Annotated in this window: 55 protein-coding genes (1 of these 55 cut by a window edge); 17 read left to right on the top strand and 38 right to left on the bottom strand. The window is 73.3% G+C overall.

Going from position 1 to position 54762, the window contains the following annotated elements; all coding sequences use genetic code 11:
• The 4 genes from ACFVYI_RS07920 to ctaD all read right to left on the bottom strand — a co-directional run.
• Positions 1–267: the 5' portion of a YccF domain-containing protein gene (locus ACFVYI_RS07920; protein ID WP_387882275.1), read on the bottom strand. The gene continues 135 nt to the left of window position 1, outside the view; 267 of the gene's 402 nt are visible here — the first part of the coding sequence; it begins with the start codon at positions 265–267; the stop codon falls past the left edge of the window.
• Between the two features lie 108 nt (positions 268–375).
• Complete coding sequence (locus ACFVYI_RS07915) at positions 376–1365, bottom strand: M56 family metallopeptidase (protein ID WP_387882274.1); 990 nt, start codon at positions 1363–1365, stop codon at positions 376–378.
• 3 nt (positions 1366–1368) lie between these two features.
• The gene (locus ACFVYI_RS07910) at positions 1369–1794 is read right to left on the bottom strand and encodes a BlaI/MecI/CopY family transcriptional regulator (protein WP_329488209.1); all 426 of its coding nucleotides are present in this window, start codon (positions 1792–1794) and stop codon (positions 1369–1371) included.
• A gap of 97 nt (positions 1795–1891) precedes the next feature.
• The gene (gene ctaD, locus ACFVYI_RS07905; RefSeq protein ID WP_387882348.1) at positions 1892–3550 is read right to left on the bottom strand and encodes a cytochrome c oxidase subunit I; all 1659 of its coding nucleotides are present in this window, start codon (positions 3548–3550) and stop codon (positions 1892–1894) included.
• A 336-nt stretch (positions 3551–3886) separates the two neighbouring features.
• Between ctaD and ACFVYI_RS07900 the strand changes: the two genes are divergently transcribed.
• Positions 3887–4357, top strand: a complete 471-nt coding sequence (locus tag ACFVYI_RS07900; protein ID WP_387882273.1) for a hypothetical protein — start codon at positions 3887–3889, stop codon at positions 4355–4357.
• A gap of 84 nt (positions 4358–4441) precedes the next feature.
• Here ACFVYI_RS07900 and ACFVYI_RS07895 read toward each other — a convergent pair whose 3' ends face one another.
• Complete coding sequence (locus ACFVYI_RS07895; protein ID WP_387882272.1) at positions 4442–5359, bottom strand: DMT family transporter; 918 nt, start codon at positions 5357–5359, stop codon at positions 4442–4444.
• Here ACFVYI_RS07895 and ACFVYI_RS07890 point away from each other — a divergent pair.
• A complete protein-coding gene (locus ACFVYI_RS07890) occupies positions 5358–6833 on the top strand; it encodes a PLP-dependent aminotransferase family protein (RefSeq protein ID WP_387882271.1) in 1476 nt (491 codons plus the stop codon). The genes ACFVYI_RS07895 and ACFVYI_RS07890 overlap by 2 nt on opposite strands.
• A gap of 23 nt (positions 6834–6856) precedes the next feature.
• On the opposite strand, the gene htpX is transcribed toward ACFVYI_RS07890, so the two are convergent.
• From htpX to ACFVYI_RS07835, 11 genes are all read right to left on the bottom strand, one after another.
• Entirely contained in the window at positions 6857–7720 is an 864-nt protein-coding gene (htpX, locus tag ACFVYI_RS07885) for a zinc metalloprotease HtpX (RefSeq protein WP_387882270.1), read from the bottom strand.
• A gap of 140 nt (positions 7721–7860) precedes the next feature.
• On the bottom strand, positions 7861–9492 hold the full coding sequence (locus tag ACFVYI_RS07880; RefSeq protein WP_387882269.1) for an NADH-quinone oxidoreductase subunit N: 1632 nt from the start codon (positions 9490–9492) through the stop codon (positions 7861–7863).
• 2 nt (positions 9493–9494) lie between these two features.
• The gene (locus ACFVYI_RS07875) at positions 9495–11099 is read right to left on the bottom strand and encodes a NuoM family protein (RefSeq protein WP_387882268.1); all 1605 of its coding nucleotides are present in this window, start codon (positions 11097–11099) and stop codon (positions 9495–9497) included.
• 75 nt (positions 11100–11174) lie between these two features.
• Positions 11175–13220: an NADH-quinone oxidoreductase subunit L gene (locus ACFVYI_RS07870; protein ID WP_387882267.1), complete on the bottom strand. Its 2046-nt coding sequence runs from the start codon at positions 13218–13220 to the stop codon at positions 11175–11177.
• The gene (gene nuoK / locus ACFVYI_RS07865) at positions 13217–13588 is read right to left on the bottom strand and encodes an NADH-quinone oxidoreductase subunit NuoK (RefSeq protein ID WP_387882266.1); all 372 of its coding nucleotides are present in this window, start codon (positions 13586–13588) and stop codon (positions 13217–13219) included. Before nuoK ends, ACFVYI_RS07870 begins: the two co-directional genes overlap by 4 nt.
• Positions 13588–14307, bottom strand: coding sequence for an NADH-quinone oxidoreductase subunit J (locus ACFVYI_RS07860; RefSeq protein WP_387882265.1), 720 nt, complete (start codon positions 14305–14307; stop codon positions 13588–13590). Before ACFVYI_RS07860 ends, nuoK begins: the two co-directional genes overlap by 1 nt.
• The gene (locus tag ACFVYI_RS07855; protein ID WP_387882264.1) at positions 14304–14855 is read right to left on the bottom strand and encodes a NuoI/complex I 23 kDa subunit family protein; all 552 of its coding nucleotides are present in this window, start codon (positions 14853–14855) and stop codon (positions 14304–14306) included. Before ACFVYI_RS07855 ends, ACFVYI_RS07860 begins: the two co-directional genes overlap by 4 nt.
• Positions 14852–15805, bottom strand: coding sequence for an NADH-quinone oxidoreductase subunit H (locus tag ACFVYI_RS07850; protein ID WP_387882347.1), 954 nt, complete (start codon positions 15803–15805; stop codon positions 14852–14854). Before ACFVYI_RS07850 ends, ACFVYI_RS07855 begins: the two co-directional genes overlap by 4 nt.
• Before the next feature lie 2 nt (positions 15806–15807).
• On the bottom strand, positions 15808–17016 hold the full coding sequence (locus ACFVYI_RS07845; protein ID WP_387882263.1) for an NADH-quinone oxidoreductase subunit C: 1209 nt from the start codon (positions 17014–17016) through the stop codon (positions 15808–15810).
• Positions 17013–17657: an NADH-quinone oxidoreductase subunit B gene (locus ACFVYI_RS07840; RefSeq protein ID WP_387882262.1), complete on the bottom strand. Its 645-nt coding sequence runs from the start codon at positions 17655–17657 to the stop codon at positions 17013–17015. Before ACFVYI_RS07840 ends, ACFVYI_RS07845 begins: the two co-directional genes overlap by 4 nt.
• Entirely contained in the window at positions 17648–18064 is a 417-nt protein-coding gene (locus ACFVYI_RS07835; protein WP_387882261.1) for an NADH-quinone oxidoreductase subunit A, read from the bottom strand. Before ACFVYI_RS07835 ends, ACFVYI_RS07840 begins: the two co-directional genes overlap by 10 nt.
• A gap of 402 nt (positions 18065–18466) precedes the next feature.
• Between ACFVYI_RS07835 and ACFVYI_RS07830 the strand changes: the two genes are divergently transcribed.
• On the top strand, positions 18467–19606 hold the full coding sequence (locus tag ACFVYI_RS07830) for a sensor histidine kinase (RefSeq protein WP_387882346.1): 1140 nt from the start codon (positions 18467–18469) through the stop codon (positions 19604–19606).
• A gap of 182 nt (positions 19607–19788) precedes the next feature.
• On the opposite strand, the gene ACFVYI_RS07825 is transcribed toward ACFVYI_RS07830, so the two are convergent.
• Positions 19789–20952, bottom strand: coding sequence for a S1C family serine protease (locus ACFVYI_RS07825; protein ID WP_387882260.1), 1164 nt, complete (start codon positions 20950–20952; stop codon positions 19789–19791).
• Between the two features lie 204 nt (positions 20953–21156).
• Between ACFVYI_RS07825 and galE the strand changes: the two genes are divergently transcribed.
• The gene (galE, locus tag ACFVYI_RS07820; RefSeq protein ID WP_387882259.1) at positions 21157–22158 is read left to right on the top strand and encodes a UDP-glucose 4-epimerase GalE; all 1002 of its coding nucleotides are present in this window, start codon (positions 21157–21159) and stop codon (positions 22156–22158) included.
• Between the two features lie 24 nt (positions 22159–22182).
• Here the strand turns inward: galE and ACFVYI_RS07815 are convergent, their stop codons facing one another.
• On the bottom strand, positions 22183–24594 hold the full coding sequence (locus ACFVYI_RS07815) for a PQQ-binding-like beta-propeller repeat protein (protein ID WP_387882258.1): 2412 nt from the start codon (positions 24592–24594) through the stop codon (positions 22183–22185).
• A gap of 427 nt (positions 24595–25021) precedes the next feature.
• On the opposite strand from ACFVYI_RS07815, the gene ACFVYI_RS07810 reads away from it, so the two are divergent.
• Positions 25022–25669 carry a TetR family transcriptional regulator gene (locus ACFVYI_RS07810; protein ID WP_380571712.1) on the top strand — a complete coding sequence of 216 codons (648 nt, stop codon included), beginning with the start codon at positions 25022–25024 and terminating at the stop codon, positions 25667–25669.
• Positions 25670–25949: 280 nt separating this feature from the next.
• Here the strand turns inward: ACFVYI_RS07810 and ACFVYI_RS07805 are convergent, their stop codons facing one another.
• From ACFVYI_RS07805 to ACFVYI_RS07780, 6 genes are all read right to left on the bottom strand, one after another.
• Positions 25950–26894 (bottom strand): beta-ketoacyl-ACP synthase III, encoded by a 945-nt coding sequence (locus tag ACFVYI_RS07805; RefSeq protein WP_387882257.1) that lies wholly within the window; start codon positions 26892–26894, stop codon positions 25950–25952.
• Positions 26895–27012: 118 nt separating this feature from the next.
• Positions 27013–28377, bottom strand: a complete 1365-nt coding sequence (locus ACFVYI_RS07800) for a L,D-transpeptidase family protein (protein WP_387882256.1) — start codon at positions 28375–28377, stop codon at positions 27013–27015.
• A gap of 125 nt (positions 28378–28502) precedes the next feature.
• Entirely contained in the window at positions 28503–29666 is a 1164-nt protein-coding gene (mqnE, locus tag ACFVYI_RS07795) for an aminofutalosine synthase MqnE (RefSeq protein ID WP_360630456.1), read from the bottom strand.
• A gap of 62 nt (positions 29667–29728) precedes the next feature.
• Positions 29729–30691, bottom strand: a complete 963-nt coding sequence (locus ACFVYI_RS07790) for a threonine/serine dehydratase (RefSeq protein ID WP_387882255.1) — start codon at positions 30689–30691, stop codon at positions 29729–29731.
• Positions 30692–30695: 4 nt separating this feature from the next.
• Complete coding sequence (locus tag ACFVYI_RS07785) at positions 30696–31157, bottom strand: Lrp/AsnC family transcriptional regulator (RefSeq protein ID WP_329488232.1); 462 nt, start codon at positions 31155–31157, stop codon at positions 30696–30698.
• Between the two features lie 141 nt (positions 31158–31298).
• Positions 31299–31952: a UbiX family flavin prenyltransferase gene (locus ACFVYI_RS07780; protein ID WP_387882254.1), complete on the bottom strand. Its 654-nt coding sequence runs from the start codon at positions 31950–31952 to the stop codon at positions 31299–31301.
• Between the two features lie 67 nt (positions 31953–32019).
• Here ACFVYI_RS07780 and ACFVYI_RS07775 point away from each other — a divergent pair, with 67 nt between their 5' ends.
• Entirely contained in the window at positions 32020–32763 is a 744-nt protein-coding gene (locus tag ACFVYI_RS07775; RefSeq protein WP_387882253.1) for a cyclase family protein, read from the top strand.
• A 58-nt stretch (positions 32764–32821) separates the two neighbouring features.
• Positions 32822–33532, top strand: a complete 711-nt coding sequence (locus ACFVYI_RS07770) for an MOSC domain-containing protein (RefSeq protein ID WP_387882252.1) — start codon at positions 32822–32824, stop codon at positions 33530–33532.
• Positions 33533–33555: 23 nt separating this feature from the next.
• Here ACFVYI_RS07770 and ACFVYI_RS07765 read toward each other — a convergent pair whose 3' ends face one another.
• Positions 33556–33948, bottom strand: a complete 393-nt coding sequence (locus tag ACFVYI_RS07765; protein ID WP_387882251.1) for a VOC family protein — start codon at positions 33946–33948, stop codon at positions 33556–33558.
• A 180-nt stretch (positions 33949–34128) separates the two neighbouring features.
• Between ACFVYI_RS07765 and gcvH the strand changes: the two genes are divergently transcribed.
• Positions 34129–34521, top strand: coding sequence for a glycine cleavage system protein GcvH (gene gcvH / locus ACFVYI_RS07760; RefSeq protein WP_387882250.1), 393 nt, complete (start codon positions 34129–34131; stop codon positions 34519–34521).
• A gap of 27 nt (positions 34522–34548) precedes the next feature.
• Here the strand turns inward: gcvH and ACFVYI_RS07755 are convergent, their stop codons facing one another.
• On the bottom strand, positions 34549–35436 hold the full coding sequence (locus ACFVYI_RS07755) for a RimK family alpha-L-glutamate ligase (RefSeq protein ID WP_387882249.1): 888 nt from the start codon (positions 35434–35436) through the stop codon (positions 34549–34551).
• Positions 35437–35630: 194 nt separating this feature from the next.
• Between ACFVYI_RS07755 and ACFVYI_RS07750 the strand changes: the two genes are divergently transcribed.
• Positions 35631–36125, top strand: coding sequence for a GNAT family N-acetyltransferase (locus ACFVYI_RS07750; protein WP_387882248.1), 495 nt, complete (start codon positions 35631–35633; stop codon positions 36123–36125).
• Positions 36126–36135: 10 nt separating this feature from the next.
• On the opposite strand, the gene ACFVYI_RS07745 is transcribed toward ACFVYI_RS07750, so the two are convergent.
• Together ACFVYI_RS07745 and ACFVYI_RS07740 are read right to left on the bottom strand one after the other, a co-directional pair.
• Complete coding sequence (locus ACFVYI_RS07745) at positions 36136–36756, bottom strand: DJ-1/PfpI family protein (RefSeq protein WP_387882247.1); 621 nt, start codon at positions 36754–36756, stop codon at positions 36136–36138.
• 89 nt (positions 36757–36845) lie between these two features.
• Positions 36846–37316, bottom strand: coding sequence for an HIT family protein (locus ACFVYI_RS07740; protein WP_387882246.1), 471 nt, complete (start codon positions 37314–37316; stop codon positions 36846–36848).
• 195 nt (positions 37317–37511) lie between these two features.
• Between ACFVYI_RS07740 and ACFVYI_RS07735 the strand changes: the two genes are divergently transcribed.
• Positions 37512–38147 carry a DUF998 domain-containing protein gene (locus ACFVYI_RS07735; protein WP_387882245.1) on the top strand — a complete coding sequence of 212 codons (636 nt, stop codon included), beginning with the start codon at positions 37512–37514 and terminating at the stop codon, positions 38145–38147.
• A gap of 53 nt (positions 38148–38200) precedes the next feature.
• A complete protein-coding gene (locus ACFVYI_RS07730; RefSeq protein WP_387882244.1) occupies positions 38201–38416 on the top strand; it encodes a DUF4287 domain-containing protein in 216 nt (71 codons plus the stop codon).
• Positions 38417–38522: 106 nt separating this feature from the next.
• Here ACFVYI_RS07730 and mqnP read toward each other — a convergent pair whose 3' ends face one another.
• Together mqnP and ACFVYI_RS07720 are read right to left on the bottom strand one after the other, a co-directional pair.
• Positions 38523–39431: a menaquinone biosynthesis prenyltransferase MqnP gene (mqnP, locus tag ACFVYI_RS07725; protein ID WP_387882345.1), complete on the bottom strand. Its 909-nt coding sequence runs from the start codon at positions 39429–39431 to the stop codon at positions 38523–38525.
• A complete protein-coding gene (locus ACFVYI_RS07720) occupies positions 39428–40879 on the bottom strand; it encodes a menaquinone biosynthesis decarboxylase (RefSeq protein WP_387882243.1) in 1452 nt (483 codons plus the stop codon). The genes mqnP and ACFVYI_RS07720 overlap by 4 nt, the downstream gene beginning before the upstream one ends.
• Positions 40880–40991: 112 nt before the next feature.
• Between ACFVYI_RS07720 and ACFVYI_RS07715 the strand changes: the two genes are divergently transcribed.
• The 4 genes from ACFVYI_RS07715 (at position 40992) to ACFVYI_RS07700 (ending at position 44575) form a co-directional block, all read left to right on the top strand.
• A complete protein-coding gene (locus ACFVYI_RS07715) occupies positions 40992–41396 on the top strand; it encodes a PLD nuclease N-terminal domain-containing protein (protein ID WP_387882242.1) in 405 nt (134 codons plus the stop codon).
• 441 nt (positions 41397–41837) lie between these two features.
• Positions 41838–43439: an acyl-CoA carboxylase subunit beta gene (locus tag ACFVYI_RS07710; protein ID WP_360630495.1), complete on the top strand. Its 1602-nt coding sequence runs from the start codon at positions 41838–41840 to the stop codon at positions 43437–43439.
• A 59-nt stretch (positions 43440–43498) separates the two neighbouring features.
• Positions 43499–43711, top strand: a complete 213-nt coding sequence (locus tag ACFVYI_RS07705; RefSeq protein WP_360630498.1) for an acyl-CoA carboxylase epsilon subunit — start codon at positions 43499–43501, stop codon at positions 43709–43711.
• A 240-nt stretch (positions 43712–43951) separates the two neighbouring features.
• Positions 43952–44575 carry a ScbR family autoregulator-binding transcription factor gene (locus ACFVYI_RS07700; protein ID WP_387882241.1) on the top strand — a complete coding sequence of 208 codons (624 nt, stop codon included), beginning with the start codon at positions 43952–43954 and terminating at the stop codon, positions 44573–44575.
• 53 nt (positions 44576–44628) lie between these two features.
• Here the strand turns inward: ACFVYI_RS07700 and ACFVYI_RS07695 are convergent, their stop codons facing one another.
• Entirely contained in the window at positions 44629–45234 is a 606-nt protein-coding gene (locus tag ACFVYI_RS07695; protein WP_387882240.1) for a ScbR family autoregulator-binding transcription factor, read from the bottom strand.
• A gap of 348 nt (positions 45235–45582) precedes the next feature.
• Between ACFVYI_RS07695 and ACFVYI_RS07690 the strand changes: the two genes are divergently transcribed.
• Positions 45583–46635: a ScbA/BarX family gamma-butyrolactone biosynthesis protein gene (locus ACFVYI_RS07690; protein WP_387882239.1), complete on the top strand. Its 1053-nt coding sequence runs from the start codon at positions 45583–45585 to the stop codon at positions 46633–46635.
• Between the two features lie 53 nt (positions 46636–46688).
• Here the strand turns inward: ACFVYI_RS07690 and ACFVYI_RS07685 are convergent, their stop codons facing one another.
• The 7 genes from ACFVYI_RS07685 to hemL form a co-directional block, all read right to left on the bottom strand.
• Complete coding sequence (locus ACFVYI_RS07685; protein WP_387882238.1) at positions 46689–47093, bottom strand: hypothetical protein; 405 nt, start codon at positions 47091–47093, stop codon at positions 46689–46691.
• A gap of 123 nt (positions 47094–47216) precedes the next feature.
• The gene (gene ccsB / locus ACFVYI_RS07680) at positions 47217–48347 is read right to left on the bottom strand and encodes a c-type cytochrome biogenesis protein CcsB (RefSeq protein ID WP_387882237.1); all 1131 of its coding nucleotides are present in this window, start codon (positions 48345–48347) and stop codon (positions 47217–47219) included.
• 3 nt (positions 48348–48350) lie between these two features.
• On the bottom strand, positions 48351–50144 hold the full coding sequence (locus ACFVYI_RS07675) for a cytochrome c biogenesis protein ResB (protein ID WP_387882236.1): 1794 nt from the start codon (positions 50142–50144) through the stop codon (positions 48351–48353).
• Between the two features lie 2 nt (positions 50145–50146).
• Complete coding sequence (locus tag ACFVYI_RS07670) at positions 50147–50920, bottom strand: cytochrome c biogenesis CcdA family protein (protein ID WP_387882235.1); 774 nt, start codon at positions 50918–50920, stop codon at positions 50147–50149.
• Complete coding sequence (locus tag ACFVYI_RS07665) at positions 50917–51525, bottom strand: TlpA family protein disulfide reductase (RefSeq protein ID WP_387882234.1); 609 nt, start codon at positions 51523–51525, stop codon at positions 50917–50919. The genes ACFVYI_RS07670 and ACFVYI_RS07665 overlap by 4 nt, the downstream gene beginning before the upstream one ends.
• A gap of 110 nt (positions 51526–51635) precedes the next feature.
• Positions 51636–52283 carry a histidine phosphatase family protein gene (locus ACFVYI_RS07660; RefSeq protein WP_360630634.1) on the bottom strand — a complete coding sequence of 216 codons (648 nt, stop codon included), beginning with the start codon at positions 52281–52283 and terminating at the stop codon, positions 51636–51638.
• A 62-nt stretch (positions 52284–52345) separates the two neighbouring features.
• Complete coding sequence (hemL, locus tag ACFVYI_RS07655) at positions 52346–53677, bottom strand: glutamate-1-semialdehyde 2,1-aminomutase (protein WP_387882233.1); 1332 nt, start codon at positions 53675–53677, stop codon at positions 52346–52348.
• A 291-nt stretch (positions 53678–53968) separates the two neighbouring features.
• On the opposite strand from hemL, the gene ACFVYI_RS07650 reads away from it, so the two are divergent.
• Positions 53969–54598, top strand: coding sequence for a hypothetical protein (locus ACFVYI_RS07650; protein WP_387882232.1), 630 nt, complete (start codon positions 53969–53971; stop codon positions 54596–54598).
• Positions 54599–54762: the final 164 nt, after the last annotated feature.

The raw sequence follows: 54762 nt of genomic DNA, 5'->3' as shown, positions 1-54762 counted from the left end.
GATGTGCGCCAGCGCCAGCCACCACCCCGCGAACACCAGCCAGATCACGTTGCCGACGCAGGACGGCGCCCCGGCGTCCGGCTTCTCCACCGTCGTGCGCCCGAACGGCCAGATCACGAAGCCGGCGATCCGGAACGCGGCGATGCCGAAGGGGATCGTGACGATGAGGACGCAGCAGATGATGCCGGCGATGACGTAGCCGAGCGCCATCCAGATGCCGCAGAAGATCAACCAGATGGCGTTCAGGACGAATTCGATCACCTTCATGGTGGGCACCCTCTCACGACGGACGGCCGGCCCCTATGACGTGCCATGCCCGCTGGCGGGCGTGTCTACGCCGCCGACCGCTCCGGCGGGTGCGCGGGCGGCCCCGCGCTACAGCGGGGTGACGGCCTTCAGGACCAGCAGCAGCGCCACCGCCGCGTTGAGCGCGCAGAGCGCCGACGCCGCCGTCCCGATCGCCGCCACCATGGCCGCGAGGCCCGCCCGGGTGTGCGCCGGCGGCCAGTTCCGCGAGGACGGCACCGGGCCGAGCAGTGCGGCCACCCGGCGCGGCACCGGGCCGGGTACGGCCCCCGGCGCGGCGAAGGCGGCGAACCCGGGAGCGGGCGCCCGGTGCGAGACCAGCGCCGCCCGGGCCACCGCCCGGGCCGTGATCCGCCGGTCGCCGACCGCCTGGGCCGACTCCTCGTCCGCCCACCGCTCCGCGCTGTACGCCACCGCCTGCTGCAGGGGCCGCAGGAACGGGTTGACGCAGCCGGCGAGCTGGGTGATCAGCAGATAGCGGTGGTGCCGGTGCTCCAGGTGAGCCCGCTCGTGCGCGAGCAGCGCCTCGCGCTCGTCGGCCGCCAGCCCGGCCAGCATCCCGGTGGAGACCACCACCCGCCCCGGCGAGCCGGGCAGCGCGTACGCGTACGGCCGGTCGTCCGGCAGCACCGCGAGATCGTCCGCGAAGGCGCCCCCGGACGCCGCGGCGAAGCCGTACCCGGCCGCGGCCCCGAGGTCGCGGCCGAGCGCCCGGCGCGCCCGGGCCCGGATCCGCAGATGCCGCACCACCGTGCGCAGACAGGCCCCGGCCACCACCACCAGGACGCAGATCGCCGCCGTCCCGACCGTCTCGTGGTACGGCAGCGCCGCCCGCACCTCCGGGTCGGACCAGCTGTCCGGCAGCGGGTTGCCGGGGAGCTGGGCGGTGCCCACCACCCCGGTCAGGCCGAGGCAGACGGCACTGCACAGCGCCATCACCGCACTGATCGCGGTCAGCAGCCGGGAGGCCCCGCGCGGATGCAGGTGCTGCTCGGTGAGCCGGGCGATCGGAACCGCCGTCAGCGGCAGGACGAGCGGGAGGAAGACGAAGACGCCCACGGTTCAGCTCTCGTGGTCGGCCACTGCCGGATCGGCACCGGCGCTGTCCAGCAGCGTCCGCAGCAGCTCCTCGTCGTGCGGGAGCAGCGCGGTGACGAAGCTGGCCAGTACGGCGTCCCGGTCCGGCTCGCCGTCGAGCATCCGGCGCATCCGCAGCGCGGCCAGCCCGGCCGCGTCGGAGGACGCCTGCCAGAGGTAGGAGCGGCCCGAACGGGTCCGTGAGACGGCCTTCTTGGCGTGCAGCCGGGACAGGATGGTCATCACGGTGGTGTACGCCAGGCCGCCGTCCAGCCGCTCCTGCACCCACACTGCGGTGGCCGGTCCGGGCGCCCGCTGGAGCACCGCCAGCACCTGGGCCTCCAGCTCGCCCTGGCCGCGCCGCCGGGCCCGTGGATCCCCGGCCGCCGGGGCGTGCCTCTCCTCTGCCATGACGGCCACTCCCTCCGGATGCCGCGCCCCGCAGCCGGCGGGACGCGTTCCCATCCTAACGAGCGGGCGCCCGCCGCCCGGCCGCCCGCCGGCCCGCTCAGGCGAGCGGCTCGCGCGCGTTCTGCCGCCGGTCCAGCTCGGCGATCTCGGGGTGGTGCAGGTCGAACGCCGGGGACTCCGAGCGGATCCGGGGCAGGGTGACGAAGTTGTGCCGCGGCGGCGGGCAGGAGGTGGCCCACTCCAGCGAGCGGCCGTAGCCCCACGGGTCGTCCTCGCCGACCGCGCGGCCGTACCGCGCGGTGTGCCAGACGTTGTAGAGGAACGGCAGGGTGGAGATGCCGAGCAGGAAGGAGCCGATGCTGGAGACGGTGTTCAGCGTGGTGAAGCCGTCCGAGGCCAGGTAGTCGGCGTACCGGCGCGGCATGCCCTCGGCGCCGAGCCAGTGCTGCACCAGGAAGGTGGCGTGGAACCCGACGAAGAGCGTCCAGAAGTGGATCCGGCCGAGCCGCTCGTCCAGCATCCGCCCGGTGAACTTGGGCCACCAGAAGTGGAATCCGGCGAACATCGCGAAGACGACCGTGCCGAAGACCACGTAGTGGAAGTGGGCGACCACGAAGTACGAGTCGGAGACGTGGAAGTCGATCGGCGGCGCCGCCAGCAGCACGCCCGTCAGCCCGCCGAAGAGGAAGGTCACCAGGAAGCCGACCGTCCACAGCATCGGGGTCTCGAAGCTCAGCGAGCCCCTCCACATGGTGCCGATCCAGTTGAAGAACTTCACCCCGGTCGGCACCGCGATCAGCATCGTCATGATCGAGAAGAACGGCAGCAGCACCTGGCCGGTGACGAACATGTGGTGCGCCCAGACCGTGATCGACAGGCCGGTGATGGCGATGGTGGCGGCGATCAGGCCGGAGTAGCCGAAGACCGGCTTCCGGCTGAAGACCGGGATGATCTCGGTGACGATGCCGAAGAACGGCAACGCGATGATGTACACCTCCGGGTGGCCGAAGAACCAGAAGAGGTGCTGCCAGAGCATCGCGCCGCCGTTGGCCGCGTCGAAGACGTGCGAGCCGAACTTGCGGTCCGACTCCAGGCAGAGCAGCGCCGCCGCCAGCACCGGGAAGGCGAAGAGCACCAGGACGGCGGTGAGCAGGATGTTCCAGACGAAGATCGGCATCCGGAACATCGTCATCCCGGGGGCGCGGAAGCAGACGATCGTGGTGATGAAGTTGACCGAGCCCATGATGGTCCCGAAGCCGGAGAGGGCCAGCCCCATGATCCACAGGTCCGCGCCGAGCCCCGGGCTGCGCTCGGCGCTGTTCAGCGGCGCGTAGGCGAACCAGCCGAAGTCGGCCGCGCCGTCGGGGGTGAGGAAGCCGTAGAGCGCGATCAGCGAGCCGAACAGGTAGAGCCAGTAGGCGAGCGCGTTCAGCCGGGGGAAGGCCACGTCGGGCGCGCCGATCTGCAACGGCATGATCCAGTTGGCGAAGCCGGCGAACAGCGGGGTCGCGAACATCAGCAGCATGATCGTGCCGTGCATGGTGAAGAGCTGGTTGAACTCCTCGTTGGAGAGCAGTTGCAGCCCCGGCCGGGCCAGCTCGATCCGCATCAGCATCGCCATCAGCCCGCCGACCAGGAAGAACAGGAACGCGGTGGTGATGTAGAGGGTGCCGATCCGCTTGTGGTCGGTGGTGGTCAGCCAGCCCACCAGGGCCCGGCCGCGCCGCCGGCGGGCGGCCGCCCGCCGGCGGTCCAGCCGCGGCGTGCGCGACGGATGCGGGGCCTGCTCCACGACGTCCTTCGGCAGAAGAGTCACGCAGCGCGCCTTCCGTGCTCGGGGCGGGCCGCGGACGGGACCGCCGGGGCGGCCGGCCCGGGCCCGGACAGCAGTCGGACAACCACTACCAGCAGCCGCCCGGGCCCGCCGGGGGCGCGCGGGGCGCGTCACCCGAACAGGCGCGGTCCGGTTGCCCGGCGCCCGGCCGGGGTGGACGGTCGAAGTCCGTACCCCTTTCCGTACGCCTGTTCGGCCGACGGCCCGGTTCCGGCCGGGTTCCGCCGACGGCCCCGGCCTGCGGCCCAGGAGGAGTCCATGAGCACCTCGTCGCCCACTCCCGACCAGCCCCCGCCCTGGCGTTCCGGCACCGGGGCTCCGCCACCACCGACATCGGTCAACAAGTTCAGCGACTGGGCGCCCGGCCTGGTGATGTTCGCGGGTGTGCTGATGCTCATCAACGGCTTCATGGAGGTCGTGCGGGGCATCATGGCGGTCGCCGACGACGACATCTTCGTCACGACCCCGCGCTACGTCTTCCGGTTCGACCTCACCGGGTGGGGGTGGATCCACATCGTCGTCGGCGCACTGGTCGCGGTGGTCGGTGCCTTCGTCCTCAAGGGCGCCGCCTGGGCCCGCTACGCCGGTGTCGTCCTGACCGCGGTGAGCGCCCTCGAGAACTTCCTGGACCTGCCCTACTTCCCGCTCTGGTCGATCGTGGTGATCGCCCTGGACGTCTTCATCATCTGGGCGCTCTGCGTCTACCGCCCGGACGACGCGGTGTCCTGACCGGCCGCCGTGGCGACCGCCGCGCCCGCGCCGACCGCCGTGTCGGCACGGGCGCGGCGGCGCTCCCGGCACGGGCGCGGCGGCTCAGGTGCGGGCGCGCTGGGTGACCGCGATGCAGACCAGCACCACCACCGCGGTGACCGGCGCCGCCGCCGGCAGGTCCTCGCCCAGCAGCAGCACCGCCCAGACCAGCGTCAGCAGCGGCTGGGCGAGCTGGAGCTGACTGGCCCTCGGCACCCCGATCGCCGCCATCCCCCGGTACCAGAGCACGAACCCGCCGAACTGCGAGACCGCCGCCGTGTAGGCCAGCCCGGCCAGCGCCTTCGCCCCCGGGTGCGCCGCCTCGGCCGGCAGCGCCAGCGCGGTGGTCACCACGGTGACCGGCAGCGCCGCGACCACCGCCCAGCCGATCACCTGCCACCCCGGCAGCTCGCGCGCGATCCGCCCGCCCTCCGCGTACCCGGCAGCGCAGACCAGCAGGGCGGCGAACAGGTAGAGGTCCGCGGTGGTCGGCCGCCCGTGGCTCTGCAGCAGGGTGAAGGCGAGTACGGCCGCCGCTCCGGCGAGCGCCGCGCACCAGAAGGTCCGGGACGGGCGTCCCCCGGTGCGCACGGCCGCGACCGCGGCGGTGGCGAGCGGCAGCACGCCGATGACGACCGCCGAGTGCGCGGTCGAGGAGGCCCGCAGCGCCAGCGTGGTCAGCAGCGGGAAGCCCAGCACGCAGCCGGCCGAGACCACCAGCAGCCCGGGCCAGTGCCGCCGTGCGGGCAGCGGGACGCGGGCGGCCGCCAGGCAGAGCGCGGCGAGCAGGCCGGCCAGGGCCCCGCGCAGCCCCGTCGCCGTCCACGGACCGAAACCGGCCAGCGCCCAGGAGGTCGCGGGGAAGCTGAAGGAGAAGGAGAGGACGCCGAGGGCCGCCAGGGCGGTGCCGGAGCTGCCGGGGGCCGCCGAGCCCTGCGGTGCTATCGCCATCGGGCGGGTAGCGCTATCTTGTGCCGTCATGAACGAGCGTAGCAGCGTGACCGATCTCGCCGACAGCCTCCGCCGGGAAGTCGAGCGCTACCCGGAGGGGCGGAAGCTGCCGTCGAGCCGGGTCCTGATGGAGCGCCACCAGGTCAGCCCGGTGACGGTCTCCCGGGCGATCGCCGTGCTGGCGGCGGAGGGCCTGGTGGTCTCCCGGCCGGGCGCCGGGGTCTTCCGCGCCGCCGCCTTCGCGGACGGCGGCGCCGGTTTCACCGGCGGTGGCTCGCCGCTCGCCGCGCCGACCGCCCGGCCTGGCGACCTCTCCTGGCAGGAGATCGCGCTGAGCGCCGACGCGGGCCCGCGCGACCAGGGCGCGGGCCCGCTGTTCGCCACCCTGAACGTCCCGCCGCCCGACGTGGTCGACCTGAACGGCGGCTACCCGCACGCCTCGCTCCAGCCCGAGCGGCTGCTGGCCGCCGCGCTGGCCCGGGCCGGGCGGCGCCCCGGCGCCTGGGAGCGCCCGCCGGTCGACGGGCTGACCGAGCTGCGCGCCTGGTTCGCCCGCGACATCGGCGGCAACGGCGGTCCGCTCGGCGCGGGCGACGTCCTGGTCACCGCCGGCGGGCAGAGCGCGCTCACCATCGCGATCCGCTCCCTGGTCGCTCCGGGCGCGCCCGTCCTGGTGGAGTCGCCGACCTACCCCGGCATCCTCGCGGTCGCCCGCGCGGCCGGAGCCCGGCCGGTCCCCGTCCCGGTGGACGAGGACGGCGTGCGCACCGACCTGCTGGCGGCGGCCTTCGACGCCACCCGGGCCCGGGCCTTCGTCTGCCAGCCGCTGTTCCAGAACCCGACCGGCGCCGTGCTCTCCCCCGAGCGGCGCGCCGAGGTGCTGCGGATCGCCCGGACGGCCGGCGCGTTCGTGGTCGAGGACGACTTCGCCCGCCGCCTGGTCCACACCGACGCCCCCGCGCTGCCGCGCCCGCTCGCCGCCGACGACCCGGACGGGGTGGTGGTCCACCTGCGCTCGCTCACCAAGGCCACCTCGCCCAATCTGCGGGTCGGCGCGCTCACCGCGCGCGGCCCGGCCCTGCAGCGGTTGCGGGCGACCCAGGTGGTGGACAGCTTCTTCGTCCCCCGGCCGCTCCAGGAGGCGGCGCTGGAGCTGGTCGCCGACCCGGGCTGGGCGCGCCACCTCCGCACCCTCGGCGCCGAGCTGCGCGACCGCCGCACGGCCGCGGTGGCCGCCCTGCGCCGTGAACTCCCCGGGCTGCTCGGCCCGCACCGGCCCGGCGGCTACCACCTCTGGCTGCGACTGCCGGACGGCACCGACGAGGCCGCGCTGGCCACCGCCGCCCTGCACGCCGGCGTGCTGGTCACCCCCGGACGCCCCTACCACGCCGCCGAACCGCCGGCGCCGCACCTGCGGCTGAGCTACGCCGCCGTCGACAGCGCCGCCCGGATCGCCGAGGGCGTCCACCGGCTGCGCCGCGCCTACGAGGGGCTCGCCGGCTGAGCGGGCCCGCCCCGTCGGCCCCCTCAGCCCCGGTAGCCCGCCATCCGCTCCAGACGGGCGATGCGCTCCGCCATCGGCGGGTGCGTCGAGAACAGCCTCGTGCCGGCCTCGCCCGGGCGGAACGGGCTGGCGATCATCATGTGGCTGGCCGTCTGGAGCTGCGGCTCCGGCGGCAGCGGCAGCTGTCGGGTACCGGCCTCCAGCTTGCGCAGGGCACTCGCCAGGGCGAGCGGATCGCCGGTGATCCGGGCGCCGTCGGCATCGGCCTGGTACTCGCGGGAGCGGCTGACGCCCAACTGGATCAGCGAGGCGGCCAGCGGCCCGAGGATCATGATCGCCAACATCCCGAAGAGCCCCGGCCCGTCGTCGTCGTCGCTGCGCCCGAACGGCACCAGCCAGGCGAAGTTCACCAGGAACATCACCACCGAGGCGAGCGCCCCGGCGACCGAGGAGATCAGGATGTCCCGGTTGTGGACGTGGCTCAGCTCGTGCCCCAGCACGCCGCGCAGCTCCCGCTCGTCCAGCAGCTGCAGGATGCCGTCGGTGCAGCAGACCGCCGCGTTGCGCGGGTTGCGCCCGGTGGCGAAGGCGTTCGGGGCCGGGGTCGGGGAGATGTAGAGCCGGGGCATCGGCTGGCGGGCCGAGGTGGAGAGCTCGCGGACGATCCGGTACAGCCGCGGCGCCTCGATCTCGCTCACCGGCCGGGCCCGCATCGCGCGCAGGGCGAGCTTGTCGCTGTTCCAGTAGGCGTAGGCGTTGGTGCCGAGCGCGACCAGCAGGGCGATCAGGAAGCCGGTGCGGCCGAAGAAGCTGCCGATCACCAGGATCAGCGCCGAGAGGCCGCCGAGCAGTGCGGCGGTCCTCAGTCCGTTGTGCCGGCGGTGCACGGCAGGCCCTCCAATGGTGCGGTGGGGAAGCCCTCGCTGCCTCGTCCCTCTGCCCGCACAACGGGCGGGAACGTCGGCCTTGTTCCCTCGTGGCCACCGCTCCACCCGGGCCGCGCCGCCGCCCGCCCCGGCCGACGGCCTCAGAACAGCGTGCCGCCGACCACCTGGAGGACCAGCTGCGGGGCCACCGAGAGCACCACGGCCGCGGAGGCGGTGAGCCCCAGGGTGGCCGCCAGCGAGGCCGGCAGCCGGCGTTCGACGACCGGCGCGGCACCGGCCGCCGGCGCGAACAGCCGGGCCGTCCAGAGCAGGTAGTAGTACAGCGCGACGACCACGTTGGCGGCCATCACCACGGCCAGCCAGCCCAGACCGGCGTCGACGGCGGCGCGGAACACCACCACCTTGCCGAACAGGCCGATCACGCCCGGCGGCAGCCCGGCCAGGCAGAGCAGGAAGAAGGCCAGTGCCAGGGCCGTCCAGCGGCGCCGGGCGAAGAGACCGCGGAAGTCGTCGACGCGGGCCCCGGCCCGGCCCCCGACGGCGGCGACCACCCCGAAGGCGCCCAGGTTCACCACGCCGTAGATCAGCGCGTACGCGGCGGTGGCGCCGAGGAGATCGGCCCCGGTCGGGGCGTAGCCGGCGGCGGCGAGCGGCACCAGCAGGTACCCGGCCTGGCCCACCGAGGACCAGGCGAGCAGCCGCACCGCGCTGTACCGGGTGTCGAACCGCTGGCGCAGCGCGCCCACGTTGCCGACCGTCATGGTGACGGCGGCCAGCACCGCGAGCACCAGGCCCCAGGTGTGCGCGTACGGGCGGAACGCGATCGTGGTGACCAGGGCCAGGCCGGACAGGCCGGCGGCCTTTCCGACCACCGAGAGGTAGCCGGCCACCGGCAGCGGGGCGCCGATGTAGGTGTCGGGCACCCAGAAGTGGAACGGGACGGCGGCGACCTTGAAGGCGAAGCCGACCAGGGTGAGCACCGCGCCCGCCTCGGCCAGCGGCTTCAGCTGGGCCGGCGCGTGCTCCAGGCCCTCGGCGACGGCGCCCAGGTGCAGGCTGCCGCTCGCGGCGTAGACGAAGCCGATGCCGAGCAGCATCACGGCGGTCGCGGTGACGGAGGAGAGGAAGAACTTCAGCGCGGCCTCGGCGCCCCGGCCGTCGCGGCGCAGCGCGACCAGAGCGAACGCCGGCAGCGAGGCCACCTCCAGGGCGATCACCAGGGTGGCGAGGTCGCGGGAGGCGGGCAACAGGGCGGCGCCGGTGGCGCTGGAGAGCAGCAGGAACCAGTACTCGCCGCCGGGCAGCTTCTCGTCCTCGACGGTGTGCATCGAGAGCAGCGCGGCGATCAGCGCGCCGCCGAGCGCGAGCAGCTGGAAGACCAGGGCGAAGTGGTCCGCGACGTACGAGCAGCCGGCGGTGTCGGTGGCTCCTGTTACGTTCTGCGCACAGAAGGTGGCGCGGGGTGATCCACCGGTGAGCGGGAGGAGAGCGATGAGGGCGAGGGCGAGCCCGGCCACGGCCAGCCCGCCGAGCAGCTTCTTGTGGCGCTCGGGCAGGAAGAGGTCGGTGACCAGCACGGCCAACGCGGCCAGGGCGGCGATCAGCGGCGGCGCGATCGCCACCCAGTCCACGGACTGGATCAGGCTGCCCGGGTCGGCGACGGCGAGGGAGGTCACAGTGGGCTGCCCCGTGGAGTGAGGTCCGAGTGCGGTGCCGGTCGCGCCGGCGAGCTGCGTGCCGAGGAGCTGGGCTCCGAGTGCGGTGCCGGTCATGGTCAGCCACCCCCGAGGAGGTACTTGACGGCCGGGTCGGAGAGGCCGAGCAGGAGCGCGGGCCAGAGGCCGGCGAGCAGGGTGAGGGCGGCCAGCGGTGTCCAGCTGACGGCCTCGTACGGGCGCAGGTCGGCGAGCTGCGGCACCGGCGCGGGCTGCTTCGGATCGCCCATGCAGACGCGTTTGACCACGATCAGCAGGTACGCGGCGGTGAGGAGGGTGCCGAGGCCGGCCAGGACCATGTAGGTGAGGAAGGCCGGGCGCGACAGGCCCTCGGCCGGGTCGAACGCGCCGAACATCGCGAGCAGCTCGCCCCAGAAGCCGGCCAGCCCGGGCAGGCCGAGGCTGGCGACGGCGGCGAAGGCCAGCAGGGCGCCGATCCGTGGTGCCCGCCCGTAGAGGGCGGCGCCGGTGGAGCCGGCCAGGGTGTCCAGGTCCGCCGTGCCGTAGCGGTCCTTCAGGGCCCCGACCACGAAGAAGAGCAGGCCGGTGATCAGCCCGTGGGCGATGTTGGCGAACAGCGCGCCGTTGACGCCCACCGGGGTGAGGGAGGCGATGCCCAGGAGGACGAAGCCCATGTGACCGACGGAGGAGTAGGCGATCAGCCGCTTGAGGTCGCTCTTGGCGCCGGAATCGGAGGGCGCGGAGCGCTTCCCGAGAAGGGTGGTGGTGGGCGACGGGAGGGCGAGCGCGAGACAGGCCAGCGAGCCGTAGACGATGCCGACGGCGGCGAACGCGCCCAGGTAGGGGGCGAGCGTCGCGGTGCCGTCCGGGACGACCGGGAGGAGGACGCGGACCAGACCGTACGTACCCATCTTCAGCAGCACGCCGGCGAGCAGCACGGAGCCGACGGTCGGGGCCGCCGTGTGCGCGTCCGGGAGCCAGCTGTGCAGCGGCCAGGCGGGGGCCTTGACCGCCAGCCCGACCATGATCGCCAGGGCGGCGGTCACCTGGGTGGTGTGGCTCAGGCCGCTGCCGTGCGCGGCGGCCAGGGCCTGCATGTCGAAGGTGCCCGCCTTGCTGCCGACCAGCAGGAAGCCGAGCAGCATCACGGCCGAGCCGAGCAGCGTGTACAGGATGAACCGGTTGGCGGCCGGGACCTTCGCCCCGGTCCCCCAGCGGGCGATCAGGAAGTACATCGGGATCAGCACGATCTCGAAGGCCAGGAAGAAGAGCAGGAGGTCCAGCACCGCGAAGGTGGCGAGCATGCCGACTTCGAGGAGGAGGAACAGCCCGGTGAAGGCCCTTGCCGAGGGGACGCCCTCCCCCGACGGCAGCCGCTTCTCCGAGTACAGCGCGCAGAGGAAGGTCAGCAGCGCGGTCAGCACGATCAGCGGGAGCGAGACGCCGTCCACGCCGAGGTGGAAGCGCACGCCGATGGCCGGGATCCAGGACACGTCGGTGGTGGCCTGCATCCGGCCGGGCTCGTCGTGGTCGAAGCCCACCGCGAGGGCGGCGCAGAGCAGCAGGACGCCGCCGCTGACCACGGTGTTGAGCCGCAGCGCGCGCCGGTCGGCGGCGGCCGGGTCGGCGCCGAACACCGGCGCCAGGGTCAGCGCGGCGCCGGCCAGCGGCAGCACCAGGAGGGCGATGAGGACTGCGTTCATCGGGGGCTCCTACGGGCTGCGGTCGGCGGGGCTGGGCGGCGGGGCTGCTGGTTCACCCGGTTCTGGTCCATCCGGCTACACCGCCACCAGGACGGCCAGCAGGACGACGCCGGCGAGCAGCGCGCTGAGGTAGGTCTGCGCGTTCCCGGTCTGGGCGAGCCGGACGGCCCGGCCGAGCAGGTTGGCCCCGGTCCCGGCGCCGCGCACGTACGTCTCGACGACCTCGCGGTCGAGGAAGCGGACCAGTCGCGCGGCGGCGACCACCGGCCGGACGAACAGCGCGCTGTAGAGCCGGTCGACGCCGAAGCCGTGCCGGGCCGGGCCGAACAGCGGGCCGAGCAGGGTGCGCCCGGGGTCGGCGACGATCACCTCGGCGGCCGGGGCGCCGGCCTGCTCGGGCACCCGGCCCGCCGGGGCCGGGGCCGGGGCGCCGGCGCCGAGCCGCGCGGTGGCGGAGCGCCAGGCCCCGTACGCCAGCAGCGCGCCGACCACGGCGAGGCCGGTGCCGGTCACGGCGGTGACGGCCGAGGGCCGCAGCGAGCCGCCGTCCAGCAGTGCGGGCAGCCAGTCCGAACGCAGGCTGGTCACGCCGAAGGCCATGGTCGGGATCGCCAGCACCCAGAGCGGCCAGCGCATCGCCGGCGGCTCGGCGGTGGCCGGGTCGGCCTCGTCCGGCTCGGGCGAGTACGGCGCGCCGGCCTCGTGGTCCGGCAGCGCGACGGGCGCACCGGCGGCCGCGGCGGCACCGGAGGCGGCCGGGCTGTGGAAGGCCACCAGGAACAGCCGCGCCGCGTACGCCGCGGTGAGCAGGGCGGTGAGCGCGGCCGAGATCAGGACGATCCAGCCGGCCGCCTGCGGCACCGCCGAGGCCGGGCCGACGCCGTTGGTCAGCGCGTCGCCGTTGGCGGCGTGCTCGGCGGCGGTCAGCACCGCCTCCTTGCTGAAGAAGCCGGAGAACGGCGGCAGCCCGATCAGGGCGACGAGCGCGATGCCCATCGTCCAGTAGGCGTCCGGCACCCGCTTGCGCAGCCCCGGCGTCCGCGACATCACGGAGATCGAGTTGGTGTGCGCGGCGTGGATCACCACACCGGCCGCGAGGAACAGCAGCGCCTTGAACGCGCCGTGGCTGACCAGGTGGAAGACGGAGGCCTCACGGTCGCCGCTGGCGAGCGCGCCGGCCATGTAGCCGAGCTGCCCGACGGTCGAGTAGGCGAGCACCCGCTTCAGGTCGTCCTGGGCGAGCGCGCAGAGCGCCGAGCCGACCATCGTCACGGCGGCCATCACCGCGAGCACCACCAGCGCCGCACCGGAGAGCAGGAAGACCGGCAGCAGCCGGGCGACCAGGTAGATGCCGGCCGCGACCATGGTGGCGGCGTGGATCAGCGCGGAGACCGGCGTCGGGCCCGCCATCGCGTCCGGGAGCCAGGTGTGCAGCGGGAACTGCGCGCTCTTGCCGGCCACGCCGGCGAGCAGCAGCAGCGCGATCAGCGTCGGGTGGCCGAGCCGCCCCTCGCCGGCGGCGGCCAGGACGTCCGACACCCGGAAGCTGCCGGCGTCGGCGCCGAGCAGGAAGATGCCGAACAGGAACGGCACGTCGCCGAGCTTGGTGACCAGGAAGGCCTTCAGCGAGGCCGAACGGGCGTCGGCGCTCTCCCAGTGGTGGCCGATCAGGAAGTACGAGCAGATGCCCATGACCTCCCAGCCGACCAGCAGGACGATCAGGTCGCCCGAGTAGACGACCAGGAACATCGCCGCCGTGAACAGCGAGACCAGCGCCGCGTACGAGGGGTAGCGCGGGTCGTCCTTGAGGTAGGCGGTCGAGTAGACCTGCACGCAGGTGGCGACCAGGCCGACCAGCACGGAGATCAGCGAGCTGTAGCCGTCCAGGTAGAAGCCGAGCGTGATCTCCGGCCCGCCGGTCGGGGTGAGCCGGGTGGCACTCTCCAGCACCTGCCCGGTGCCCAGCTGGAGGGCGACGACCAGGGCGAGCACGGCCGAGACGGCGACCGGCACGATCGCCAGCGGCCGGGCCAGGCCGGGGGCGCGCTTGCCGACCGCCAGGGTGGCGGCCGCCCCGAGCGCGGGCAGGGTGGGGACGAGTGCGGGCAGGGCGAGGTTCATGCGGCGGCCTGGCCCTTCAGCGCCTCGGCGCCGACCGGCGCCTCCTCGGCGGCGGACTCGGCGGGATCACCGAGCGCGGTGGCCCGGTCGACGTCCGCGGTGCCCCGGGCCCGGAACAGCAGCAGGACGATGGCGAGCCCGAGACCGATCTCGGCGGCGGCGATGGTGATGGTGAACAGGGTGAGCGCCTGGCCGGCGTGCAGGGAGTCCCGCAGCCAGGCGTCGAAGGCGACGAGGTTGAGGTTGACGGCGTTGAGCATCAGCTCGACGGACATCAGCACCAGGACGACGTTGCGCCGGGCGAGCACGCCGTACACGCCGACGCTGAACAGCAGCGCGGCGAGCACGACGGGGTAGGCGAGATGCATCAGCTCTCCTCCGCCGAGGTCGTCGGATCCGCCGAGGTCGTCGAAGCGGGAGCGACGGGAGCGGCGGCCGGGGCCTTCGGGGCGGTGGCGGCGACCGTCCCGTTGGAGCCCACCGGCCGACCCGCACGCAGCCTGCCGGCCCGGGGCGGCGGCACCCGCCGCCCGGCCCCGCGCGACAGCACGATCGCGCCGACCAGGGCGGCCAGCAGCAGCACCGAGAGCGCCTCGAAGGGCAGCACCCACGTCCGGAACAGGCTGGTTCCCGTCGCCTGCGCCGAGCCGCCGCCCGCGCCGAGGTCGATCCAGGAGGTCCGGAAGGCGTCCACGACCAGCGTCACCAGCGTCCCGGCGGAGGCCAGCGCCACCACCAGGGCGACCCAGCGGTTGCCCGAGTCGGCGTCCGGCGAGCGCCCGATCGGCGCCCGGGTGAGCATCAGTCCGAACAGCACCAGCACGACCACCGAGCCGAGGTAGATCAGCACCTGCACCCAGGCGATGAACTCGGCGGTGAGCAGCAGGAACTCCACCGCCAGCCCGCCGAGCGCGACCACCAGCCAGAGCGCGGCGTGCACCAGCTGCTTGGTGGTGACGGCCACCACGGCCGACCCCACCACGGCGACACCGACCAACAGGAAGACGATCTCGACCCCGGTCGGGGAGAGGAACGAGCGGGCGGCCGGGTCCAACGACCCGGCCGCGGTCAGCAGGGCGGCACTCATTGCGGGTCACCCTCCTCCTGCGCCGCCGCGGCGGCGGCCAGCTTGTCCGCCGCCTTGCGCGCGGTGGCGATCTCCTTCGGCTCCTCGGCCGCCGGGTCCAGCGCCGGCGGCGCCGGCACCGTCCACATCCACTCGCGGAGCTTGTCCCGCTCGTGGGTCAGCTCCAGGATGTCGGTCTCCGCGTACTCGAACTCCGGCGACCAGAACAGCGCGTCGAAGGGGCAGACCTCGATGCAGATCCCGCAGTACATGCAGAGCGAGAAGTCGATGGCGAACCGGTCCAGCACGTTGCGGGTGCGGGCACGGGCGTTCGGATCGGCGGCCGGCAGCGTCTCCTTGTGGGAGTCGATGTAGATGCACCAGTCCGGGCACTCGCGGGCGCAGAGCATGCAGACCGTGCAGTTCTCCTCCAGCAGCGCGATCACCCCGCGCGAGCGCGGCGGCAGCGCGGGCTGCACCTCGGGGTACTGCGCGGTGATGCTCTTCTTCGTCATCGTCCGCAGGGTGACGGCCAGGCCCTTGGCCAGACCGGAGCCCGGAAAGCTCATGAGATCGCCACCTTGATGATGCCGGTGAGGGCGAGCTGGACGAGGGCGAGCGGGATCAGCACGATCCACGCGAAGCGCATCAGCTGGTCCTCCCGCAGCCGCGGGTAGGTGACCCGAATCCAGATCACCACGAAGGCCAGCGCGAAGGTCTTCAGGATCGTCCAGAGCCAGCCGAGCTCGTCCGGCAGCGGGCCGTGCCAGCCGCCCAGGAAGAGCACCGCGGTCAGCCCGGAGACCACCAGGATCCCGGCGTACTCGGAGAGCAGGAAGAGCGCGAAGCGCAGCCCGGTGTACTCGGTGTACGCGCCGAAGATGATCTCCGAGTCGGCCACCGGCATGTCGAACGGCGGGCGCTGCAGCTCGGCCAGGCCCGCGGTGAAGAAGACGAAGGCGCCGATGATCTGCCACGGGATCCAGTACCACTGCCAGGCGTCCAGGATCCCCGGCAGCGAGAGCGTGCCGGCCGCCATCGCCACGGAGGCGGCGGCGAGCACCATCGGCAGCTCGTAGGACATCAGCTGGGCGGCCGTGCGCAGACCGCCGAGCAGCGAGAACTTGTTCGCCGAGGCCCAGCCGGCCATCAGCTTGCCGATCACGCCGACGCCCATCACGGCCAGCACGAAGAAGAGTCCGGCGTCGACCGCCTGGCCGACGAAGCCGTCCGGCCCGACCGGGATGGCGAGCAGTACGAACAGGTAGGGCAGCAGCGAGACGGCGGGCGCCAGCTGGAAGATCCTCCGGTCCGCCCCGGCCGGGACGATGTCCTCCTTCTGCGCGAACTTCACGCCGTCGGCGACGAGCTGCGCCCAGCCGTGGAAGCCGCCGGCGTACATCGGGCCGAGCCGGCCCTGCATGTGCGCCATCACCTTGTGCTCGGTCTGGCCGATGATCAGGGGGAAGGTGAGGAAGGCGACGAGCGCGGCGACGCAGCGCAGCAGCGTGTCGAGCAGGTTCACGTGCTGTCTCCGTCCTGGTCGGCCGGGCCGGCCGACGTCTCCTTCGTCCCGTCCTTCTCGTGCTTGCCGTCCTCGCGCTCGGCCGCCCCACCGGAGGCGGCCGCCTCCTCGGACGTACCGGCCCCGGGCGCAGCGGCCTCGGGCGCAGCACCGGTCCCGGGCGCAGCGGCGCCCTCGGACGCGTCGCCCGCACCCGTCGCGGGCCCGTGCGCGGGCACCGGCGCGTGCCAGGGCGCGTCCGCGGACTGCGTCCGGGCCGGCGCCGCACGCTCGGGCTTCGGTTCGGTGGAGTCCTCGGCGGAGTCCTCGGTGGCCGGGCCGCTCGCCGGAGCCCCGGCGGGGGGCTGGCTCGCCGAGCCGTCCGTGACCGACCTGGTCCGCCGGGGCCGGTCCGTCCGCACCGGCGGACGCACCGCCTCGGCGGCAGCCGCGCCCTCGGCGGCGGCGGTCTCCTCGGCAACGGCTGGGGTCTCCTCGGCCTGGCTCACCGAGCCCGCGTCGACCGACCTGGTCCGTCGGGGCCGGTCCGCCCGGACGGCGGGCCCGCCCTCGGCCGCCGCACCCGCACCCGCACGAGGTGTCCGGGCGGCCGCGCCGGCCGCCCGCGCACCACGCGCGGGCCGCTCGGCCACCGGCGGCAGGGTGCCCTTGAGCGGGCCCCACTCGTTCGGGTCCGGGACGCCGGGCGGCTGCATCTTGCGCCGCGCCGGCCCGTCGCCGTGGTCGGACTCGCCGGGCTCCTTGGCGCCCGGCCAGGCCTTGGCGACCCGGGCCGCGAGCACGAACTCCTTGCGCAGCGGGTACCCCTCGAAGCCGTCCGGCAGCAGCAGGGTGGCCAGGTAGGGGTGTCCGGGGAAGTCGATGCCGAACATCTCGTGCGTCTCGCGCTCGTGCCAGGCCGCGCCCGCGTACACCTCGACGGCGGTCGGCAGCGCGGCCCCGTCGCGCGCCACCTTGGTGCGCAGCGCGAGGTGGCGCACCCCGGGCGCGTCCGCGGCGGCCAGGTGGGCGAGCACCGAGAAGCCCTCGGCCAGCTCGTCGACGGCGCTCAGCCAGTCGAAGAACCGCAGGCCCAGCACGTCCCGGGCCGCGGTGAGCGCCTCGATCCAGTGTTCGGCGGGCACGTCGACGGTGACCAGCCCGTACGCCTCGGCGCCGGTGGCCCACTCGCCGACCGACGCCGCGTACTGCTCGGCGGTGCTCACGAGACGCCTCCTTCGGCAGGACCGGGCCCGGCGACCAGCGGGCGGCGCAGCGCGCTCGCGGGCGCCGCGTACCGGCCGGGCAGCGACTCGGCGGCGATCTTCTCCTGGAGCTTGAGGATCCCCTGGAGCAGTGCCTCCGGCCGGGGCGGGCAGCCGGGCACGTAGACGTCGACCGGGATGATCTGGTCGACGCCCTTGGTGACGGAGTAGGAGTCCCAGTAGGGGCCGCCGGAGTTGGAGCAGGCGCCGAAGGAGATGACGTACTTCGGCTCGGGCATCTGCTCGTAGAGGCGCTTCACGGCGGGCGCCATCTTGTCGGTCACCGTTCCCGAGACGATCATCAGATCGGCCTGACGGGGCCCCGGCGCGAACGGAATGACACCCATCCGGATGAAGTCGTGCTTGGCCATGGACGCGGCGATGAACTCGATCGCGCAGCAGGCCAGGCCGAAGTTGAAGCACCAGAGGCTGTAGCGGCGGCCCCAGTTCAGGACGACCTTGACCGGGTCCGGCGCGAGCCGGGCCAGCGGGCCGAGGCTGCTCCGCTCGACGGCGCCGCCGGGGCGCGACGGGTCCGGCAGGCCGAGCGGGACCGGGCCCGCGGCGCCGTGCCCGTGCGAGTGGTGGGGGGTCACGTCCATTCCAGAACGCCCTTCTTCCAGGCGTAGAGCAGCCCGACCGCGAGGAAGCCGATGAAGACGAACATCTCGATCAGCGTCCCGGCGCCGTACCCGGCGGAGGCGAAGACGGTCGCCCACGGGAACAGGTAGATCGCGTCGACCGCGAAGATCACGTACAGGAAGGCGTAGACGTAGTAGCGGACCTGGGTGTGCGCCCAGTCCTCCCCCACCGGGTCCACGCCGCACTCGTAGGCGAGGAGTTTCTCCGGCGAGTACACCACCGGCCGCAGGAGCCGGTTGGCGGTGAACGCCACGGCGACGAAGAGCACGCCGACGACGGCGAGCAGGCCCATCGCGGCGTACGCGTCGAAGTAGCCGCTGCCGACCGCCGGGTCGGCCGCGACGGCAGCTGTCGGCTGCCCCTCCATGCCCCTCGCCTCCACATCGCCTGTGAAAACCGCCCTCAAGGCAGTTCTACGACGTTTCTCTACACGGTCATAACCATCGCCAATGCGTGAGTCTAAGTGCACGGCCGTGGAGCACCACATCCCGCCCGATCCGCAAGACGGCCGGTGGACAAGCGGCGGACGGCCCGCGGTCGGCCCGCGGACACCCCGGCACCCACCCGCCGCCCCGGGGGTGGGGATAACCCCCGCCCGGGAAGACGGATCACCCCCATGGCCGCGCGCCGCCCCCACCAGGGAAGCTTGGACCACCAGCTCGACCCCGAGGGACGGTAGATCCACATGAAGCCTCTGCACCGCCGCGCCGCGGATGCCATCAAGGAGCAGGACGCGCGCACCGAACGCGCCCCGCTGTACGGCGCGCGGATGTGGCGGCAGGCCGGGCAGCTGCTGCTCAACCTGCCGCTCGGCATCGCGGGGTTCGTCTTCACCGTCGTCCTGCTCTCGGTCGGGCTGGCGCTCTCCATCACCGTGATCGGTCTGCCGCTGCTGGCCGCCGGGCTGGCCGGCTGCCGGGGCCTGGGCTGGTTCGCCCGCCGCCGGGCCCGCTCGGTGCTCGGCTCCGAGGTGCACGAGCCGGAGCCGGTGCGCCGGGCGCGACCGGGCATCACCGGCTACGCGATCTCCTACCTCACCGACCCGCTGAGCTGGCGCTCGGCCCTCTACAACGTGCTGCTGCTGCCCTGGGGCCTGCTGAGCTTCGCGGTGACGCTGATCTGCGTGATCGTCGGCTGGCCGGTGCTGCCCTGGGTGGTCCGCTTCCAGGCGGCGATCGACCGGATGCTGGTGGAGACCCTGCTCTACCCGGGCGCGCTCTCCGAGCGGGTGCGCGAACTGGAGGACGACCGCGGCACCGTGGTCGACACCGCCGCCGCCGACCTGCGCCGGATCGAGCGCGACCTGCACGACGGCGCCCAGGCCCGGCTGGTGGCACTGGCGATGGACCTCGGCATGGCCAAGGAGAAGCTGATCGACACCGAGACGCCCGAGGACGTGGCGGCCGCGGCGAAGATGGTCGGCGCCGCGCACGGCGAGGTGAAGCTGGCCCTGCAGGAGCTGCGCGACCTGGCCCGGGGCATCCACCCGGCGGTGCTCACCGACCGCGGACTGGACGCCGCGCTCTCCGCGGTGGCCGCCCGCTGCACGGTGCCGGACGGGGTCAAGGTGCACGTCGAGCTGACGGCCGCGGACGGCACGGTGCAGCGCCCGGACTCGGCGGTCGAGGGCATCGCCTACTTCACCGTCAGCGAGCTGCTGACCAACGTCTCGAAGCACGCCGGCGCCCGCTCCGCCACGGTGGACGTCTGGCGGGCCGCCGACCAGCTGATGCTGCTGGTCCGGGACGACGGCAAGGGCGGCGCGGCCCCCTACCCGGGCAGCGGTCTGGCCGGACTGGCCGAGCGGATCCGGGCCGTGGACGGGGTGTTCCTGGTGGAGAGCCCGTACGGCGGGCCGACCACGGTGACCGTCGAGCTCCCCTGGCGCACCCGCGCCGCCCGTCGCTGACCCCGGCCCCCGGTCCCTCCTTCCCCACCACCCCCGACGCACCAGCGGGCCGGGACTTCGTCGAGGCGGTCGACGAAGTCCCGGCCCGCTCCCGTACGCCGACCGCCCGCGAACCCTTGCGCGGTGTGCGGGCTGCCGCCGCCGGGGATCCGGGGGTCCGGGAGGACCGGGGATCCGGCAGGTTAGGGGGTTTCCAGGGTCCCGAGGGTGACCTCGGCGGTCTTGCTCTGGCCGTCCCGGGTGTAGGTGACGGTCGTCTTGGCACCCGGGGTGAGCGAGGCGAGCGCACTGGTCAGCGAGTTCAGCGAGTCGACGGTGGCGTCGCCGATCTTGGTGATCACGTCGCCGGGCTGGATCCCCGCCGCGTCGGCCGGACCGCCCGCGCTGACGGCGACCACGACCGCCCCGGCCGGGTGGAAGTCCTGGTCGAAGTACGTCCGGGCGGTGATCCCGAGTGCGGCCCGGCCGGAGTTGGTGACCTTGCCGTCCTTGATCAGCTGGTCGGCGATGCCCGTGACGGTGGACGCCGGGATGGCGAACCCGATCCCGGGCGCGGCGGCGCCGTTGGCCTCGGGCTCGGTGGCGGCGAGCGTGTTGATGCCGATCACCTGGCTGTTCAGGTTGACCAGCGCGCCACCGCTGTTGCCCGGATTGATCGCCGCCGAGGTCTGCACCATGTTGCCGATGGTGGCGCCCGGCGAGCCGCCGCCCTGGGGCTCGGAGACGGTCCGGCCGGTGGCCGAGACGATGCCCTGGGTGACGCTGCTGGACAGGCCCAGCGGGCTGCCCATCGCCAGGGTGATCTGACCCAGCTCGACCTTGGCGGAGTCCCCGAAGACGGCCGGCTTGAGGCCGCTCGGCGGGCTGGTCAGCCTGATCACCGCGAGGTCGGACTCCGGGTAGCCGGCGACCAGCGTGGCGTCCAGGGCCTTGGTGCTGTTGGCCAGGGTGACGCTGAAGGTGGTGGCGCTGCCGACCACGTGGGCGTTGGTGACGATGTCACCCTTGTTGTCGTAGACGATCCCGGAGCCGAGGCCGGTCGCGGTGGTGATCTGCACCACCGAGGGCAGCACGTCGGCGATGACCTTCTGGTAGGCGTCCTGGAGCTGGTTGCCGCTGGCCGGCCGGGCGGACGAGGACGAGGAGGCGCCGGTGGTGGTGGCGGTGGACGAGGAGGACGACGACCCGCTGCTGCACCCCGCCACCGCCAGCGCGGTCAGCGCGGCGACCGCCCCGGGCGCGAGCAGCCGCCCGCCGAACACCCGGGGCCCGGTGGGGCGCGGCCCGGCCGGGAGCGGGCGAGTGGGTTCCTTCTTGCGGTTCACCTGGGCTGCCTCCGATTCCATCGGCCGTACGGGGGCCATCGCGATCCGCGCGGGCCACCGCGATCCGTGCGGGCCCACCGACATCCGTCCGGGCCCGCCGGGATCCGCACGGGCCCACCTAGAGCACAGAGATGTTTGTCAGCATTTCACCGATATGCCCGAATCATCGCCCCGACGCGCCCGCCACCGGGGACGGGCTGCCGACAGGCCCTTAGGATTCAGCCCATGACTTGGTTGCTCACCGGTGGTGCCGGATACATCGGCAGGCACGTGGCGCACCAGCTGGTCGAGGCCGGCGAGCAGGTGGCGGTGCTGGACGACCTGAGCACCGGCGACCGCGCCCGGCTGCCGCACGGAGTCACCCTGGTCGAGGGCTCCACCCTGGACCGCGCCGCCCTGGACGAAGCCCTGCGGACCCACGCCGTCCGGGGCGTCCTGCACTTCGCCGCGCGGAAGAGGGTCGGGGAGTCGGTCGAGCGGCCCCTCTACTACTACCGCGAGAACCTCACCGGCCTGCAGACCGTGCTGGAGGCCGTCGCCGAGGCCGGGGTGAAGCGCTTCCTCTTCTCCTCCTCCGCCGCCGTCTACGGCATGCCCGACGTCGAGCTGGTCACCGAGGCGACCCCCTGCGCCCCGATGAACCCCTACGGCGAGACCAAGCTGGCCGGCGAGTGGCTGGTCGCCTCGGCCGGCCGGGCCCACGGCATCTCCACCGTCGCGCTGCGCTACTTCAACGTGGCCGGCGCCGCCTCGCCCGAGCTCTCCGACGAGGGCGCCTTCAACCTGATCCCGATGGTCTTCGAGCGGCTCACCGCCGGCCGCGCCCCGCTGGTCTTCGGTGCCGACTACCCCACCCCGGACGGCACCTGCGTCCGCGACTTCATCCACGTCTCCGACATCGCCTCGGCGCACGTGGCGGCCGCCCGGCGGCTGGCCGCCGACCCGCCCGGCGAGACCTCGATGGTCCTCAACATCGGCCGCGGCGAGGGCGTCAGCGTCCAGGAGATGCTGGCCGTGATCGGCCGGGTCACCGGCTACGACACCACCGCCGAGGTCACCCCGCGCCGCCCGGGCGACCCGGCCCGGGTGGTCGCCTCCGCCGAGCTGATCCACCGCGAGCTGGGCTGGAGCGCCCGGTACGGGGTCGAGGAGATGGTCGCCTCGGCCTGGGAGGGCTGGTGCGCCCGGCACCCGCGGGCCCGCCGCCCCGCGACCCGCTGGCGGTAGCACCGCCCGCGGGCCGCCGGACCGTCAGTGCGAGGGCACCGCCGTGCCGTAGAAGGCGTCCAGCGCGTAGACGCAGCGGTCCTTGCTGCCGACGAAGACCCGCCCGCCGACCGCCACCGGCGAGCCGGTCAGCTCGCCCTTGGTCCCGAGCTCCCACCGCAGCTGTCCGCTCGCCAGGTCCAGGGTGTGCAGCGAGTGGTCCCGGCTGCCCAGGTGGACCAGGCCGTCGGCGACCGCCGGGGAGCCGACGATCTCGCCCCGCGCCGTGTACCGCCAGCGCTCCCGGCCGGTGGCCGCCTCGAACGCGTACAGCACGTCGCCGCTGCCGACCAGCACCATGCCGTCCCCGACGACCACCGGCTCGGCACCCTGCCGGTTGCCGGTGGCGCCGCGCCAGCGGTCCCGGCCGGTCACCGCGTCCAGCGCGTAGACCGTGCCGAGGTAGTCGGCGACGTACACCGCGTCCGCGTCCAGCGCGGGCGGGGTGAAGAGCACCACCGGGGCCTCGAACCGCCAGCGCTCGGCACCGCTGGCCGCGTCCAGCGCGTACACCCGGGTACCGGCCGTCACGTACAGCACGCCGGCCCGCTCGGCCGGGCGGGAGGGCACGTCCTCGCCGACCGGGAAGGACCAGCGCAGGCCCGCGCCGCGCGGGTCGACGCAGCGCAGCCGCCCGCCGCCGTAGTAGTACGCGGCGCCGCCCACCAGGGCCGGGCCGGACTGCGGGTTCTCGTAGTCCTGCTGGGCGTCGTCGGCCCGCCAGAGCTCGGCGCCGCCGGCGGCCGAGCGCAGCTGGACCCCGCCGCCCCGGACGCCGCAGCAGAGCACGCCGTCGGCGGCGTCCAGCGAGTAGACCCAGCCGTCCAGCGAGTTGCGCCAGCGCTCGGTGCCGTCCGCGACGTCCACCGTGTACAGGTGCGGGCCGTCGGCGGCGTGCACCCGGCCGGCGTCCACCGCGAGCGCCCAGGCGACGTCCCTGGTCTTGTAGCGGCGCTGCCCGGAGGCCACGTCGAGGGCGTGCACCTCGAAGCTGGAGACGAAGAGCGTGCCGTCCGCGACCACCGGGGTGCCCCAGACGTCGTTGGACATCCGGAACCGCCAGGGGCGCCAGCGGGCGGCCTGGAGCGGCGGCGGGGTGGCCCGGCGGACCCAGTCCGTCTCGGCGGGCGCGGCGCCCGGCCCGGCCTGCTCGGCGCGCGGCCCCGGGCCTATCCGCACCGAGGCACCGGGCAGCCGCACCTCGGCGGCGCTCTCCCCGGTGACCGGGGCGCGGTGGCGCCGGGGGGCGGAGATCTTCTCGGTGGCCGCCTCGGTGTCCGGTCCGGGCGGCGCCGGCAGGGCGTGCACCGGGCCGGGCGCGGGCGCCGCGTACCGCTCGGCGGGGTGCCGGGTGCGCGGGTCCTCGTGGCCGGGGCGCGGTGGCGGGAGCGGCTGCGGTTGCTGCTGCTGGTGCGGCACGTGCTGCGGCGGGGCCGGCTGCGGCGGCACGCTCGGACCGGGCACCGGCGGGGCCGGGGCCGGCGCCGGCAGGGGCGCCGGGACCTGGCGGCGGCCGCGCTTGCGCTCGATCAGCTCCAGCGCGTTGGCGGGCAGCCAGTCCCCCGCCTCGCCCGAGGCGTCGTCCCGGGAGAACAGGTGCGGGGCCAGCTCGGCCTGGATCTGCGCCGGGGAGGGCCGGTGCTCGGGGGAGGGCCGCATGCAGGCGCGCACCAGGTCCACCAGCTCGGCCGGCAGGCCGGAGAGGTCGGGCTGGTCGCGCAGCAGCTGGAACACCGTCTCGACCGGGTTGGCGCCCCGGTACGGCGGGTGGCCGGTGGCGCAGAAGACCAGCAGCGAACCGAGCGAGAAGACGTCGCTGGCGCCGGTCACGCCGCGACTGTCCCGGGCCTGCTCGGGCGACATGTACGCCGGGGTGCCGACCGCGACGTTGGTCATGGTGAGCCGGGTGCTGGAGACACCGGCGGCGATACCGAAGTCGATCACCCGCGGACCGTCCTCGACCACCAGCACGTTGGAGGGCTTGAGGTCGCGGTGGACCAGCCCGGCCGCGTGGATGGACTGCAGCGCCTCGGCGATACCGGCGACCAGCCAGCGCACCGCCCCCGCCGGCAGCGGCCCGCACTCGGTGACCAGGTCCTCCAGGGACGGCGCCGGGACGTACGCCGTGGCCAGCCAGGGCACCCGGGCGTCGGCGTCGGCGTCGACCACGGCGGCGGTGTAGAACCCGCCGACCGTCTTGGCGGCCGCGATCTCCCGGGCGAAACGGACCCGGAACAGCTCGTCCTCGGCCAGCTCCCCCCGGACGGTCTTGATGGCCACTCGCCGGCCGGACGCGGAGCGCGCCAGGTAGACCAGGCCCATCCCGCCCGCGCCGAGCCGCCCCAGCACCTCGAAGGGCCCGATCCGCCTCGGATCGTGCGCCGTCAGCTGGTCCACTCCGCTGCCACCTCCCCGTTTTCCGCACCCGCCGCGGGGTGCCGGACCCGATTCTCCAATGCCGCCCCGGTCAACTCCAACCTCCCCCGCCCAGAGCCTCCTCGGGGTCACCGTCCGGTCAGTGCCGCCACAACGGCCGGATTCTGACGTCCGCTCCGCCTGCGGCTTGCTCACGAGATGCCCGCAACTCTTTTTCGACCCGGACCGGATCCACCCCGAAGTCGTCACGCTCTGTCACCCGACCACCCCTCAGCGGAGGGGTCGTCACGCTGTGGGGTCATAAGCACACGGGGGGGCTTCAAACGGAGCCTCCGGAGCACGGATGAATATCCGTCCGAAGTCGTTCACGCCCCTATAGCAACCCCCGTGCGGAGTAATAGTCGCATCACCGAATCGCGCCAAGATCGTGCCACGGTAAGCTGACGGCATGACAGGACAAGTTCGCACCGTCGACGGTCGCGTCGCCGGGCGACGCGGACAGGAGACGCGGCAGAAGCTGCTCGACTGCCTCCGCGAGATGCTCAGCACGTCGCCCTATCGGGACGTCAAGGTCATCGACGTCGCCCGTATGGCGGGTACCTCCCCCGCGACCTTCTACCAGTACTTCCCGGATGTCGAGGGCGCTGTCCTCGAAATCGCCGAGGAAATGGCCAAGGACTCCGACACCCTCAAAGAGCTGGTGGCCGGAAAGTCCTGGGCAGGGAAGTCCGGCACGGCCACTTCGGAAGAACTGGTCGACGGATTCCTCGCCTTCTGGCGCAAGAACGACGCCATTCTCCGTGTGGTCACGCTCGGTGCCGCCGAAGGGGACAAGCGGTTCTTCAAGATCCGCATGACAGTCCTCAACGCGGTCGCCAAGCCGCTCACCGAGGCCGTCAAGGAACTCCAGGCGAAGGGCCAGGCCGACAAGTCGCTCGACCCGGCCGCCGTCGCCGGCTCCCTGGTCTCACTGCTCGCCTCGGCGGCCGAGCACCAGAAGGCGTTCACCTCGTGGGGCGTCAAGGTCAAGGACCTGAAGCCCAACCTCGCTCCCCTGGTGTACCTGGGTGTCACCGGCAAGAAGCCGCCCAAGTAGACCGTTCCCGCCTACCCACCCATCCGCTCCGCGCGCAGCCCCGGCCTCCTGTCCGGGGAACGACGGACGGCGGCCGTGTCCTCGGGGGAGGTCCGCCGACGTGCCGCAGCGCGCCAGACATGCCGGTGGGCGGGCACCCGTGCAGGGTGCCCGCCCACCGGCATGTGCGCGTGAGGGGGTGTTCCGGGCCCTCCGGGGGCCGCGGGGTCGGGAGGGGCCGGTCCGGACGCCACAGGGGCGCCCGGGGGCCGTGGGGGCGGTCAGGAGCCGCCCGGGGCGGCTAGGGGCAGCGGACGACCTGGCCGGCGTACGCCAGGCCGCCGCCGAAGCCGAACAGCAGCACCGGGTCGCCGGGCGACAGCTCGCCGCGTTCGACCATCTTGGAGAAGGCCAGCGGGATGGAGGCGGCCGAGGTGTTGCCGGACACCACGACGTCCCGGGCGACCACCGCGTCGGGAGCGCCCAGCTTGGCCGCGATCGCGTCGATGATCCGCAGGTTCGCCTGGTGCGGCACGAAGCCCTTGAGCTCGGACGGGTCGATGCCCGCCTTCTCGCAGGTCCGCCGGGCCAGCGGGGCGATCTGGGTGGTGGCCCAGCGGAACACCGACTGGCCCTGCTGGCTGATCACCGGATCCCAGCCGGTGATCACCACGGCGTCGTTCTTCTCCGGCTCCGAGCCCCAGACCACCGGGCCGATGCCCGGTTCGGCGCCCTCCGCCTGGGCCTCCACCACGGCCGCGCCGGCACCGTCCCCGAAGATCACACAGGTGGTCCGGTCGGTCCAGTCGATGGTGTCCGACATCCGCTCGGCGCCGATCACCAGCGCGCGGCTCGCCGCGCCGGCCCGGATCGCGTGGTCGGCGGTGGCCAGCGCGTACGAGAAGCCCGAACAGACCGTGTTGATGTCGTAGGCGGCCGGCGCGCGCACGCCCAGGCGGGCGGCGACGGCGGCGGCCGTGTTGGGGCTGCGCTCGACCGCGGTGCACGTGGCGACCACGACCAGGTCGATCTCGGCGGCCGAGCGACCGCTGTTGGCCAGCGCCTTCTGGGCCGCCTCGGTGGCCAGGTCGACCAGGGTCTCGCCCTCCGCGATGTGGCGGGTCCGGATCCCGACCCGGCTGCGGATCCACTCGTCGTCGGTGTCGACCAGCACCGCCAGGTCGTCGTTGGTGAGGACCTTGGGGGGCTGGTAGTGACCGAGTGCCACAATGCGCGAACCGCTCATACAGCCACTCAACCGGGTTACCCGCTGGTCAGCGGGGCGCGACCGGCTACAGGATCCGCCCCCGGAAGCTGTAGGAGGCCCACAACGGCCGTTGCGGCGCCTGGGGAGTGGACGACGCTCAGGCGGCCAGTGAGGCTGCGTCGCCCATCACGATGACGGGGTGGGCGGCCGGATCGAGGGTGCGGATCAGCTGGGCCATCTTGTCCTCGGGCACGGAGATGCAGCCGTGCGTCGGACCGCCGTGGTCGACGTGGATCCAGATGCCGCCGCCCTTGGTGGAGCCGCTGGGACGGCGCGGGTCGAGCGGCGAGTTGCCCGGCACCCGGTTGTAGTTGATCGCGACCACGTAGTCGAAGGAACCGGCCAGCTGCTCGCCCGCGAACCCCCTCCCGGAGACCACGAAGTCGGCGTCCTTGTCGTACGGGAGCCGGCTGCCGGGGTCGGCCTTGCGGCCGCCCGCGTCGGTGAGCGAGAAGACGCCGATCGGGCTGCGCAGGTCGCCCTCGTTGTGGTCGGTGGTCCAGCCCTTGTTGGCGTTGTGGCCCTGCCAGGTCTCGCCGGCCAGCCAGCGGCCCTCGGCGGTGCGGGTCCACAGCGTGACGGCGGTCCTGTTGGCGTCCTTGTCCTGACCGGAGGCGAGCACGACCTGGGTGGTCCCGGCCGGTATCTGCGCGGTGAAGGCGGCGCCCAGGCCCGGTATGGCGGCCACCGAGCCGTCGGGGCGGGCCTCGCTGCGGTCGGCGGCGGGAGCCTCGGTGTGCCGGTCGTTCGCGGCCTGGGCGGCCGGCGCGGCCGCGGCCGGGGAGGGCTGGTCCGGGGCGGAGACGCCCTCCGGACCGGGGCCGCCGGCGCTGGTCGCGCCCGGGTTGCCGGCGTCCTGGCCGACGGTGTACCAGCCGGCGGCGGCCGCGAGCAGCAGCGCGGTGCCGGCGGTCACGGCCTTGCCGCCACGCTTCTTCTTGGGCTTGCGCCGGTGACCGCGGGCGGCCGTGCGGGGCCCGACCGCGGGCGCCGCGACCGGGTCGGCCGCGGGCGCCTGGACCGGGGGGCGGGCCTGCGCGGCGGCGAGCGGCGGCGCGGGCTCGGCGGGGTGCGGCTGGAACGGCCGGTCGTAGGCGTCGTAGCCCTCGGCGCCGGGCCGGGCCTGCGGCACGTAGAGGTCCTGGTGGCCCTGCCGGGCCTGCGGCACGTAGCCGTCCTGGTAGCCCTGCGGCGCGTAGAGGTCCTGGTGACCCTGCTGGTCCTGGGGCGCGTAGTGGTCCTGGTGACCCTGGTGGCCGTGGCCCCGGGGGTCGGCGTGCTCCTGCTGCGGGTAGCCGTCGTGGAACGGCTGGTTCGGGTGGGTGCCGGCCGGCGCGGAGGCGTCCCAGCCCTGGTGCGACGGCTGCTCGTAGACCCCGTAGGACTGCTGCGGCCCCTCGTACACCGGCTCGTGCATCGACTCGTACGGCGGGTACGTGGTGGCGCGATGGGAACCGGACATGGCGCTGATCCTGCCAAACCCGGGGCCGGTTGGGAAACCCGGGGCCCTGTGCGGACCCGGTGAAGAACGCCGCCTCCCGGGCCGACGGGCGGCACGGGAGGCGGCGCGGACCGTTCGGGGAACGGTCAGAGGCGCATCGCCTGCGGGGTCTCGCGGCGCGTCAGGTCCGGGCCGTCGTACTCGCGGATGATCTCGTAGCGGGTGTTGCGCTCCACCGGGCGGAAGCCGGCGTCCCGGATCAGGCCGAGCAGGTCGTCGCGGCCGAGCTTGTTCGGGGTGCCGAAGTTGTCCGCGTCGTGGGTGATCTTGTACTCGACCACCGAGCCGTCCATGTCGTCCGCGCCGTGGCTGAGCGCCAGCTGCGCGGTGGTGACGCCGTGCATCACCCAGAAGACCTTGACGTGCGGCACGTTGTCGAAGAGCAGCCGGGACACGGCGAAGGTCTTCAGCGCCTCGGCGCCGGTGGCCATCTCGGTGCGCGCCATCAGCTTGTTGCGCACGACCCCGTCCTTGGAGTCGTGGAAGTCGTGCTGGTAGCGCAGCGGGATGAAGACCTGGAAACCGCCGGTCTCGTCCTGCAGCTCACGCAGCCGCAGCACGTGGTCGACCCGGTGCCGGGGCTCCTCGATGTGGCCGTACAGCATGGTGGACGGCGTCTTGAGGCCCTTGCTGTGGGCGAGGCGGTGGATCCGCGACCAGTCCTCCCAGTGGGTGTCGTGGTCGACGATGTGCTGGCGGACCTCCCAGTCGAAGATCTCCGCGCCACCGCCGGTCAGCGACTCCAGACCGGCGTCGATCAGCTCGTCCAGGATCTCGTCGGCCGGCAGGCCGCTGATCTTCTCGAACCAGTGGATCTCGGTGGCGGTGAAGGCCTTCAGCGAGACGTTCGGCAGCGCCGCCTTCAGCTCCCGCAGCGAGCGCGGGTAGTAGCGCCACGGCAGGGTCGGGTGCAGCCCGTTGACGATGTGCAGCTCGGTGAGGGAGTCGACCTCCATCGCCTTGGCGAGGCGGACGGCCTCCTCGATGCGCATCGTGTACGCGTCCTTCTCGCCCGGCTTGCGCTGGAACGAGCAGTACGCGCACGACGCGTTGCACACATTGGTCATGTTGAGGTGGCGGTTGACGTTGAAGTGGACGACATCGCCGTTCTTCCGCGTCCGCACGTGGTGGGCCAGCCCACCCAGCCAGGCCAGGTCGTCGCTCTCGTAGAGCGCGATCCCGTCCTCGCGGGTCAGCCGCTCACCCGCGTAGACCTTCGCCTCCAGCTCGCGCTTGAGCCCTGCGTCCATGCGGTGCCCCGCCTCCTCCGACTTCGAATCGTTGCCGGAACGAGCGTACGCCTATGCCGCCGTCATGCCGCGAGCAGCTCCGCGAGCAGCGCCGGGTCGATGTTCCCGCCGCTGACCACGGCGGCGACCGCCTGGCCGCCGATCTCGGCCGCGCGGTGGAAGTACGCGGCCGGGGCGACCGCGCCGGAGGGCTCCGCGACCAGCCGGCCGCGGCGGGCCAGCAGGGCCACCGTGGCCCTGATCTCGTCCTCGGTGACGGTGACGATGTCGTCCACGTACGCGGTGAGGTGCCGGAACGGCAGCTCACCGACGGACGGCGTGCGCAGCCCGTCCGCGATGGTCCGGTAGGTGTCGGCGACCGGCCAGGTGAGCCGCTCGCCGGCGCGCAGGCTGGCCTGCGCGTCGGCGGCCAGCTCGGGCTCGACGCCGACCACCCGGATGCCCGGGCGGGTGAGCTTGAGCGCGGCCGCCGTCCCGGAGATCAGGCCGCCGCCGCTGACCGGGACCAGCACGGTGTCCAGCTCGGCCGGGGCGTCCTCGGCGATCTCCAGGCCGACCGTGCCCTGACCCGCGATGATGTACCGGTCGTCGTAGGGCGGCACCCAGACGTAGCCGTGACGCTCGGCCAGCTCGGCCGGCACCGTGTCGCGATCGGCCGGCGGGACCAGCAGCACCTCGGCGCCGAACGAGCGGGTGCCCTCGACCTTGACCGCCGGCGAGGTGTCCGGCATCACGATCAGGGCCTTGATCCCGAGCAGCCCGGCCGCGTACGCCACCGCCTGGGCGTGGTTGCCGCTGGACTGGGCGACCACGCCGCGGGCCCGCTCCTCGTCGCTGAGCGCGGCGAGGCGGTTGTAGGCACCGCGGGTCTTGAAGGCACCGGTCGGCTGGAGGTTCTCCGGCTTCAGCCAGAGCCGGCGCTCGCCGTCGCCCGCCCAGGGGGCGGGGACCAGCGGGGTGCGCACCGCGACCCCGGCGATCCGCTGCCGAGCCGCGCGCAGCTCCTCCAGACCGACCAGTTCCATCGTGTTACTCGCCTTCGACCATCGGGAGCTCGCTCACCCGGTTCTCCCACTTCGTGGAGAGTACGACGGTCGTACGGGTACGGGCCACGCCTTTCGTGCCGGAGATCCGCTTGACCACCGACTCCAGGCCCTCCACGTCGGAGACCCGGACCTTGAGCATGTACGAGTCGTCACCGGCGATGAACCAGCAGTCCTCGACCTCGCCGAGGTCCTTGAGCCGGAACGCGACGTCCTCGTGGTCGGCCGCGTCGGTGAGCTGAAGGCCGATCAGGGCCGTGACGCCGAAGCCGAGCGAGGCCGGATTGACCGTCGCGCGGTAGCCGGTGATCACCCCGGCCTGCTCCAGGCGGTTGATCCGGTCCGTGACGCTCGGGCCGGAGAGGCCCACCAGTCGGCCCAGCTCGGCGTAGGACGCGCGGCCGTTCTCCCGGAGCGCCTGGATGAGCTGTCTGTCCACCGTGTCCATATACCGTCCGCGTCCTTCCGAACCTCACCAGACCCACAGATCATTATCCGGATTCAAAGGCGCCATGCGCGGAACAACCCGGATATCGCAGAGAACATACTCTCCCGCCTCCGGCCGCCCCACTCCCCCCGGCTCACGCCTTCACTCCCTCCGGTCGGCCGGGCGGGCGGCCGCGCCCAACTCGCCCTCCCAGCGGCGGTACAGCGTGTGCGGAACGCCGACGGCGTCCAGCACCCGGCCCGCCACGAAATCGACCAGTTCGCGGACGGTGGACCCGCCGGCGTAGAAGCCGGGCGAGGCGGGGAGCACCACGGCGCCCTGCGCGTCCAGCTCGACCAGGTGCTTCAACGTCACCCCGTTGAGTGGCGCCTCGCGGACGCAGACCACCAGCGGCCGGCGCTCCTTGAGCGTGACGCTGGCGGCCCGCTGGAGGAGGTCCTTGCTCAGCCCGAGCGCGATCCCGGCCACCGCGCCGGTGGTCGCGGGGACGACCAGCATGCCCTTGGCCGGGTACGAGCCGCTGGACGGCCCGGCCGCGAAGTCCCCCGCCGACCAGTGGCGGACGTCGTCGAGACCGTGGTCGTCGCCCAGCCAGGCCGCGAGGTCGGTGCGCCAGTGCGCGTCCCGGAAGGAGATCCCGGTCTCGTCCAGGATGGTGAGCCGGGCGGCCCGGCTGACCACGAGGTCGACCGGCTCCCCGGCCGCGAGCAGCGCCCGGATCACCGAAGCGGCGTACGGCGTGCCCGACGCGCCCGAGACCCCGACCACCCACGGCTGACGCTTTTCTGTTCCCATGCCCCCTTTCTATACGGCGGCCCCCGGGGCGGGCCCATCCGCGTTCACCCCTGCGAGGATGGGCGGCATGGCAGCGACCCTCGTCGACCTCACCCATCAGGTGACCACCGCGATGCCGGTCTACCCCGGCGATCCGGCCGTCGTCCTGGCGCCCGCGCTCACCACGGCCACCGCCGGGGTGAACGTGCTGGCCCTGCACCTCGGCTCGCAGTCCGGCACCCATGTGGACGCGCCGTACCACGTGGACGTCACCTGGCCCACCCTGGACGGCCTGCCGCTGGAGCGGTTCACCGGCCCCGCGGTCGTCGCCGACCTGCGGGGGCTGGAGCCGCGGGCGGAGGTGACGCCCGAACTGCTCGCCCCGGCGCTGGAGCGGGCCGGTGAGGGCACCGTCCTGCTGCTGGCCACCGGCTGGGCCCGGCACTGGGGCACCGACGCCTACCTGGCCCACCCCAGCCTGAGCACGGCGGCGGCCGAGGCGATCGTCGCCGCCGGGGTGCGGACGGTCGGGGTGGACGCGCTCAGCGTCGACCCCACGCCCGACCCGGGCCCGGGCGACCCGGCGGTCGCCGCACTGCTGGCCGACCTGACCGACGAGCACGACCAACCGACCGCCCCGGAGCCGACGTTGGCCGCGCACCGGGTGCTGCTCGGGGCGCCCGGCGGCGGCGTGATCGCCGAGAACCTGACCGACCTGCGGGTGCTGCTGGAGGCCCAGCGGGCCGGTCGGCCGGTGGAGGTCTCGCTGTTCCCGCTGCGTCTGGTGGCCGCCGACGGCGCACCGGTGCGGGCGGTGGCGCGACTGGGGTGAGCGCCCGTCGACACTTGGTCTAGACCATCCCCGGCGGGCGCCGCTACGCTTTCCCGCCATGGCAGAGATCATCGGAGTGATCGAGCAGCTCTGGCGCTACCCCGTGAAGTCCACCGGCGGCGAGCGGCTCGACTCCGTCGAGGTGGACGAACGCGGCCTGGCCGGCGACCGCCTCTACGCGGTGCGCGACGGCACCGGGAAGCTGGGCTCCGGCAAGAACACCCGGCGCTTCCGCCGGATGGACGGCCTGCTCCGCCTCTCCTCCCGGCTCGGCCACCGGCTCGACGGCCCCGAGCTGTTCGACCCGCTGGGCCGGCCGGTCGCCGATCCCACCGCCTTCCTGCGCGCCTACCTCCAGCGCCCGGACGTCGCGCTGGCCCGCGAGGACGCCGTCTCGCACTTCGACCAGCTGCCGGTCAGCGTGCTCACCACGGCGACCCTGGACTGGGTGCGCGAGGCCGCGCCCGGCGCCGTCGTGAACGTGCGCCGGTTCCGCCCCAACATCCTGCTGCGGACACCGCCCGGCATCCCGCCGTTCGTCGAGGACGACTGGTTCGGCCGCGAGGGCGGCGGCGGCACCGGCGCCCGGCTCGCCTTCGTCCGGGCCAGCGAGCGCTGCGTCATGACCACCGCCGCCCAGCCCGGCCTGCCGCACGCCCCGGAGATCCTCAAGGCCATCGCCCAGACCCACGGCGGCCGGCTGGACGCCCTGGCCGGGGTGGTGACCCCCGGGCGTCTCAGCGTGGGTGACGAACTGTCACTGACCTGAGGCCGCCGGGCCGGCGCTCGCCCTCAGGCGTCGCCGCGCCCCCGGGGGCGGGCCGGGAGCAGGCAGAACGGGTGGCCGGCCGGGTCCGCGTAGATCCGCCAGCCGCCCCCGTCGCCCAGCCGGGTGGCGCCGAGTGCCAGGACTTCACGCTCGGCGCCGTCGAGGTCCGCCACGTCGACGTCCAGGTGCACCTGCTGCGGGTACGCCGGGTCGGGCCACCGCGGCGGGCGGTGGTCGGCGACGCCCTGGAAGCAGAGCACCGGGCCGCCCTCGGTGTGCAGGGTCGACCACGCGTCGCCCAGCGACCACCGGGGATCCGGCCGGTCCACCTCCCCGCCCAGCAGGGCCGCGTAGAACCGCGCGAGCACGGCCGGCCGCGGGCAGTCGAGCACGATGCACTGCAGTGTGCCGATCACGGTTCTCCTCCGACGGCGGGAATGTGGTCCGCCGCCATTGTCTCCCCGCCCCCGATCCCGGCCGGGGCCGGACTCACTCCCCCGGGTGAACGTCCCGGCCGGGCCCCGGGATCTGTAGCAGGCTCTCCCGTGCGACTGACGAACCGTCAGTGACGCGGCGACGACACCACGGAGACCCTCATGGCCAACATCCCGGGCGACCTCACGTACTCCAAGGACCACGAGTGGGTGCGCTCCCTGCCCGACGGCCGGCTGCGGATCGGCATCACGGACCACGCCCAGAAGCAGCTCGGCGACATCGTCTACGTCGAACTGCCCAAGCAGGGGGACCGGTTCGAGCACGGTGAGCCGTTCGGCAGCGTGGAGTCCGTGAAGTCGGTGAGCGAGATCTACGTGCCGCGGAGCGGCACGATCAGCGCCGTGAACGACGGCCTGGACGACGCGCCCGAGCAGGTCAACGAGGACCCGTACGGCGACGGCTGGATGATCGAGATCACGCCGGTGGCCGGCGGCGACCAGGAGAGCCTGCTCACGGCCGCCGAGTACGAGGACTACATCAAGTCTCCCGAGTGACGGCGCCGCCGGGGCCGGGCGGTGGCGCTACCCCGCCGACCGCCGGGCCTCGGCCGCCACGGCGTCGACGAAGCGCCGCAGCCCCTGCGGAGCGGTCCGCAGGAACAGGTTCGGCTCGATCAGCTCCAGCTCCATGACCACCGGCTCCCGGTCCTCGCCCAGCGCCAGGTCCACCCGCGCGAACAGCAGGGAGCCCGGCGACGGGACGGTCGCCAGCGCCGCGCGGGCGGTGCGCAGCTCCGCCTCGGTCGGCACGTACGGGGTGACGCCGGGGTGGGCCACCCGGTCGTTGTCGATCACTCCGGGCTCGGTCAGCACGGGCCCCTTGCGGATGGCGTGGCTGAAGGCGCCGGCGACGAAGACCAGCCCGCGCTCCCCCTCCTCCACCAGCGGCAGGTACGGCTGGACCATCACGGTGCGCCCGCGGTCCAGCAGCAGCCGGGCGTGGCGCACGGCGTCCGCCGCCCGGCCGGGCTCGTAGCGGGCGGTGTCGCGCGCGCCCGCGGAGACGGCGGGCTTGACCACCACGCCCTGGGCCAGGTCGAAGTCCGCCTCGTGGCAGTGCTCGCCGGGGGCGAGGAAGCGCGTCGGCACGGCCGGGACGCCGCGCTCGGCGAGCGCCGACAGGTAGCGCTTGTCGCTGTTCCAGCGCACCACCGGTGCCGGGTTCCACAGCCGGGTGGCGCGGGCCGTGGTGTCGGCCCAGGCGAGGAACTCCCCGAGGCGCTCCGAGTAGTCCCAGGTCGACCGTATGACGGCCAGGTCGAACCCCTCCCACCCCGGGGCCTGCGCGTCCCAGGGCACCGCCTCGGCCGCCAGACCGTCGGCCCGCAGGGCGTCCACGATCAACGGGAGGTCCGCGTCGTACTCCGCGGCTGCGGCGGTGGTGACGACGGCGATCCTGGCAGTACCCACGCGAACTCTCCTGTCCCGACCGGCCGATGAACCCCCAGTCTAGGGAGCGGGTACGACACGCTCCGACCCGGATCGGCGGCCCGGAGCCGGTCACCGGCACGGTCCGGGACGTCACCGGACGGCCCGCCCGGACGCTGCGCGCCCGGGCCGAGGAACATGCCGCCCGCTTCCGCCGACCGGACTACGCTCCCCGGATGACCACGAGACTGGAGCGGCTCCGGGCCGACCACGCGCCGGCCCTGCTGGCCTTCGAGCGGGAGAACCGGGAGTACTTCGCCCGGTCCGTCCCCGATCGCGGGGACGGCTACTTCGCGGAGTTCGCCGACCGGCACCGCGCCCTGCTCGCCGAACAGGCCAGCGGGGCCTGCCACTTCCACCTCCTGGTGGACGAGCGGGGCGAGCTCCTCGGCCGGGTCAACCTGGTGGACGTCGCGGCCGGGGCGGCCGAGCTCGGCTACCGGATCGGCGAGCGGGCCGCCGGCCGGGGCGCGGCGACGGCGGCCGTCCACGAGGTGTGCCGCCTGGCCGCGGCGGAGTACGGCCTCACCACGCTCACCGCCGTCACCACGCTCGACAACGCGGCGTCGAGGGCCGTGCTGCGGCGAGCCGGGTTCGCCGTGATCGGCGAGCTCGCCATCGGCGACCGCCCGGGCCTGCGGTACCGGCGCGACCTCGGCGCCGTGGGGTAGCGGCGACCACTCAGCCGAGCGTGCGGACGCGCTCCCGGACGGCGGCCGGGGCCTTGGCCACGGAGCCGGTGTCGAACGGGGGTCGGGGGTCGTACTCGGTGAGGAGCTGGACGGCCTGGGCGGTGAGGTCGTCGGTGAGCAGGGCGGCCAGCCCCAGGGCCATGTCGATGCCGGAGGAGACGCCGGCCGAGGTGATGATCCGGTCGTGGCGGACGACCCGCTCGGCGGTGTAGGTGGCGCCGTGGGCCTCCAGGTCGGCGACCGCCGCCCAGTGGGTGGTGGCGGTGAGGCCCTTGAGCAGCCCGGCCGCGCCGAGCACCAGCGAGCCGGTGCAGACCGAGGTGGTGAACCTGGTCGCCCCGTGCACCCCGCGGACCCAGTCCAGGAAGTCCGGATCGGCGAGCAGCGGCCGCACCCCACCGCCGCCGGGGACGAGCAGCACGTCGCAGGAGTCGATCTCCGAGTACCGGGTGGGGACGTCGACCGTCAGGGCCCCCAGCACATCGGTGACCCGCCCCGGCTCGGGCGCGACGAAGCGCACGTCGACGCCCGGGACGTGCCCGAGGATCTCGTACGGCCCGATCGCGTCGAGCGGCTCGAAACGGTCGAAGAGCGGGATCACGATGTCCATGGGCGCAGCGTAACCGGCGCCCGGGCCGGGCCCGTTGGGTGCGCGGCCGGGTTCACGGGATGGAGTGACGGCGCCGGCCTGAGGGAATATCAGCGCAGCGCGTCGAGCTCCGCGCCGATGGCGGCGCGGATGGCGTCCTGGTCCGGGCCGAGGGCGTGGCGGGCGTCGCGCCAGTGGTCCTGGGGGTAGAGCCAGACCGGCATCCGCACCAGGTGGTCCGGCTCCCAGTCGAAGCGGGGCCAGACGTGGGCGTGCAGGATCGGGTCCGTGTTGCCGAGGATCTCCAGGTTGACCCGGCGGAAGGCGGGATCGGCGGCGCGGCAGGCGCGTTCGACGGCCTCGCCGAGGCGGTCCAGGTCGGCGAGGTAGGCGAGCCGGCGCGGGCGGGGCAGGTCGGAGAGGCGCTCGACGCCCGGTTCGTCGGTGAGCAGGATCGCGTAGCCGGGCAGGAACTGGACGTCGCCCATGACGGCGAACCCGGCGTCGAGCCGGCGCACCACGGTGGGGTTCTCGCCCCGCAGCGCGCTGCCGATCCGGTCGGCACGGAAGTCGGCGGTCATCGGGCTCTCCGTACGTCCGGGCGGCCCTGCGCCGCCGATGCGAGGTGTCGGCGGCGACGCGGCGACCCCGACCGGATCGTAGACCGGCGGGCCGGCGGCCCCTGTGACGCAGGTCACTTCCACCGCACCGATGAGTTCCGTCGCCGCGCCCGGTCCAACCTGCAACACCACCGCGAAGCACGGAGGACCGACCTCATGACCCACGCCCTCGCGGCCCCGGCGGCCGCTCCGTCGACCAGGCTCCTGCTGGCCTCCGGCGCCGCCGCCGGCCCGCTGTTCCTCGTCGTCGGCATCGCCCAGGGCCTCACCCGGGACGGCTTCGACTTCGGCCGCAACGCCCTGAGCCAGCTCAGCCTCGGTGACCTGGGCCTGATCCAGCAGGCCGCCTTCCTGCTCACCGGCGCCCTCGTCCTCGCCGGTGCGGTCGGCCTGCACCGGGTGCTGCGCGGCGGCCCGGGCGCCACCGCCGCCCCCCGGCTGGTCGCCGTGTTCGGCGCCTCGTTCCTGGTCAGCGGGGTGTTCTCGGCCGATCCGGGGGCCGGGTTCCCGGTCGGCGCACCGCAGGACCGGGTCGGCGAGCTCAGCGCGCACGGCACCGTGCACATGGTCGCCGGCTCGGTCGGCTACCTGGCGCTCTGCGCGGCGTTCCTCGTCCTCGCCCGCCCCTTCGCGGCCGCGGGCCGGCGCGGCTGGGCCCTGGCCTCCCGGCTGGTGCCGGTCGGCGTGCTGGCCGGCTTCGCCGGGTCCTCGGTCACCGTGGCGGCCTTCACCGCGGGGGCCGCCCTCGGCCTCGGCTGGCTCTCGGCCACCATGGCCGGGCTGGCGGCGTGACCACCGCCCCGGCATGATCGACCCACCGCTGACGACCCCGACAGGAGAATCCCGTGACAACCGAACCCGTGAAGGGTCCCGCCAGCTACTTCCCCTCGATCGAGAAGAAGTACGGCCTGCCGGTCGCGCACTGGAAGGAGCTGATCCGCTCCTCCCCGCTGACCGGGCACACCGAGCTGGTCACCTGGCTCAAGTCCGAGCACGGACTGGGCCACGGCCACGCCAACGCCCTGGTGAAGCACACCCTCGACGAGGACGCCGGCCGCTAGGCCACCCGGTCGACCGCGCGCCCGGCGGGACCGGCCGGGCGCGCCCGGGCCGTGGGGGGGGCGGGGGGGGGGCGACGCGAGGCCGCCCCCCGCACGGCCGGGGAGGTCAGATCCCCAGGCCGCGCACGACCAGGTCCACCAGGGCGAAGAAGAACAGCGAGATCCCGACGAAGCCGTTGGTCTGGAAGAACGCCCGGTTCAGCTTCGACAGGTCGTGGGGCTTCACGATGCTGTGCTCGTAGCCGAACGCCCCCGCCACCACCAGCAGGCCGACCCAGAACGCCGGGCCGGCGTCGGTCAGCACGGCGTACCAGCCGAGCAGCAGCGTGGTCAGCACGTGGCAGGCGCGGGCACCCCGGATCGCCGCCGGGACGCCGAAGCGCGCCGGCACCGAACGGACGCCGCCCACCCGGTCGGAGGCGACGTCCTGGCAGGCGTAGATCAGGTCGAAGCCGCCGATCCAGATGCCCACCGCCGCACCCAGGACCACCGCGTCCCAGGACCACGTGCCGGTGACGGCGAGCCAGGCGCCGATCGGGCCCATCGCCTGGGCCAGGCCGAGGATCGCCTGCGGGAAGTCGGTGAACCGCTTGCCGTACGGGTAGACCACCATCGGCACGACGGCGACCGGCGCCAGCGCCAGGCAGAGCGGGTTCAGCAGCGCGGCGGCGCCGAGGAAGACCACCAGGGCGACCGCCGAGCCGACGTACGCCGTCCTCACCGACACCGCGCCGGTGACCAGTTCGCGCCCGGCGGTGCGCGGGTTCCGGGCGTCGATCTCGCGGTCGATGATCCGGTTGGCGGCCATCGCGAAGGTCCGCAGGCCGACCATGCAGACCGTGACGACGAACAGCTCGCCCCAGTGCACCCGCTCGTCGGCGAGGAACATGGCCGTCAGCGCGGCGATGTAGGCGAAGGGCAGGGCGAAGACCGAGTGCTCGATCATCACCAACCGCAGGAAGGCCTTGACCTTGCCGGGCGGGACTTCGGGGAGTGCGGCGGCCGTACTCATCAGAGCCCGTACTCCTTCCAGCGACGGTCCACCAGCGCGGCGACGGCCGGGTCGGACGAGACCATCTCCGGCCAGCCACCGTCCCGGGTGTAGCCCTCCTCGGGCAGCTTGCGGGTCGCGTCGATACCGGCCTTGCCGCCCCAGAACTGCTGGTAGGAGGCGTGGTCGAGGTGGTCGACCGGGCCCTCGACGACGGTGAGGTCCCGGCTGTAGTCGACGTTGCCGAAGGCCCGCCAGGCGACTTCCTGGTAGTCGTGCACGTCGCAGTCGGAGTCCACGACGATGATCAGCTTGGTCAGCGACATCATGTGGGCGCCCCAGATGGCGTGCATCGTCTTCTGGGCGTGCTTGGGGTACTTCTTGTCGATCGAGACGATCACGCAGTTGTGGAAGCCGCCGGCCTCGGGCAGGTCGTAGTCGACGATGTCCGGGATGATGATCTTCAGCAGCGGCAGGAAGAACCGCTCGGTGAACTTGCCCAGCGGGCCGTCCTCCGTCGGCGGGCGGCCGACCACGATGGACTGCAGGATCGGCCGGCGGCGCATCGTCACGCAGTCGATCGTCAGCGCCGGGAACGGCTCCTGCGGCGTGTAGAAGCCGGTGTGGTCGCCGAACGGGCCCTCGGGCAGCATCTCGCCGGGCTCCAGCCAGCCCTCCAGCACCACCTCGGCGTCGGCCGGGACCTGCAGCGGCACGGTCTTGCAGTCGACCATCTTCACCCGCTCCCCGGCCACGAAGCCGGCGAACAGGTACTCGTCGATGTCACCGGGCAGCGGCGCGGTGGCGGCGTAGGTGACGGCCGGCGGGCAGCCGAAGGCGATCGCGACCGGCAGCCGCTCGCCGCGCTTCGCGGCCACCGCGTAGTGGTTGCGGCTGTCCTTGTGGATCTGCCAGTGCATGCCGATGGTCCGCCGGTCGTGCCGCTGGAGGCGGTAGAGGCCGAGGTTGCGGACGCCGCTGTCCGGGTCCTTGGTGTGGGTCAGACCCAGGTTGAAGAAGGAGCCGCCGTCCAGCGGCCAGGTGAAGAGGGCGGGCAGCTCGTCCAGGTTGACGTCGTCACCGGTGAGCACGACCTCCTGGACCGGGGCGTCCTTGACGTTGCGCGGGGGCACGTGGGCCATCGAGGCCAGCTTGCCGAAGGCGTCCCGGAAGCCGGTGAAGCCGTGCGGCAGCTCGGGCCTGAGCAGTCCGGCGATCTTCTCGGCGATGTCCTCGGGCCCCTTGAGGCCGAGCGACTTGGCGAGCCGGCGCTCGGTGCCGAAGACGTTCATCGCCAGCGGCATCGACGAGCCCTTGACGTTCTCGAACAGCAGGGCCGGACCCTTGGCCTTCTGGACCCGGTCGACGATCTCGCCGATCTCCAGATGGGGGTCCACCTCGGCCTTGATGCGCTTGAGATCGCCCTCGCGGTCGAGGGCCCGCAGAAACGAGCGGAGATCGTCGTATGCCATGCCAGTCAGTATCCGCCACCCGATAGCCTGGCTCGGTCAAGGGCCCCTCCGAAGCCGCCCGCCGCTTCGAGGCCGCCCGCCGCAACCGCCGTCGCCGGGGGAGATCGCCGCCGTGCTGAGGATTCTGACCTTCGTGCTCCCGCTCGCCCTCTGGGTGTGGGCCTTCATCGACTGCCTGACCACGCCCGAGGACGAGGTGAAGCACCTGCCGAAGGTGGTCTGGGTGATCATCGTGCTGCTCTTCCCGCTGGTCGGCTCGATCGCCTGGCTGGTGGCCGGCAAGCGGCGCGGCGCCCCGCAGACCCACCCGGCCGGCGGCGGCGCCGGTTACCCGGAGTACGAGCGCCCGCGCGGGGGCCGGCCGCTCGCGCCGGACGACGACCCGGAGTTCCTGGCCTCGTTGAAGAAGGACAACAAGCAGCACGAGGACATGCTCAAGCAGTGGGAGGCCGATCTGCGCCGCCGCGAGGAGGAGCTGCGCGGCAAGGACGAGCCGGAGGACGGCCGTAAGAGCTGAGCCGAGTCCCCCGGACAGCCCACCCGGCGAGCTTCCGGGTGGGTTGCGGCGTTTTTGGTGCATCCCTACGAGTGGCGGGCGGCCGGACACGCTGCGCCGACCGGGTCGCGGCCGACCGGCGCCCCTCGGCCGTGAGCCTCGGAACACCCCGGCCGACACCGGCACGGACGCCCCTGACCTGCGCGTTCCCTCATGTTCAGATCATCTGCCGGCAGCCATGGCGACAGCTTCGGGTAATCGAACAGACACGTAGTGTACGCAGCCCCACCGGCCGGTTTCTGTGCAGCCCTGACATCTAAACGGACGCGACCTTGTACGGAATCGACGCCGAAACCAGCGTGCGGCCCCTCGTACAGTCATAAGTGAAGAAAGTGATTCGCAGCCGGGGGCACAGCAGACGTTGGCTGTCGGACAGTTCCCTCACCCTTGGAGTGGTTCGAGATGACGGTTGTGCATGAGGCGCCGGTCGGCGACGAGGTTCCCGAGATCCCGGCCGACACCCACGGGCGGGTCGCCGAGCTGCACGAACTGCGCGACCAGGTCCGCCGCGGCCCGAGCGAGAAGGCCACCGAGGCCCAGCACGCCAAGGGCAAGCTGACCGCCCGCGAGCGCATCGAGCTGCTGCTCGACGAGGGCTCGTTCCACGAGGTGGAGCAGCTGCGCCGGCACCGCGCCACCGGCTTCGGCCTGGAGGCGAAGAAGCCGCACACCGACGGCGTGATCGTCGGCTGGGGCACCGTGCACGGCCGGACGGTCTTCACCTACGCCCACGACTTCCGGATCTTCGGCGGCGCCCTGGGCGAGGCCCACGCGCAGAAGATCCACAAGATCATGGACATGGCCATCGCGGCCGGCGCCCCGCTGGTCTCGCTGAACGACGGCGCCGGCGCCCGCATCCAGGAGGGCGTCACCGCCCTGGCCGGCTACGGCGGCATCTTCCAGCGCAACACCCGGGCCTCCGGCGTCATCCCGCAGATCTCGGTGATGCTCGGCCCGTGCGCCGGCGGCGCCGCGTACTCCCCGGCCCTGACCGACTTCATCTTCATGGTCCGCGAGACCTCGCAGATGTTCATCACCGGCCCGGACGTCGTCCAGGCCGTCACCGGCGAGAAGATCAGCCAGAACGGGCTCGGCGGCGCCGACGTCCACTCCGGGGTGTCCGGCGTCTCGCACTTCGCGTACGACGACGAGCAGTCCTGCATCGAGGAGGTCCGCTACCTCCTCTCGCTGCTGCCGCAGAACAACCGCGAGATGCCGCCGCCGGTCGTCAACGACGACCCGGTGGACCGCCGCAACGACGTGCTGCTCGACCTGGTGCCGGCCGACGGCAACCGCCCGTACGACATGCGCAAGGTCATCGAGGAGATCGTCGACCACGGCGAGTACCTGGAGGTCCACGAGCGCTGGGCCACCAACGTGCTCTGCGTACTGGCCCGGATCGACGGCCACGTCACCGGCATCATCGCCAACCAGCCCCAGTCGCTGGCCGGCGTGCTCGACATCAACGCGAGCGAGAAGGCCGCGCGCTTCGTCCAGATGTGCGACGCCTTCAACATCCCGCTGGTCACCATGCTCGACGTCCCCGGCTTCCTGCCCGGCGTCGACCAGGAGCACGACGGCATCATCCGGCACGGCGCCAAGCTGCTCTACGCCTACTGCAACGCCACCGTGCCGCGCATCCAGCTGATCCTGCGCAAGGCCTACGGCGGCGCGTACATCGTGATGGACTCCCGCTCGATCGGCGCGGACCTCTCGTTCGCCTGGCCGACCAACGAGATCGCCGTCATGGGCGCCGAGGGCGCCGCCAACGTGATCTTCCGCCGGGACATCAACGGCGCCGAGGACCCCGAGGCGATGCGGGCTCAGAAGATCAAGGAATACAAGAACGAACTGATGCACCCGTACTACGCGGCCGAGCGCGGCCTCGTGGACGACGTCATCGACCCGGCCGAGACCCGTCAGGTCCTGGCCTCCTCGCTGGCCATGCTGCGCACCAAGCACGCGGACCTGCCGAGCCGCAAGCACGGCAACCCGCCCATGTAGCACCGCGGTACCGCGCCACCGACCACACACCACACATCCGCCGGGGGAGAAACCGGATCATGACTGCTTCCGCCGAACCTCTCGTCCGCATCGTCCGCGGCTCGCTCGACGACGAGGAACTCGCCGCCCTGACCGCCGTCCTGCTGGCCCGCGCCGCGGCCGCCCAGCAGGCCGCGGCCGCCGCCGCGCCGATCGAGCCGATCGCCAACTGGCAGCGCCTGGAGCGCCGCCCGGCCTACTACTCGCCGGTCAGCTGGCAGCAGGCCGCCTGACGGCCCACCACGCCACGCCCGACGGCCGGCCACCCTCCCCGGGTGGCCGGCCGTCGGCGTTCGCCGGGCCCCGGCCGGCGGGCGACCGCCCCTCGATCGACCGGCGTTCGCGGCCCGGTCGGCCCCGGTCGAGCCCGGAGCGGCTCGGTAGAATACCTACTGGACGGTATGCGATCTCCGCGCCGTCGGCGCCCTAGGATCAGCCGCTGCCGCGCACGAGAACTATCCAGGGAGGCTGCGATGGCCAGGCAGGCCCGGGCACTGGCGACCCGCCAGGCGGTACTCCTCGCCGCGGCCGAAGTCTTCGACGAGCGCGGTTACGCCGCGGCCACCATGGCGGAGATCCTGGAGCGGGCCGGCGTCACCAAGGGGGCGCTCTACTTCCACTTCCACTCCAAGGAGGAGCTGGCGCTGGCCGTGATCGAGGGCCAGGCCGCCTGGCTCGCCACCTGGCGGCCGACCTCCGACAGCCCGGTGCAGACCCTGATCGACCTGGGCTACGCCTTCGCCCACGCCCTGCTGGACGACCCGCTGGTCCGCGGCAGCATCCGGCTGACCATCGAGCACGGCAGCTTCACCCAGCCGCAGATCGAGGCCTACCAGGGCTGGTCCGACGTGGCGCGCGGGCTGCTGGAGCAGGCCCGCGAGGCCGGTGACCTGCACCCGGGCCTGGACGTCGCGGCCGCGGCCGGGGTGATCACCGGGGCGGTGACCGGGATCCAGCTGAGCTCGCAGGTGCTGGCCGGCCGTCAGGACCTGCTGCGGCGGATGGCCGACCTCTGGACGCTGCTGCTGCCGGGTCTGGTCCAGCCGCACGCGCTCGCCCGGCTCAGCGTGGCCGAGCGGGCGCCCGGCGGCGCCTGAGCGGCGGCCTGGCAGGGCGGCCGCCATCGGGACGGGGCCGGCAGCGCCCGGCGCTACGGCGCGCAGGTGCGGTAGGCGATGCAGCGGTCCCCCGGGACCAGCGCGGGCAGCGCGGCCGCCCACAGGCCCCGCACCGCCTCCGGACGGAGCCGGCCGGCATCCTCGGGGGCGAGCAGCACCAGCCCCGCCGCCAGGGTGGTGAGCAGCTCGGCCGCCGGTCGCAGGTCCAGCCCGGGGCGCAGCTCACCGGCGGCCGCGGCGCGTTCCAGCAGCCTCCGGACCACGGCGGTCAGGCTGTGCCAGGCGTCCGCGCCGCCCCGGGCGCCCTGGCCGAGCTGGACGCCGGCCCGGACCACGACGTCCTCGCGGAGCAGCCGGGCCAGTTCGTGCGAGAAGTCGATCAGGCCCTGGAGGGCCGGTCCGCCGCCGCGCAGGGCGCGGAGCGCGGCCGAGCCGATCTCCCGCCCGGCCGCGGCGCGGACGCCGTCGGCGAGCGCCTGCTTGGAGACGAAGTGGAAGTAGAGCGCGCCCTTGCTGACGCCCGCCCGGCGGCTGATGTCGATCAGGCTCGCGGACTCGAACCCCGCGTCCGCGAAGGTGTCCGCCGCGGCGAGCAGGACGGCCTGCCTGGTCCGACCCGCGCGTTCCTGCTTGACCACTCGGCCCCTCCGGCCTCGGCCTCGGCGAGATCGCGGCTCGCCCGGCTGCTGTCAGGGCGCCGTCGTCGGTGGTGCGACGCCTCACCTGCGGACGGGCATCCCAAACCGCATGGTTGGTATCTAATCTAGCCCCTCGCTCGTCCCCGCCGTCCAGGGGGGATCGGCCCCCGCCGGAGGTCCGGCCTCCTCCCCTCGGGACGTTCCCGCAGTCCAGCACGCGGGTACCGTGATCACGCGGAGTGCTCGGCAGCGACGACCCCGCCAGTGGAACGCAAACCGGGTGGTCTGTATGTTTTACCGAGGCCGTCTGCGCGGCCGGTCGGCCGAGACCCGGGAGTGGGGCCAGTCATGCCATTGATCGTAGATCCGGATGCCGGCGGTCCCTATCCCTACCCCGGTCCCGGCTACGACTTCCACGAGCGGACCGTCTCCCGGCACCTGGTCCACCGCTCCTGCGTCTCCGACGTCCTCATCACGGGCTGGCAGGCCACCGGCCCGTACGACTTCCTGCTCGGCGCGCAGTGGCCCCGGTTGCACGGCTTCTACCGGCTTTCCGACGACCGGCACCACGACCCGCTGCTGATGGCCGAGACCGTCCGGCAGGCCGGTCTGCTGATCGGCCACGTCGGCTTCGGCGTGCCCCGCGGCCACCACTTCGCGCTGGACGAACTCTGCTACACGCTCGGCCCGGCCGGCCTCGAAGGCCTCGCCGTGAACGCCGCGCCCGCCTCGCTGATGCTCAAGGTCACCTGCCAGGACGTCCGGATGCGGCACGGTCGGCCGGCCTCGCTGCGGGTCCACGCCGAGATCGAACGGGACGGCCGTCCGGTCGGCCACGGCTCCGGAGAGCTACGAATACTCTCCCCCGTCGCCTACACCCGGCTGCGCGGGCCCGGGCCCCGGACGGCGGCCCCCCGGCTGCCCGGCGCGCCCGCCGTGATGGCCACGGCGCTCCCCGCGCCCACCTCGCCCGAACTGGTCGGCCGCGAGCGGTCCGCCGACGTGGTGCTCGGTTCGTCGCCGGCGCCGGACAGCTGGCTGCTGCGGGTCGACCCCGGCCATCCGGTGCTGTTCGACCCGGCGGCGGACCACGTCCCCGGGATGCTGGTGCTGGAGGCCGCCCGGCAGGCCGCCCAGCGGCTGCGGTACCCCGAGCCGGTGGTCCCGGTCGAGCTGCTGTCGTCCTTCAGCCGCTACATCGAGCTGGACCGGCCCTGCCTGGTGCGGGCCGTCCGCGAGAGCGGCTCGGACGGCCGGCGGGTGCCGGTCCGGGTCCAGCTGATCCAGGACGGCCGCACGGCGGCCGAGTGCCGGCTGCTGACCGAGCCGGCCCGGCAGGAGGCCCTCGACGGCCGCCCCGCCGGCTCCGGGCGGACGCGGGGCCTGCCGCTCGCCAGCTGACCCCGGACCGGTGGGTCCGGGGTCGACGGGCGGCTGGCCCGGCGTCCGCCCGGTCAGGCGGCGACCAGTGCGGCCGGCCGGCCGGCGTGCATCACGCTGAGGTTGGCGGCCAGCTGGATCGGGTCCTGCGCCAGCCAGAGCCGCAGCGCGGCGCCCAGCATGGCGCTGGCCGAGCCGATCCGCACCTCGGTCACCTGCGCGATCCGGGCCGCGCCCGGCACCAGCAGGTCCGCCAGCGGCGTCGGCAGCCAGACCGTCAGGGCGCACGGCGCGGGCGCCGTGAGGGCTCCCAGCAGCCGGTAGGCGTCCCCCGGCGAGCTGAGCGTGGGGATGATGTCCAGCAGGCCGTCGGCCACGACCTCGGACACGTCGCTGCGGTGCCCCTGGGCGAGTCTGCGGAGCAGTGTGCGCTCCGCAGCGGTGATTCGGACGGTCAGCATGACCTCGTCGCACTCCATCGCGCGATTTCCTCCTCGTTCCTCCCCGTGCCGGCGCGGGTCGGCCGGCACGAACTACCCCTGTCACACCTCGGCCCGGCTTCCCCTCGTGCGGAGCGCCGGGCCGTGGGTGGCTTCCTCCGGTCAGATCCCCGCGTAGGAGTGCTTTCCGGTGACGAAGATGTTCACGCCGTAGTAGTTGAACAACCAGCAGGCGAACGCCGCCAGCGCCAGGTAGGCGGCCTTGCGGCCCTTCCAGCCGGCGGTGGCGCGGGCGTGCAGGTAGCAGGCGTAGGCGACCCAGGTGATGAAGGACCAGGTCTCCTTCGGGTCCCACTCCCAGTACTTGCCCCAGGCCGCCTCGGCCCAGATCGCGCCGGCGATGATGGTGAAGGTCCAGAGCGGGAAGACCAGCGCGTTGATCCGGTAGGACAGCTTGTCCAGCGTGGACGCGGCGGGCAGCCGCTGCCAGATCGACGCCGAGGTGCCGAGCGGGCCGGTGGCCAGGCCGGCCGCCGTCCGCTTGTCGAACGAGTCCTTGCCCAGGTACAGCAGGGTCGCGATGAAGGCCGCGTAGAAGGCGCCGCCGCAGACGATCGCGGTGGAGACGTGGATCGCCAGCCAGTACGAGTGCAGCGCCGGGACGAGCTGCTCGGACTCGGTGTACAGCACCTGGGTGGCGATGCCGAGGGTGAGCACGACGGCCAGGGTGACCGGCAGGCCGAGCCAGCGGACGGGCTTCCTGGAGGCCAGCAGGCCGAGGTAGGCGACCGTCATGGCCAGCGCGAAGGCGCAGGAGAACTCGTACATGTTGCCCCACGGCCAGCGGGACACCGAGAGGCCCCGGGTGACCACGCCGCCCACGTGCAGCAGCGCGCCGAGCACGGTGAGCGAGACCGCGATCCGGCCGGCCAGGTCGGCCTTCTCGCTGCCGCCGGCGGCGCCGGGGCCGTCCTCCTCGTCCTGGCCGCGGCCGCTGGTGACCACCGTGGCACCCTCGCCCGCCAGGGCGGTGCGGGTGAGCGTGGTGGTCCCGCCGCCGGCCGAGGCGACCGTGACGGTGACCTTCTTCCCGCCCTTGGCCCCGGCGGCGGCGACCGTCTCGGCCAGGCTGCCCGCCTGCTCGGACGAGCGGACGGCGACGGCGCCCTTGCTGCCGAAGGTCCACTCGAACATGTGGGCGAGCATGGCGATCGTATAGACGGCCATGGCCGAGTAGATCAGCTTGTTGGACAGGTCGGCCAGCTGTGGGTCGACCGCCGAGGCGAGGTGCACCGTCTACTCCTTGGAGTTCTGGTCGGCAGGGACTGCGGGGTCTGCGGATGCCGGGGCCTCGTCGGCCGCTTCGGCCGCGTCGGCCTCGTCGGTCTCACGGGCGGCGGAGGTGTCGGGCCCGGGGGTGTCGGGCCCCGGGGTGTCGGGCTCGGGTTCGTCGGTCGCCGGCGCGTCGTCCTGGAGGTCCACCGCCAGCTCGGCCAGCTCCTCGGCGATCTTCGCCGACTCGCTGCGGCCCAGCCCGGCCAGCTCGACCAGGGTGCCGCCGCCGGGCAGGGCCACCGCCCGGACCCAGATCCGGCGCCGCTGCACGAACAGCGAGCCGATCAGGCCGAGGATCGCCAGCACCCCGCCGGCCAGGGCGATCGCGTTACCCGGGCGGTGCGAGATGTTGAAGCTGGCCCACTGCTTGTAGCCCTCGAAGGTGACGCTGCCGTAGCCGTCCGGCAGCTCCCACGCCTGGCCCGGCTTCAGCCGGACCTTGGCGATCTTGCCGTCCTGCTGCAGCTGGGTCAGGTTCTTGGTGTTGAGCTGGTAGACGTTCTGCGGCAGGCCGGAGTCGGTGCCGAGGTCGCCCGCGAAGGCGTTCAGCACCAGCGCCGGGTCCGCGTCGCCGGGGAAGAGCGAGCGCGGGCCGGTGTTCGCGTCGAAGGCCACCGGGGCGGTCGGCAGGAAGAAGCCGGAGAAGCCCATCTGGGTCCGCCGGCCGTCCTTCTCGCCGTAGTCGGAGACCTTGATGACGCCGGTGGAGGTCAGGTTGGCGTCCTGCGGCAGGAACGGCGTCGCACCGGTGTAGACGACGTCGCCCTTGGCGTTGCGCACGGTGACCACCGGGGCGTAGCCGTGGCCGATCAGGTAGACCTTGCTGCCGCCGATCTCCAGCGGGTGGTTCACCTCGATCGAGCCCTGCTTCAGCTTCGCCGCGTCACTGCCCGCGTAGTACTCGACGTTCGCGGTGAACTGCCGGGCGGCGCCGATCTGGTCGCCCTTGGTCTGGAAGCGCGAGGTGAAGTCGTTCAGCTTCAGGTAGAACGGGTCGAGGTCCTGGGAGCCGTAGAACCGCGAGCCGGTGAAGTCGTCGAGCTGGGTGATCGTGTTGGAGTAGCCCTCGCCGGCGACCATCAGCTTGCCGCCGGTGCCGCTGGCCAGGCTCGCCCAGGCGAAGCCGCCGAGCAGCGCGAACAGCGACAGGTGGAAGACCAGGTTGCCGACCTCGCGCAGGTAGCCCTTCTCGGCGGCCACCGCGCCGCCGGCCAGGTCCGCCCGGAACCGGCGCCGGCGCAGCAGCCGGTGCGCGGCGGTGTTTACCGTCTCGGCGTCCGCCCCGGTGCGCCAGGCCGCGTAGACCGGCATCCGGGTCAGGTTGCGCGGCGCGGCCGGCGGCTGGGCGCGCAGCACGCCGACGAACTGCCAGGTGCGCGGGACGATGCAGCCCGCCAGCGAGACGAACAGCAGGATGTAGATCGCCGAGAACCAGACCGAGCTGTAGACGTCGAACAGCTGGAGCTTCTGGTAGATCGGCGCGACCGTGGTGTGCTGGGCCTTCCAGGTCTCGACCTTGAACTCGTTCTGGCCGTTCTGCGGGATCAGCGAGCCCGGGATGGCGGCCAGCGAGAGCAGGAAGAGCAGGATCAGCGCGACCCGCATCGAGGTCAGCTGGCGCCACGTCCAGCGCAGCCAGCCGAACACCCCTATGCCGGTCGGGCCGTCCGACTCGACCGGGGCGGTGGTCAGCCGCTCGGCCGCGTCCTCGACCGCCTGCGGGGGCAGCTCGGTATCGGTCGTGGTCTTGCTCACGGTCAGATTCCGATCTGGAAGTCGGCGGTCCAGGACTGCAGTTCGTTCACCATCGAGTCCCAGACCCCGGTGACGAGCAGCAGACCGACCGCGACGAGCATGCCGCCGCCGATCCGCATGACGAGCGGGTAGTGGCGCTTGACCCAGCCGAAGGCGCCCAGCGCCCGGCGGAAGGCCACCGCGGCCACGACGAACGGTACGCCGAGGCCCAGGCAGTAGAAGGTCGTCAGCAGCGCGCCACGCTGGGCGTCGGCCTGGTTGAGCGCCAGGTTCTGGACGGCGGTCAGGGTCGGGCCCATGCACGGCGTCCAGCCGACACCGAAGACCACGCCCAGCACCGGCGCACCCAGCAGGCCGACCGCCGGGCGGCGGTGCGAGCGCACCTCGCGCATGCTCAGCCCCGGCACCAGCCCCATGAAGGCCAGGCCCATCACGATGGTCAGCGCGCCGAACACGATCGAGATGACTCGCTTGTACTCCTGCAGCGTCGAGCCGAAGTAGCCGAACAGCGCGCCGGTGGAGACGAAGACGGCGGTGAAGCCGAGGATGAACAGCAGCACCCCGAGCAGCATCCGGCCGCGCCTGGCCCCGCGGGCGTCCGCGAGGTCGGCGGCGGAGAAGCCGGTGACGTACGAGAGGTAGCCGGGCACCAGCGGCAGCACGCACGGCGAGAAGAACGAGGCCAGGCCGGCCACCAGCGCGATCGGCGCGGCCACCAGCAGCGCCCCGCTCTGGATGGTCCCGGTGGTGTCGGCGAGTTGGACGACGGCACTCACTGCTGCTGCTCCGCGAGCACCGGCTGGATCATCGACTCCAGGGCGTCGTCGAGCTGGCCGCCGACGCCCCGGGCGGCGAGCCTGCCGTCCCGGTCGACCACGATGGTGGTCGGCACGGACTGCGGGTTGAGACTGCCCTTGGGGAACTTCAGCAGCTGGGTGCCGGCCGGGTCGTACAGGCTCGGGTAGGTCACCCCGCGCTCCTGCTCGAAGCGGACGGCGTTGGTGATCTCCGGGTCCCGGGTGTTGATGCCGAGGAACTGGACGCCCTGGTCCTTGTACTTGTCCCAGACGCGCTGGAGGTCGTCCGCCTCGGCCCGGCAGGGCCCGCACCAGGAGCCCCAGACGTTGAGGACGACGACCTTGCCCCGGTAGTCCGACAGCTTGACCGGGGCGCCCTCCAGGGTGGTGCCGGAAAGGTCCGGCGCGTCCTGGCGGTGTCCCGCCGCGGCCTTCGAGATGTTGCTTCCCTTGGCCGAGACGAAGCCGATCTGGCCGTCACCGCTGGCCGACGAACCGGAGGAGGAGCATCCGGTGAGGACGAACGCGGCAGCGGCGGCGGTGGCGGCGGCCGCTACGGCGAGACGGGGACGGGGGCGCGTCATGCCAGACATGTGAAAAGTTTCGCATGGAGTTCCGGGCAGGTTCGGGGGGGTCCGACATTCCGTGTCGAACCCCCTCTGACCTGCGGCTGGATCAGACCACTCGAAGGCGGTCAGGCGCCGAAGCTCTTACCCACCGGCTTGCTCCTGCCGCCCTTGCCGACCAGGTGCGCGGGCAGCAGGTCGCGGGCCGGCTCGCGGTAGCCGACCGAGACGATCCGGTCGCCCTCGTAGGTGAAGCTGGTCAGCGAGGCCAGCGAGCACTGCCGGTTGCGCGGGTCGTGCCAGAGCCGGCGCCGCTCCACGAAGGAGCGCACGATCCAGATCGGCAGCTGGTGGCTGACGCAGACCGCCTCGTGGCCGCGGGCGGCGTCCCGGGCGGCGGCCAGCGCGCCCATCATCCGCACCGCCTGCTCCAGGTACGGCTCGCCCCAGGACGGCTTGAACGGGTTGGTCAGGTACTTCCAGTAGCCCGGGTTCTTCAGCGAACCGTCGCCGACCCCGAAGGTCTTGCCCTGGAAGATGTTGTCGGCCTCGATCAGCCGCTCGTCCACCGCGAGGTCCAGGCCGTGCGACGTGGCGATCGGCGCGGCGGTCTCCTGCGCCCGCTCCAGCGGGGACGCCACCACGTGGGTGATGTCCCGGCCGGCCAGGTCCTCGGCCACCCGGTCGGCCATCTGCCGGCCCAGCTCGGACAGCCGGTAGCCGGGCAGGCGGCCGTACAGGACGCCCTCCGGGTTGTGCACCTCACCGTGTCGCATCAGGTGGACGACGGTGGTCTCGTTGGCGCTCACTTCTCAGTACTCCTGGGGGTTGGCCGCGGCTACGCGGGCTGGGCCTCGGCGGCCGCGCGGGCGGCGGCGGGCAGTGCGGCGGCGATCCGCTCGACCGCCCGCTCGTCGTGGGACGCCGAGACGAACCAGGACTCGAAGGCGGACGGCGGGAGGTAGACGCCCTCGGCGAGCATCGCGTGGAAGAAGGCGTTGAAGCGGAACGCCTCCTGGGTCCGCGCCTCGTCGTAGTTGGTCACGGCGGACTCGGTGAAGAACACCGAGAACATGTTCCCGGCTGTCTGCAGCCGGTGCGCCACGCCCTCCTTGGCCAGGGCGTCGGAGACCATCGTCGACACCTCGGCGGCGACCCGGTCCACCGTCGCGTACACCTCGTCGGTGCAGCCGCGCAGCTGGGCCAGGCCGGCCGCGGTGGCGATCGGGTTCCCGGAGAGGGTGCCGGCCTGGTAGACCGGGCCGGCCGGGGCCAGGTGGCCCATCACGTCGGCGCGACCGCCGAAGGCCGCCGCCGGGAAGCCGCCGCCCATCACCTTGCCGAAGGTCAGCAGGTCCGGCGCCCAGCCCTCGTTCGCCGCCTCCAGGCCGTACCAGCCCGCCTTGGAGACGCGGAAGCCGGTCATCACCTCGTCCGAGATGAACAGCGCGCCGTTCTCCCGGCAGAGCCGGGCCAGGCCGCCGTTGAAGCCGGGCAGCGGCGGGACGACGCCCATGTTGCCGGGCGAGGCCTCGGTGATCACGCAGGCGATCTCGCCCGGGTGCGCCCGGAAGGCCTGCTCGACCGCGGCCAGGTCGTTGTACGGCAGCACGATGGTGTCGCCGGCCTGGGCGCCGGTGACGCCCGGGGTGTCCGGCAGGCCGAAGGTCGCGACGCCGGACCCGGCGGCGGCCAGCAGCGCGTCGACGTGCCCGTGGTAGCAGCCGGCGAACTTCACGATCTTGGCCCGGCCGGTGAAGCCGCGGGCCAGCCGGATCGCCGACATGGTCGCCTCGGTGCCCGAGGAGACCAGGCGGACCTGCTCGACCGGGGCGACCCGGGCGACGATCTCCTCCGCCAGCTCGACCTCGCCCCGGCCGGGGGTGCCGAAGGAGGTGCCGTGCGCGACGGCCCGCTGCACGGCGTCGATCACCGCGGGGTGCGCGTGGCCGAGGATCATCGGGCCCCACGAGCACACCAGGTCGACGTACTCGCGGCCGTCGGCGTCGGTGAGGTAGGGGCCGGTGCCGGACACCATGAAGCGCGGCGTACCGCCGACCGCGCGGAAGGCGCGCACCGGGGAGTTCACGCCGCCGGGCGTGACGACCGAGGCGCGGTCGAAGAGCGACTGGGACTGGGGGGCTTCGTAGGGGTAGCTCACGGGAGACATGGTCTCAAATCGTGTCCTTCACCTCTGCATGTCGGACCTCATCATCTGGAACGATGATCCGGGCGACGAAGTCTGTACGGTTATCCGTACAACGGGGCCCCTGGCGACTCCGGCTGCACGGACCAGTCAGACTGTGCACTCCGGGTGTGCAGAAGCTCCGGGCGTTTCAGGGGTGTGAAGAGGACTGCCGCGTGCCGCGACTGGGTACGGCGGCGCATGACGGGTAAGGAGCACGTCCGGTGGGACGCCGGACGTGCGGGGGTCTGTCGATTCCGGCGAATTCCGGTGAGGATGGTCCGAGTGTCCGAGGCGCAGGACGGCTACGACGAGGCCGCGGGTGGCTCCCGCCGGCCCGCCGAGGCCGCACGCGGGGGTACGGGAGCGGGTACGGGTCGTGGCGGTCGCGGTGGCGAGAGGCGGGGTGAGGGACGCGTGGGGGTGACGTACAAGTACTTCGGCGCACCCGACCGCGCCACCGCCGCCAGAGTCCCCACCGCGCTCGGCCCCGGAGGGCTCGGTCTGGACGCGGGCGAGCTCGGCTCGCTGGGGCGGCTCGGCGACCTGATGGAGACGAGCGGCTCGCCCAACGGCCACCTCTCCACCAAGATCAAGCCGGAGACCATGAGCGCCATGGTCCTCACCGGCATCCAGGGCGTGCCGCTGCACCAGGTCCCGCCGCTGGAGCTGGTCGTGCTGCACCCCGACTACGCCGTGGTGCAGCTCCCGCAGAACGTCGTCGAACCGCTGCGCAAGGCCGACGAGACCGAACTCGGCGCCGCCGCGTTCATCTGGTCCACCGTGCCCGACCGCCGCGGCCCCCGGGACGCCTTCGTGATCTACAGCATGCTGCACGAGTGGCAGGACTTCGCCAACCGGCTGCACGACGCCGGCCACCAGCTGTACTGCCTCGTCTGGCCGTGACGCTGCGGCCCACGGGCCACTGAGCGCTCACCGGCGGGCGGCTGGGAGGTTCTCGGAACGGCGTTTTCGGGGCGGCGGGGGGGGGCCCCCGGCCCCCCCCCCCCCCCCGGGGTAGGTGTGGGGGCGGGTGGTTTTAAAAAAAACACCACCCCCACCACACACCC

Source organism: Kitasatospora sp. NPDC058218 (genome assembly GCF_042882445.1).
Classification (GTDB): domain Bacteria; phylum Actinomycetota; class Actinomycetes; order Streptomycetales; family Streptomycetaceae; genus Kitasatospora.
Note: the sequence above shows the minus strand (reverse complement) of the source record. Positions and strands in the feature narration are given on the sequence as shown.

Bases quoted from the DNA above. Each gene is read 5' to 3' on its own strand.
- ACFVYI_RS07910 (WP_329488209.1), bottom strand. From the start codon at position 1,794: ATGGCAGAGGAGAGGCACGCCCCGGCGGCCGGGGATCCACGGGCCCGG.
- ACFVYI_RS07900 (WP_387882273.1), top strand. From the start codon at position 3,887: ATGAGCACCTCGTCGCCCACTCCCGACCAGCCCCCGCCCTGGCGTTCC.
- ACFVYI_RS07890 (WP_387882271.1), top strand. From the start codon at position 5,358: ATGAACGAGCGTAGCAGCGTGACCGATCTCGCCGACAGCCTCCGCCGG.
- ACFVYI_RS07895 (WP_387882272.1), bottom strand. From the start codon at position 5,359: ATGACGGCACAAGATAGCGCTACCCGCCCGATGGCGATAGCACCGCAG.
- ACFVYI_RS07880 (WP_387882269.1), bottom strand. From the start codon at position 9,492: ATGACCGGCACCGCACTCGGAGCCCAGCTCCTCGGCACGCAGCTCGCC.
- ACFVYI_RS07875 (WP_387882268.1), bottom strand. From the start codon at position 11,099: ATGAACGCAGTCCTCATCGCCCTCCTGGTGCTGCCGCTGGCCGGCGCC.
- ACFVYI_RS07870 (WP_387882267.1), bottom strand. From the start codon at position 13,220: ATGAACCTCGCCCTGCCCGCACTCGTCCCCACCCTGCCCGCGCTCGGG.
- nuoK (WP_387882266.1), bottom strand. From the start codon at position 13,588: ATGCATCTCGCCTACCCCGTCGTGCTCGCCGCGCTGCTGTTCAGCGTC.
- ACFVYI_RS07860 (WP_387882265.1), bottom strand. From the start codon at position 14,307: ATGAGTGCCGCCCTGCTGACCGCGGCCGGGTCGTTGGACCCGGCCGCC.
- ACFVYI_RS07855 (WP_387882264.1), bottom strand. From the start codon at position 14,855: ATGAGCTTTCCGGGCTCCGGTCTGGCCAAGGGCCTGGCCGTCACCCTG.
- ACFVYI_RS07840 (WP_387882262.1), bottom strand. From the start codon at position 17,657: ATGGACGTGACCCCCCACCACTCGCACGGGCACGGCGCCGCGGGCCCG.
- ACFVYI_RS07835 (WP_387882261.1), bottom strand. From the start codon at position 18,064: ATGGAGGGGCAGCCGACAGCTGCCGTCGCGGCCGACCCGGCGGTCGGC.
- ACFVYI_RS07830 (WP_387882346.1), top strand. From the start codon at position 18,467: ATGTGGCGGCAGGCCGGGCAGCTGCTGCTCAACCTGCCGCTCGGCATC.
- ACFVYI_RS07825 (WP_387882260.1), bottom strand. From the start codon at position 20,952: ATGGAATCGGAGGCAGCCCAGGTGAACCGCAAGAAGGAACCCACTCGC.
- galE (WP_387882259.1), top strand. From the start codon at position 21,157: ATGACTTGGTTGCTCACCGGTGGTGCCGGATACATCGGCAGGCACGTG.
- ACFVYI_RS07810 (WP_380571712.1), top strand. From the start codon at position 25,022: ATGACAGGACAAGTTCGCACCGTCGACGGTCGCGTCGCCGGGCGACGC.
- ACFVYI_RS07805 (WP_387882257.1), bottom strand. From the start codon at position 26,894: ATGAGCGGTTCGCGCATTGTGGCACTCGGTCACTACCAGCCCCCCAAG.
- ACFVYI_RS07800 (WP_387882256.1), bottom strand. From the start codon at position 28,377: ATGTCCGGTTCCCATCGCGCCACCACGTACCCGCCGTACGAGTCGATG.
- mqnE (WP_360630456.1), bottom strand. From the start codon at position 29,666: ATGGACGCAGGGCTCAAGCGCGAGCTGGAGGCGAAGGTCTACGCGGGT.
- ACFVYI_RS07790 (WP_387882255.1), bottom strand. From the start codon at position 30,691: ATGGAACTGGTCGGTCTGGAGGAGCTGCGCGCGGCTCGGCAGCGGATC.
- ACFVYI_RS07785 (WP_329488232.1), bottom strand. From the start codon at position 31,157: ATGGACACGGTGGACAGACAGCTCATCCAGGCGCTCCGGGAGAACGGC.
- ACFVYI_RS07780 (WP_387882254.1), bottom strand. From the start codon at position 31,952: ATGGGAACAGAAAAGCGTCAGCCGTGGGTGGTCGGGGTCTCGGGCGCG.
- ACFVYI_RS07775 (WP_387882253.1), top strand. From the start codon at position 32,020: ATGGCAGCGACCCTCGTCGACCTCACCCATCAGGTGACCACCGCGATG.
- ACFVYI_RS07770 (WP_387882252.1), top strand. From the start codon at position 32,822: ATGGCAGAGATCATCGGAGTGATCGAGCAGCTCTGGCGCTACCCCGTG.
- gcvH (WP_387882250.1), top strand. From the start codon at position 34,129: ATGGCCAACATCCCGGGCGACCTCACGTACTCCAAGGACCACGAGTGG.
- ACFVYI_RS07750 (WP_387882248.1), top strand. From the start codon at position 35,631: ATGACCACGAGACTGGAGCGGCTCCGGGCCGACCACGCGCCGGCCCTG.
- ACFVYI_RS07745 (WP_387882247.1), bottom strand. From the start codon at position 36,756: ATGGACATCGTGATCCCGCTCTTCGACCGTTTCGAGCCGCTCGACGCG.
- ACFVYI_RS07740 (WP_387882246.1), bottom strand. From the start codon at position 37,316: ATGACCGCCGACTTCCGTGCCGACCGGATCGGCAGCGCGCTGCGGGGC.
- ACFVYI_RS07735 (WP_387882245.1), top strand. From the start codon at position 37,512: ATGACCCACGCCCTCGCGGCCCCGGCGGCCGCTCCGTCGACCAGGCTC.
- ACFVYI_RS07720 (WP_387882243.1), bottom strand. From the start codon at position 40,879: ATGGCATACGACGATCTCCGCTCGTTTCTGCGGGCCCTCGACCGCGAG.
- ACFVYI_RS07710 (WP_360630495.1), top strand. From the start codon at position 41,838: ATGACGGTTGTGCATGAGGCGCCGGTCGGCGACGAGGTTCCCGAGATC.
- ACFVYI_RS07705 (WP_360630498.1), top strand. From the start codon at position 43,499: ATGACTGCTTCCGCCGAACCTCTCGTCCGCATCGTCCGCGGCTCGCTC.
- ACFVYI_RS07700 (WP_387882241.1), top strand. From the start codon at position 43,952: ATGGCCAGGCAGGCCCGGGCACTGGCGACCCGCCAGGCGGTACTCCTC.
- ACFVYI_RS07690 (WP_387882239.1), top strand. From the start codon at position 45,583: ATGCCATTGATCGTAGATCCGGATGCCGGCGGTCCCTATCCCTACCCC.
- ACFVYI_RS07685 (WP_387882238.1), bottom strand. From the start codon at position 47,093: ATGGAGTGCGACGAGGTCATGCTGACCGTCCGAATCACCGCTGCGGAG.
- ACFVYI_RS07665 (WP_387882234.1), bottom strand. From the start codon at position 51,525: ATGACGCGCCCCCGTCCCCGTCTCGCCGTAGCGGCCGCCGCCACCGCC.
- ACFVYI_RS07660 (WP_360630634.1), bottom strand. From the start codon at position 52,283: ATGCGACACGGTGAGGTGCACAACCCGGAGGGCGTCCTGTACGGCCGC.
- hemL (WP_387882233.1), bottom strand. From the start codon at position 53,677: ATGTCTCCCGTGAGCTACCCCTACGAAGCCCCCCAGTCCCAGTCGCTC.
- ACFVYI_RS07650 (WP_387882232.1), top strand. From the start codon at position 53,969: ATGGTCCGAGTGTCCGAGGCGCAGGACGGCTACGACGAGGCCGCGGGT.